The organism is Shewanella sp. M16, from assembly GCF_018224605.1.
GTDB classification, from domain to species: domain Bacteria; phylum Pseudomonadota; class Gammaproteobacteria; order Enterobacterales; family Shewanellaceae; genus Shewanella; species Shewanella oncorhynchi.
On sequence record NZ_JAGTUL010000003.1, the window covers coordinates 115,344 to 173,014 of the forward strand.

Here is a 57,671-nt window from a genome sequence, read left to right on the forward strand (position 1 = left end):
TTAGCTTTGCTTTTTAAAGGCCTGCAATGTTTGCAGTAATGTGCCTAACTGACGTACATAGGTTTCGAGTTCTTTAGGATCGAGCGTTTGATGTTCTTCCATGCGAGTTAAGTCATCGACCAACTCTTGCACATAGGGCAGAAAGCGATTACTCGAAGCGATAAAACCTTGTTCTGCCGTGAATATGCTGGTGAAGTTTCCATGGCCAGCTTTCTTTAGCTCATCTAACTTAGCGTCGGCGTCTATGGCTTGGCGATAGGCGATTTGAAGATTTTCTTTCAGTTGCTCTATAACCTTGGTATGTGGCATAACAGCGTCTCATTGCAAAATTTGCAGGAATTATAAGGGGCAAAGGATATGGCAACAAGCCAATGGCGACTAATTGCATCAATCAGTTTTCTGGCGTTAGCGGGTTTGAGCGCAAAAGTGGTGGGTGCAGAAACCGATAAACCACCATTTTATCAAGTGCAATGGCAAGGCAAGAGTGCGTATTTGCTAGGTTCGATTCATATTGGACGTGCCGACTTTTATCCTTTACCCACCCAAATTGAAACCGCGTTGGGTAAAGCTAAGGGCTTAGTCGTAGAAGTCGATATCAATAAAGTCGATAGCACCGCTTTACTGCAACAATACGGCCGCGCCGATAAAACTAAGGGTTTAGATTGGCAGAGCCGAGATAAGCAAACGGTCGAGAGCATGACGCCCTATTGCGCGGCCACGGCAAATGTTTGCCAGTCGATTCAATCTTTCGCACCTTGGCTGCAGGCTACTCAAGTTAACTTATTGCGTTATAACGACTTAGGTTACAGCACGGATTATGGCGTTGATATGCAGTTGATGGCTCGATATGCGACTTTGCCTGTGTATCCGTTGGAAACCGCCGAGTCACAATTTCAATTGTTAGCGTCTTTTAATAGTCAAGAGCAGTGGTCTATGGTGCGTGAGGCGATTAGTGCATCGGATGCGGAGCTTTTATCGTTAATAACGGCTTGGCGTTCAGGTAATGAAACTGAGCTTGATTCCATAATGCAGGAGCAAATGGGCGGCGAGGGCGACACTAAAATGCTAGAGAAAATCCTCTGGCAGCGAAACCATGTGATGGCCGATGGCATTATAAAATTAATGGGCTCGACTGATGTGACTTCACCTTTGTTTGTGGTGGTTGGTGCTGGCCATGTGGTAGGGGATAAAAGCGTGGTGCAATTGCTAGAACAAGCAGGCGCCAAAGTGAGCGCCTGCTGGAAACAGGCTTGTCAGTAATCGTTTAGGCAGCGCGTTTGTAACGACGCGCGTTCACACTGCAAAGCTTTGCCCTAAAAAGTGCACATATCGGCCGAGGGAAATATAGGGTTCGCGTTGCGAGTACTCCAGCTCCATTTGTAGCAGCTTATGATAGTCGAAATCCGCGGGCTGACTCTTTTTCAAATAGTCGTGGATGACACGCACGCCAGACTGGCTGATGAGTGACATTTGCCATTCGCTAAACCAATCTTTAACTTCTTGAATATAAAGTGGATGAGTAGGAGTTAGTCGCACTTTCTTCTTCACTTTTAAATCAGCGGCGACATAATCGAAATTGCCCGACACTAAAGCATGAAAGCGCATGGCTTCTTTGTTGTAAAACATCAAAGAGAATAATCCGCCGGGTTTTAGCATAGTAAGTAAACCCGCTACTGTGGGCTTAGCATCCGTTAACCATTCGACGACCGCATGACACAGTATGATATCGAAATAGCCATGGTTATCGACCGATAATGCTTGGATAGGCGCATGGATAAGCTGGATAGCTAATGGTTCAGGTGAGGCATCAATTTGTTCTTTGGCTTGAGCCAGCATCTCAGCAGAGATATCGCAGAGTACAACTTCGTGGCCGAGGCGCGCTAATCTTTGGCTAAAGTAACCAAAACCACCGCCCGCATCTAATACTCTGAGTTTTTTATCCCCCAGTTTTGCCAGCGCGGGGACGAGGTCGCGCCATAGCACTGCGGCACGAATTTCGCCCTTGGGCGTACCATAGATGTTTTTCGCAAATTTTTGCGCGAGCTTATCAAAATTCTTATCTTGCACGTGATAACTAGGTTAAGGAGAGTGGAACGATAGTGTGGCACAGTCGTAAATTTTTCGCACTCTGGAGATGTTATTGCCGAGTTGAGATGGATAAATTTGCATCGTTAATTTTTAATCTATTGATTTTATTAGTAGTAATTATTCCTACTAAACTTAGGGATACACAGAACTCAGTGCTCTGGGTTATAATCACGCCGTTTTCGCCAAACCTGACTCTATATACCCAAGCGACCTGAAGATACGAGTTTCAGAGCGCCTAGGGTGCTTCAATTCAAGGCGCATCAATGACAGAATGTCGGCCACCTTTTGAATTGATGCAACACGGAAGTGAAGTGCCCTAGGCGCTCCGTCCCGGCGGGTTTTAACGCACTTTATGCTGTGTTGGTTATTTTGAACTTAGTCCACTAGGTCCGCAAATAACCGCAATCGCCATGGATGGCGTGAATGCCATTTATGCAGGAGCAATAAAGGGCCTTGCCTAAAGTGCGTTAAATTCCCGCTGAATCCTGCATTTTCAGGTTGTTTGGGTATAGTTGTCCATTCGGAGAGTCAGCATCAGCCCTTATTAAGACGCAGCACTGCCTGTTTTACACTCGTTATCAGCTTGATTGATCAGACGTTACTCGTCTGTGCGGGGTAATTTATGGCAATGTATTTTTGTGCCAAGGGATAGTTAATTAAAAGGTACTCAGACTTGAATAATGCATATTGTGTTGAATTGAACGCGATGCCGTCGCTGTTTTCTCTTTATCGCAAGATCTTCTTTGGCCGTAAGCCAGGTTGGGATCAACAGTCGTTGCCCCAAATCAAGGTGACCGCGCCGCATGTGACTGTGTCTGAAGCTAAAGTAAGCCAATATGCGCAGGTGTGTGGTTTTCAATTTGACGGTAAAGTTTTACCGCCAACCTATCTCTACGTGATGGCATTTCGCCTGCATGCGGTGATCTTTACCCACGATGGGATCACTTTCCCACTGCTTGGGATGATCCACCTTAAGAACCGCATTCAAGTGTATCGGCCTGTGACGGTTGACGAGACTTTCTCCCTCGAGTGCGCCTTGACCACGAGCCGCGAGACGGATTCTGGCTTAGAGTTTGAATTTGTGTCTAAGGCGTTTGTCGGTGAAGAACTCGTCTGGGAATCGTTATCCACCTATTTATATCGTATCGATGTTGCTGGGCGTCGCGTTCGCCCACCTAAAGCCATTGATATGGCATGGGAAACACCACAAAGCTGGAGTTTGAGTGAAGATTTAGGTCGTCGTTATGCTAAGGCATCTGGCGACTATAACTTGATCCATCTGCATCCTGTGCTTTCAAAGCGTTTTGGCTTTGATCGAGTGCTCGCCCATGGCATGTGGTCTAAGGCCCGTTGTTTAGCAGAGTTGATGCCAAGTATTGGCGATCGTCCATTCACTGTGGATGTGACCTTTAAGCTGCCACTCTTGATGCCTGCCGATGTTGGATTTGGCTATGAGCAGAATGCCGATAATATGGTATTTGAATTACGTGACAGCAAAGGCCGTCGCCCCCATTTAAGTGGCGATGTGCAGTTTTAAGCCGCACTCAATAATACATATAACAACGGCGCCTTCTGGCGCCGTTGTTGTTTATGGTTGTTGCTTTTGAGAAACAAAAATCAAGGTACGCTGTGACCCATAGATGCCTGCCAGATACTGAACTATTGCTGGCGATCGAGTCGGAGCTCATTGGAGGCAACGGCACTCTTTATCCGCTCGGACGCAGGGCAGATTATTTGATGCAGATTAAGGAATCGCTCATTAACCCTTTCGATGGCTATATATCTTAAAGCCAATCACCTAATATCCGCCCTATTCAATGAGTGTTGTGCTTAGCAACCCCTCATACTAAACCAAAGCGTATTTGAAAGGGAGAAATCGACGCATGCTGACAGATATGGATATTTCGAATCGCGCTAGCCTAAAAGACATTAATGAACTGGGCGCCGACTTAGGTCTATTACCCGAAGAGATGATGCAATTTGGTCACACTAAAGCCAAGGTCGAGCTCAGTGTGTTGCAGCGTTTAGCTGGGCAGCGCAAAGGCAAATTGATTATCGTCACCGCAGTCACGCCTACGCCTCACGGTGAAGGTAAAACGGTGACTAGCATTGGCTTAACGCAATCGTTAAATGCCATAGGTAAAAAGGCCTGTGCCTGTATTCGCCAGCCCAGCATGGGGCCTGTATTTGGGGTGAAAGGTGGTGCTGCGGGTGGCGGTTATGCGCAAGTGGTGCCCATGCAGGAGATGAATTTGCATCTCACGGGTGATATTCATGCCGTGAGCAGTGCCCACAATTTAGGGGCTGCGGCGATTGCGGCGCGGCTATTTCATGAAGCGCGCTTAGGTAAGGCGGAATTTGAGGCGCAATCTGGGCAAGCGTTTTTGAATATCGATCCTAGAGAGATCCGTTGGCACCGAGTGGTCGATCACAACGATCGCTGTCTTAGGCAAATCCAGGTGGGCTTAGGCGATAATAATGGCCCAGAGTACGCATCCAGTTTTGATATCACCGCCGCCTCTGAGTTAATGGCGATTTTAGCCTTAAGTCATAATTTGGCAGATATGCGGGCGCGGATCGGTCGTCTAGTGCTGGCGTTAAATACCCAAGGGCAAGTGATTACCGCCGAAGACTTAGGTGTCGCTGGTGCGATGACGGCCATCATGGCGGATGCGATAAAGCCGACGTTAATGCAGACTTTAAATGGTTCACCTTGCCTGATCCATGCGGGACCCTTTGCCAATATTGCCCACGGTAATTCATCCATTATTGCTGATGATATTGCCCTCAGACTGGCGGATTTTGTGGTGACTGAAGCTGGTTTTGGATCAGATATGGGCTTTGAAAAGTTCTGTAATATCAAAGTGCGTCAATCGGGTCAGGTGCCGGCCGCCGCTGTGCTGGTCACCACCTTAAAAGCGCTGAAGGCCAATAGTGGTTTGGTGTCTGAGTCAGATATCAATCTACCAGATCAGGCTCGACTTGAAGCGGGCTTTGCAAATTTAAACTGGCATATCAATAATGTGGCTCGCTATGGTATTCCTGTGGTGGTTGCCATTAACCGTTTCGCCACTGATACTGATGCCGAGTTGCAATGGCTAACTGAAGCCGTCAACGCGAGCAGCGCCTTTGGCTGTGAGGTCAGCGATGCTTTTAGCCAAGGGGAGGCGGGCGCTATCGCCTTAGCGCAGACTGTGGTTCGCGCCGCTGAAACCGAGAGTCAGTTCAAGCTGTTATATTCAGATGAAGCCTCATTGGAGGCTAAGTTATCCACCTTAGCCGAGGTGGGGTATGGCGCAGCGGGCGTTAGCCTTTCTATCGAGGCCAAACAACAGGCGCAGCAGCTGACCGTATTAGGTTATGGGCATTTGCCCCTGTGTATGGCCAAAACGCCGTTATCAATTAGTCACGATCCTAGCTTAAAGGGCGTTCCTCAGGACTTTGAGATCCCAGTGCGGGATTTAGTCTTGCATGCTGGTGCGGGGTTTATTACCGCCTTGGTGGGGAATGTGATGACTATGCCAGGACTTGGGCTAAAACCGGGTTACTTAAAAATTGATATTGATGCGCAAGGTGAGATAGTCGGCTTAGGCTAACACTTGATGCAGAGATTGATAGGCCAGAGATAAAAATAAGGGCGAGCTCATTGCAACGCCCTTCTTCTCTCATTTAACGCTGGTTTAAAGCGGTGATTTCGTAGTTTGATAGATATGCACATCACGCTGTGGGAAGGGAATACTGATCCCTTCGGCGTCAAAGCGCATTTTCACTTCGCGGGTAATGTCCCAATACACTTCCCAGTAATCTTCCGGTTTTGCCCAAGGGCGAACGATAAAGTCGACCGAAGATTCGCTCAATAGATGTAGCTTAATCGTCGGTTCTGGCAATGGTTGTACCTTAGGATGCGCTTCGACGATGGACTTGAGAATCGCTTCAGCCTGTTCGATGCTGTCGCTATAACTTATCCCAAAGGTCATATCGACTCGACGTTGATGCTCAGCTGTGATGTTGTTAATTGTGTCACCCCAAATCTTATTATTAGGAATAATAAGACGTTGGTTATCCATGGTTTTAATCGTGGTGGAGACAAGGCTCATGTGACTGACGCGCCCGGTGACGCCAGCGGCGTTGATCAAATCGCCCACATCATAGGGACGGTAAATTAAGATCATCATGCCTGAGGCGAAATTCGACAGGGTATCTTGCAGGGCAAAACCAATAATAACCCCCGCGATACCAAAGCCTGCGAGCAAGGGACCAAGTTCGATCCCAAGCTGTGAAAGGGCAATTAACAGCCCGATAGTAAAGACGGCTTTACCTGATAGAGAGGTGAAGAAGTCTTGTAATAACTTACTTAAATTCAACTTAGAATTGCTAACGGTATTTTTCACTATCTGTTTGGCTAACTTGCCGGCGAGACCCGCAATAAACAAGATCAAACAGAAAACAAATAACTTAAACACGACGGTTGGGCCGTGATTAATCGCTTGTTCTTGTGCCGTATTTAGCCACTGCTCAACGAGACTTGATGCGACATCAAAGTTCAACACATCTTGAGTTATATCACCTGAAACACTAAAGAGTGTCTTTTTCAGCGCGGCGGTATCATGGCCTAAGGCGTCGAGTAGGCTGATGTCGATATTTAAGCTCTGACTATTTTGTGCTAAGCGTTCCTTTAGCATCATTACGTGGCTGGTTTGCGCCGAAGTGACATCTTTACCTGCATTGGTTGCGGTATCGATTGCTGCTTGTAGTTGCTGCTGGGTATAAGTCACTAAACTTTCTAGCGTATCGGCACGTGCTACTAAAATTTGCATCAGTGATTTTTGTGCTTCGCTAATATCTTGGCCAACTTGTTCGAGCCAAGTGAGCGTCTCGAGTTGTTGCTTGTAATAGGTGTCTTTTTCTAATTCGCGCTTTGATATTTCCAGTAGAGTCGCATCATCTGTGCTTGAACCTAATTGCTGTTCCAATTTACTAATGTTGTCATCGATATAAGCATCAATTTGTTGGATGTAGTTAAGTTGTCCTTGGATTAATGGCTGCAGAAAAGCTTTGTCGATTGGTGTTGCTTCGAGCAGATCTTTAATCTTATTACGTAACTGTAAGGTTTTGTTTTGAATTCGATATTCAACAATTGTCTTCAATTCGCCTTTGGCATTTTTTAGTTTACGTATATCCGTATCGATAGCCTGTTGCAGCATTGCCAGTTCTGCCTTGAGCGTTACAGGAGTGCTTAATGGGCTTTCGGTTGCAGCGACAGGTTCAGTTTGCGCTTGGGATGAAAGGCTGAGTAGTGGTATTAGCAGGGCAAACACGAGAGCGAGGTAGCGGTGCATAGGAGTGATCTTAAGTAGAAATATGTCTGAGTATGATAGATGTTGCCGGATTTACTGTAAAATATCTGCGAGTGAAATAGCCCTTGGAATTAAACTTTTTTGGGAAGGGTTGATTTGAGCTTAACCTTGAGTGCGGTGCTTTATCTGCTTTTTCCGACATTTTGGCTATTTACAGGCCGAACTCTAGTCGGTATCTGGTAAACTTGCGCATCGTTATTTAGGAATCGTGTTTTCATGTTGTGTTCCCATTGTAATCAGTACATCAAGGTCAGTGACATTAGCCAGCAAAGAGGCAAAGGTTTCGACGCTCAAGTGCGTTGTCCCCATTGTGCGGCTTGGTTAGGCCGCAGTCCAACATTGGCTAAACTCAAGTTATTAGGATTTTATTTGAGTGTGTTTACGGCGGGATACAGTTACTTTGATGCCTCTGTGCGGTATTTTGCGATCCCTGTAATGATTTTTTCGTTGATGTTGTTGTTTGTGAGCCATTTTATGGATCAAGTCATCACCATTGAAGCGCCCGAGCAAGTCGATGATAGCGATCAAAGACAGAAGTATCGTTAGGCTAATAAGTGGATTCGTTATGGATAGGAAAATCGGCGGTAAATTTTCCAGAGACGAACATCATTTGAGCGCCTTTAGCAGGCGCTCAAAATGCAACTAAGAGGGTTTAAGGGGTGAACTTCAGCCGCGCTTAATGAGTCTTTGTTTACTGCACGACTTGTTCTTGACTCGTTAAGGAGTGCTCAACGTAATAAATACCACCAAATATCACCGCGCTGAAGATGACTATCCCTAAGATAAGCCCTAAGTTTTCACGAAAAAATGCTAGCATAATAGTTGCCTTTAGGTGGATAAAACGGAGCCATAACGAGCTTGATTTCGTCATTGTGCTCGCAGACATAAAAACTAAATACACTATAGTTACACTCACTTAAGCTAATCTTAAATGCGTTTTTTTACCTGAGTTCTCACAAGATCCTACCGCTATTGAAACAAGAAGTTATTGGTAAGACTGGGTACCTCAAATATCTTGTAACCTTTTGCAAAGCGATTACCTTATTGCAACTTGCTATGGCACTGACATAGACTTATGCAACTTTTTAACTATGGGGACGACTGAGTGAGACTTAAAAGTCACATTAGACGCACAATTTCGATATGGCTTGCTGCCGTACTGATATTGCTGTCTCTTGCTGCCTCAGCCCATAGTGTGACCCATCTTGATGATGGCGCTAAGACTCACTGTACCCTGTGCTTCCATCAACACCAACTCAACAAGATTTTATTGACCCATCCGCTGACGCTGAATTTAGCTATACAGCATTTCGATGTGGTCGAATTTATTTTACCTTCCTCTATTTTTAAACACGTCAGTGTTTATCGCAGTCGTGCGCCTCCCTTCGCTCTCTAAAGCAACTTAAAATTTTAACTTATTGTATTTCTTGATGACTTAACATCGGTCGTCGAGTGCTAGTTGTATTTTGGAGATATCATGACTGTTTTAAATACCCGAATTTCTTTGGTGGCTTTGGCGTGTGCGCTCGTTTCGCCTAGCTTATTTGCAGAAGACTCGAGCTTGACCAACCCTAATATCAGTGGTGTGCTAAATGGATATTATCAGACGGGAGAGCGCCCATTAGCCGAGAGTCCAGATGGCTTTGGTTTAGGTGAAACTGAACTGGCGATGAGTGCCAATATCGATGATATGTTTTACGGTAAAATCACCGCAGTAGTTGAAATGCATGACGGTGAGACTGAACTGAATCTGGAAGAAGCCTTTATTCAAACCATGGCGATGCCAGCGGGGTTTTCTATCCGTGGTGGTCGTTTCTTATCGGACATTGGTTACCTCAATAACCAACATTTACATACTGATTCCTTCACCGACCGTCCTGTGGTTTACCGTGCATTCTTAGGGGGACATTATTTTGATGACGGTATACGTTTTAACTACGTAGCGCCGACGGACTTGTATTGGACCATGGGCGTTGAAGCCTTTAAAGGCGATAGTTTACGTGCTGCCGATGAGCATGGTGAGCGTGAGTTTAAGAAGGTCGGTGTTTATACCTTGTACTCAAAAATTGGTGGCGACATAGGCGATAACAGCTCATGGCAAGCGGGGTTGAGTTACTTGCGCAACGAAAATGGCCAAGTGACTGCCCATGAAGAAGGGGAGCATGAAGGTGAGCATGCCCATGGTGATGAGCACGAAGGTCATAGCCATGCCGCATCTTACACAGGTAAAAATACCTATGGTGCTGATTTTGTTTATAAGTGGGCGCCTAACGGTAACTACAAATATCAAAATCTCACAGTGAGCGGTGAGTACTATCGCGTGAGCGATTTTACACCTATCGATTTACATCCTGAGGATGCACCGAGCCAAGATTACCACCAAGGTTGGTATCTGAGCAGTGTGTACCAATTCACGCCGAGCTGGTCAGCAGGGGTGCGTTATGGTGAAGCTGATACGCAAGAGCTCCATGGCGATCATTTTCATGGGCAAAAGTTGAAGGAATCTGAGGTGAGTTTGGCTTGGCATTCTAGCCACTTCTCGACGGTTCGTTTCCAGTATACCAATCAAAAGGGTACTAACTTCGATGGAATAGAAGACGATAACATCTTCACTATTCAATATATTATGTCTCTGGGGGCTCACGGTGCGCATCAATTCTAATTTAGCTAAATTGGCCGCAGTGGCCTTATCTGTCACTTACACTGGTTTGGCCCATGCCGAGCTGAATGTGTTTGCCTGTGAACCTGAATATGCGGCATTGACCAAGGAGCTTGCTCCAACGGCTAGCATCTATTCGGCAACGACGGCATTACAAGACCCTCACCAAGTGCAGGCGCGTCCGAGTTTGATCGCTAAAATGCGTCAGGCGGATCTTGTGGTGTGCGCAGGTGCCGATCTTGAAGTGGGTTGGTTGCCTATGCTGCAGATGAAGTCGGCAAACGCAAAAGTGCGCTCGACCGAGCAAGGCTTATTTTTCGCTGCCGATCAAATCGAGACCTTAGATAAACTGGCCACTGTCGATCGCAGCATGGGTGATGTGCATGCTCAAGGCAATCCACATATTCATTTTGACCCGACGCGACTGTTAAAAGTCGCCACGGCATTGAGTGCTAAGCTGGTTCAGTTAGATCCTGCTAGCGCGGCCGATTATCAACAGTCACTGGCAGATTTTACCACTCGCTGGCAAGCTGCTGTCCCACGTTGGGAAGCGCAAGCTAAGGGATTACAAGGTAAAAAAGTGATCGCTTACCACTCTAGCTTTAGATACTTATTCAACTGGATTGGTATCGAGCAAGTGGCAGATTTAGAGCCAAAACCGGGTTTAGCCCCCACTAGCGGCCACTTAGCGAGTCTGCTGACGCGCGCCGAGCAGGGGGATATTCTGGCCGTAGTTGTGGCCTCTTATCAGGATGAGCGCGGTGCAAAATGGTTGGGTGAAAAAGCGAACTTGCCCGTGGTAATGCTGCCTATGTCTGTGGGGGGGAATGATAAGAGCCAAGATTTATTTAGCCTGTATGACAGCGTGATTTCCCTCTTAAATGGAGTGAAATAAACCTATGTTTGATCTTGAGCTGATGTCGATTCTGTTGCCTGCATTGGCTGCGGGGATCTTAGTGTTGTCGACGCATATTGTACTTGGGAGACAAGTACTTAAGCGTGGCATCATCTTTATCGATTTAGCGATAGCGCAAGTTGCCGCCTTAGGTGCCATCGTCGCTCACATGGACCACAGATTAGAAGACATGCCGTTTGCTAATGTGTGGATGCCCGCTGTATTTGCCCTTGCTGGCGCAGGTTTTATCGCTTGGTTAGCTAAGCGGATGGCGGGTGAGTTGGAGGCTATGATTGGCTGCTTTTACGTCTTGTCTGCGGTGGCCGCAATGCTGTTGCTGGCAAACGACCCACATGGCGCCGAGTTGTTAAAGCAATTGATGTCAGGTCAGATCCTGTGGGTGAGTTGGTCACAACTGATTTTGCCGGCTGTAGTGTATTCACTGGTGTTATTAGCGATATTCCTGCGCCCCCAGATGTTGGACGGGGCAGGATTTTATCTGCTATTTGCGCTAGTGATTACCTTATCGGTTGAATTAGTAGGTGTTTATCTGGTGTTCAGCACCCTGATATTGCCAGCTTTAGCGTTGAACAAGTACCGTGGTAAAGGTCGGCTATTTTACGCTTACCTCGTCGGTTTACTGGGCTATGTTTTGGGTTTAGTTCTGTCGGCTACCTTAGATCTCCCTAGTGGTGCGGCAATTGTCGCGACTTTGGCCGTGAGTGCCTTAGTTATCCGCTTTGTGTTAAGTAAAGTCTCACCTCAGGCAACTGAGTCTGAAATCCTACCCAAGCACCACGCTTAGTTCGATATTAATCTTAAAGCCCATCGATACACTGGAGGTTCAGTATATCGATGGGCTTTTTTTGCTTGCTTGTTAGCAAGTCAGCTTACAGATGTAAACAATATATTGAGTCCCAAAGCCATGGTGGCTATACTGTCGCCACTTTTACAGTCGGAGTAAATCGTGCTTTTAATCGTCAGATCAATGTTGTTGGCGGTATCCTTGTTGCTTGCCTTTATTTTTGGTGGCTTAGTGTGTTTATTAAGGCCTCGCCATCGCGACAATGTACATATGTTCGCCAAGATCTTCTCATCGGTTGCACCAATCCTTGGGATTAAAGTGATTGTTCGCCGGCACGAAGATGTGCAGGACGGCCCGTATATTTTCTTAGCAAATCATCAGAATAACTTTGATCTCTTTACTCATACGACAGCAGTTCCTAAAGGTACAGTGAGTTTAGGCAAGAAGAGTTTGGCGTGGATGCCGCTATTCGGTCAAATCTATTGGTTGTCAGGAAATATTCTTATCGACCGTAAAAACCGTCACAGTGCCTTTGATACTATGGCTAAAACGGTTGAAAAAATTAAGCAGAAGAATCTATCCGTATGGATTTTTCCTGAAGGTACACGTTCGCGTGGTCGTGGTCTGTTACCTTTTAAAGCGGGAGCTTTCCATACTGCAATCGCGGCGGGAGTGCCAGTGGTGCCAGTGGTTGCTTCGTGTCAGAGCCATATTAAGTTAAATCGCTGGAATAACGGTGTCGTCATCATCGATATGATGGCACCTGTGCCGACCGCAGGTTTAGATAAAGCCGATGTGAAAAACTTCTCTGCGCAAATCCATGCCAGCATGTCGGCGAGATTTGCTGAGATAAATCAAGAAGCGGCAGCACTTATGGGTAAAACTCTCGCGAGTGATGACGTATAATATACCCAAGCTACCTGAAGATACGAGTTTCAGAGCGCCTAGGGTGCTTCAATTCAAGGCGCATCAATGAAAGAATGTCGGTCACCTTTTGAATTGATGCAACACGGAAATGGAGTGCCCTAGGCGCTCCGTCCCGGCGGGTTTTAAAGCACTTTTGCTGAGTTGGTTATTTTTAACTTAGCCCGCTAGGTCTGCAAATAACCGCCTTGCCTAAAGTGCGTTAAATTCCTGCTGAATCCTGCATCTTCAGGTTGTTTGGGTATAATGCCAATTTGAGCCAGATTTACCTTAACGGAGACAAATCCATGTCTATTGAAAGTCAGTTAAAAGCCCAACTTGCAGAGAATCGTGACATAGTGCAAGCCCTGCTTGACGATGGCTCAGAGCCTGATGCGGAATATGTTATTGAGCATCACTTTTCATCGACCAATTTTGACCGTCTTGAAAAAGCCGCAGTAGATGCCTTTAAATTAGGTTTTGAGGTAAACGACGCTGAAGAAATGGAACTGGAGGATGGTTCAATTATCTTCTGTTTCGATGCTGTCGCACACCACAAACTGGATGTTGAATTACTGGACAAAGCGGCCGAGCAATTGCTGCAATTAGCGGTAAAGCAGAAAGTGGAATATGACGGTTGGGGTACCTATTTCGTCGGCGATGAAATGGATGACGAAGAAGATGAAGACGAAGAAGATGATGGTTTTCCTCATTAATTCGTTGGTGGATCTCGAGTTTAATCTTCACTTGTTTTAAATAAAAATGCCCATCATTGATGGGCATTTTTATTGGGTATACTTAGGATTTACTTGTTTTACTCGTATGTAAAACACTGCAGTTACGGCCTTTTTGTTTCGCTTCGTACAGGGCTTTATCGGAGCAGGAGATCCAGCTAGAACTGCTGGTAATATGGGAGCCAATTTCACATACGCCTAAACTTACCGTCACAGTAATCTTAAGGCTTTCATACACTATGACGGATGCGGCGATTTTCTCCCTGAGTCGCTCAGTAAAGTTCATCGCATCTGCGCCGCTGGTTTTAGGCAATACAACCGCAAATTCTTCGCCGCCATAACGCCCTGCACAGTCAGTATCACGTAAGGATTGGCTGAGTAAGTGGGCGATATGCTGAATGACTTTATCACCCGCCACATGACCATAGCTGTCGTTGATATGTTTAAAGTTATCGATATCTATCATGACTAAACTTGCTATACCTGAGTAGCGGGCATACAAGTCGTACTCGTGGTCTAAACACTCTTGCCAATGACGACGGTTGTGCAACTGAGTTAGACCATCGGTTTGGCTAAGGCGTTCGAGTTGTTCGTTGGCAGCTTTAAGTTGCAATTTGTTGATGGCGATATCTGTCACGTCATAAATAATCACACTGATATGGGTCACTTGTCCCGTGAGCGATGCCAGCGGCAGCAGGGTCACGTTCTGGTACATATAGTCTGCACGGCCTGTAATCGGGCGATAGTTTTTAAATTGGAAAACGTACGGACGTTGTTCCCAGCTGATAAAAGCACGGTTTTTAAGCATGAAAACCGATTCCATTTTCTGCTTTAACCAAGTGGCAGGCAGATCGGGGAAGCGGGTAAATAGGTTTTGACCTTTGATTGAATTAGGGGAAACACCGCTGTGATTCTCCATAAAACCGTTCCACAGCTGGATATTGTAATGGCGATCTAATACCACTAATCCCACCTCTATGGTTTGTACCATATCGATGAGCCAGTGTAGTTCGTTCATTGCGCTTTGGTCATTTGACATAGGATAAAATCCAACTGGTTAATCGAGTAAATAGCCGAGTTTATAGCTAAGTGTGGGGATAGAATCCTCGGTGAAGAGCAGTAGCAAATCGCATTGAATATTATGATCTTCAATCCGATAGTTGATCTCCATTGCCAAAGTTCGGTGCCATTTCTCTGAATTATCATGGATCAGATCGTTAACCGTGCAGTGCCGTCCTAGCACGACAGGGTGAGCCTGACTAAATTTCATGTCGAGCTGTTCAGAAATGCCGTTAAGGAAAGCGCCTATCAGCACGTTTCCAGTATCGATCAGGACTTCTATCTCAGTATTTTTGTCTTCTGGATTAGCTAATCCCATCAGCTTGGCCATGTCTTTAAAGCTGGAATCATGGAACAAAAGCAGTGCCTCTCCCGCAATACCCGCACCGATAAAACCTTGGCAGAGCGCGGATACCGTTGAGCTTTCTTCCGTGGCTTTGAGCGCCATGGTTAACTCACTGACTTCAAGCACGTTCACATTAGGGATAGGTAGTAACACGAATACATCGAGTAACTTAGCTAACAGATCGGCGGCGCGTCCCATGGCAACGTTGGCTATTTCTTGGCAAGCGTCGCGCATGTCGACTTTGATCATCGGGACTTCGTCGGTGAGATCTTTCTGCGTCAGCGTTAAGATGCCGTAATCTTGCAAAATGTTGCTGATGGCATCGGCGCTCACCGGTTTTTGAATAAAATCTAACGCACCCAAGGCTTTAACCCGCTCGTGAGCTTTGATTTGAATATCGCCGGATACCACAATGATCAGCGCGGGTAAGTCCTGTTGCTGCACGGTTTGCAGTACTTCATAACCGTCCATTACAGGCATGTTGAGATCGAGAAACACCACTTCGCCTTTTCCAGCGCGGATGGCATCAAGGCCTTCGGCACCATTGGTCGCATAAGTTATTTCCACATCCCACTCTTTGGGGAGTGTGCGGGCCATTTGCTTACGTGCCATGGCGGAATCGTCACAGATGAGTACAGATATTGACATGCTGACTAGTGATCCTTATTTGCCCATTTATTGAAGATAACACTTATTTTTTAGGTCTGACTGACGAATTGCGTTCTTCGGGCAAGTCTGATTAATATCTTTTATATGTAACTTATAGATATAATTGATAAATTTATATTTTCTGATGGCATTAAAATTTGAATCATTGTTGAATCAAATCATGCTGAATCTTAAATCGAACTGGCTAATGTTTAGTAAATAACAAGGATATAGTGACTAAAAAGGACTATAGAATCCATATATTGCTGCCCAATCATCCTTCGCTGCAGGTAGCATTGCGATACTGGTGTCGATTTTTAGCAGTTAAATAGCTAGCGGTTAAATACGCTTAATTATTGAGCTTGCTAAGGCTATCTAATCGAAAAATACATTAGGATTACTGCACGTAGTGATGACAGCCTAACATAAGTTGCCTTCAATCCATGATGGAATTGGCAATATTTTGACTCAAGTCAAAAAACAGGCTCATGTTATATCTTTTAGTGAATTATGCCAAACGTGTTAACATTTATTCTGGACTGACCAGTAACGGAATATTTCATGAGTGGCCAAAGTGTACAAGTTAAAATCGATGATGGCATCGCCTACGTGTTGCTTAATCGTCCTGAAAAAATGAATGCTATTAACTATTTAATGTTTAGTGAGCTTGACTGCGCGATTAAAAGTATTAAATCCAATCGTGCGGTGCGAGCCGTGATCCTCTCGGGAGCGGGTGGGCATTTTAGCTCTGGGCTCGATGTCAAAAGCGTCATGTCGGCACCGATGCAGGCAGTTAAGTTACTGTTTAAGGGTTTACCGGGGAATGCGAATTTGGCACAGCGGGTGTCACTAGGTTGGCAAACCTTGCCTGTGCCAGTGATTGCCGTGCTTGAGGGCTGTTGCTATGGCGGCGGTATGCAGATCGCTTTAGGCGCAGATGTGCGTATTGCTAGCCACGACAGTAAGTTATCTATCATGGAAGCGAAATGGGGACTCGTGCCAGATATGGCGGGTTTAGTCGCATTAAGGCAAATTATGCCTAAGGATCAAGCCATGTTACTTAGCCTGACGGCAAAAGTGCTTGAGAGTCATGAAGCGCTGGCCTTAGGACTCGTGACACAAGTGAGTGAGACGCCCATGGAAGCCGCTGAGAGATTGGCAAGGCAACTGATGCAAACCTCGCCGGATGCGGCAGCGGCCATCAAACTCAGTATTAACCGTAGTTGGACGGCTTCTATCCGTAGTCTACTGTGCCGCGAGTCTATTAGTCAGATTCGGTTATTGTTAGGCAAAAATAGCAAGATAGCGGCGACGCGTCAGCTGAAAGATCCGCAGAAACCCTATCGGGATCGCCAATCGGGTTGGTAATGCTATTTTGTCTGAATTAGCTTGAATCGCCGTTTTTACTGCGCGCCGCTCATTCGGGCAGAAAAGCCTTTAATCGCATTTAAGCAATTCTGCCATGCGCTCTCGTTATCTAAATTGAGCGCTAGGGTAGTTTGGCGATAGTTAGGGCTTTCTAAGGTCACCGCGAGTTTTTTGCGATTGTCGGCCGTCTCCAATGAGGCTGGGTGACCGTCTGGCGATTGAATATCTAAAATGGGCAGCGTAAGTTTTGCCAGTTGCTCCGCGAGTGCTTGATTACGCTGTTCGTCTTCTCGATAGGGATTGATGACGATCAGTACATCAGGATCGGCAATCTTCTTCTGGCTTAATAGGCTAATCAATAATCCTGCACTTTGGTCGGCGGTGATCAAAATACGTTTTCCCGCATAATCTGCACCGACGGCATCTAACTGCGACATGCTTTTGACGAGAAAATCTTCCTGCTCTTGCTGGTGCTTGCTGTTATCTTCGGGCTTGATTTTAGGGCTTGGTTTGTTGGACGGTGAGCTTAATTGCGCGGCGCCAGGCGAGGTCACTTCAGTGGCGGCGGTAGCAAAGTTAGCTGCGGGCATTTCAGTTGGCGGAGTTAAACTTAAGCTGGCCCAACCAGCAGGATTGATATTGCGGCGTACAAACGCCATCAATCCCGGCGCGTCTGCGGTACCATTGGTGGCGGGCAGGATTATCGCCGCACCAAGTTTCTTTTTACCTTCCCATGGTCGCACTAACAAATCGTAGGGCTGATTATCAATCGTGATTTGTTTAATTTCATTTGTGGGTAGATAGCTGTGATTCGACTTTTTGGCACTGATTTCGGCTGGCACAGATGTTGGCGGAGTTGTTGTCGTGTCTGCCGCGTAGGTAGCGATGGTTGTGATGCCGAGAATGAGGCAAAAGAGGAGTGAAAGAATGCGCGGCATAGAATTGATAACCACCTGTGTAGTCTCATAAATTCATCAGTGTTTGAGTATAACCTGAACAATTACCAAAAAGTGAATTTTCCTCGCCAAAGAATTGCACCTGTCATTTAGTATAAAAAGTCACTTGTAATAAAAAAGCCACTTGGAATCGAAAGCCACAGGGCACAAAAAAGCCCAACGCTGAGGCTGGGCTAATTGATTGAAACCTGCAGTTCCGCTTAGGTTTATACGTGGCTGACGAGCACCATACGGATCGCATCGAGTTGTAACTGGCTGGCATCCAGATAAGTGTTTAACTCTTGCATCTGATTACGCAGGTATTCCAATTCTTCCTCACGGATATTGGGGTTCACAGCCTTGAGTGACTCTAAACGATCAAGCTCTGCGCTCAGTTGCTGAGTCATTTTCTCTCTGGCTTGGGCGACCATTTCATCGACAACCACTTGAGCATATTCTTCACCCTTAGCAAATAACGGATGCAAAATAGGCTGAGATGCGGTGACTAATTTGCCGCCAATGTGACGATTCACCGCGCTTAATTGCTTATCGAAACTGGCGTAATCCACTTTAGCCGACAGGTCGTTACCGTTTTTATCCAACAACACGCGAATGGGGGTAGGCGGTAAATAACGGTACAGCTGGCTCGACTTAGGTGCTGAGGCATCGGCCATGTAGATGAGTTCTAAGAATAAGGTACCTGCTGGCAGGGCTTTATTCTTTAGAATTGCGACGCTGGTGGTGCCAGTTTCAGAACCAGTGATCAGATCAAGTCCCGTTTGCACCAGCGGATGCTCTTGGGTGATTAGCGCAATATCATCGCGTGATAACGCTGTGTCACGATCAAAGGTTACCGTCACGCCATCTTCTGGCAAGCCAGGGTAAGTTGGGAACATCATGTGCTCACTCGGGCGTAGAATAATCGAGTTTTCACCCTTATCTTCTTGATCAACACCGATAATATCCCACAGACGGATCACTGAGCCGATTAAATGAGTATCACCGTCACTTTGGGCAAGGCGGTTGACGATTGCCAGTGCCTTCTCGCCGCCGTGTGAGTTGATTTCCAGCAGCTTGTCGCGGCCTTGCTCCATGGCGTGCTTGAGTTCTTTATAACGGCTCTGGGTGTGATTGAGTAGGTTTGTCAGCTCATCGCTGTCATCACCCACAAGCACGTTTAGCAGATCTTCGGCAAATTCACTGTAAAGCACATGGCCACTAGGGCAAGTGAGTTCAAAGGCATTTAGCCCTTGGTGATACCACTGCATCAAACGTTCTTGGGCGGTATCTTCAAGGTATGGCAAGTGAATTTGGATATCATTTTTCTGGCCGATACGGTCTAAACGACCGATTCGCTGTTCCAATAGATCGGGGTTTAGCGGCAGATCGAACAGGACTAAGTGGCTGGCAAACTGGAAGTTACGGCCTTCAGAACCAATTTCAGAACAGATCAGTGCCTGTGCGCCGCCTTCCTCTTGGGCAAAGTAAGCGCCGGCTTTATCGCGCTCGATAATCGACATGCCTTCGTGGAATACCGTTGCTTGAATCCCTTCGCGGGTGCGCAGGGCTTCTTCTAAGCTCAGTGCGGTTTCCGCTTGGCTGGCGATGATCAGCACTTTTTTGCTACGGTGGGATTTTAAGAACTCGATTAACCAATCCACACGGGGATCGAACTTCCACCAACTGGCGCTGTTATCTTCAAATTCTTGATACAGTTTTTCAGGGCTTAGGGCTTGCGCCGCTTTCGCCTCTAATGACTTGTGTCCGCCCATCATGCCGCTGACGCGTGCGGCTGTTTGATATTGATCTGGCATGGCGTGTGGGTAAGCGTTAAAGAAACGCTTTGGAAAGCCTTTTACTGAGGCGCGGCTGTTTCGGTATAACACGCGGCCAGTACCGTGACGGTCAAGTAATTCTTGCAGTAATTCGCTACGGGCGGCCTGTTGTATTTCGGCATCAATATCGTCGGCTTGGATTAAACGAATACTTGGGCTGATGTCTTTCTCGCCCAGTAATTCGGTCAAGCTGTTGATGGCGGCATCGGGTAATTTAGCGTTGCCAGCTAAGGCTTCGGCGGCAATGGCGACGTCTTTATAACTGTCTTCTTCAGCTAAGAAAGCATCGTAATCGTAGAAACGATCCGGATCGAGCAGACGCAAGCGGGCGAAGTGACTCTCATGGCCGAGTTGATCCGGCGTTGCGGTTAACAGCAAAACGCCTGGGATGACTTCACTCAATGCTTCAACCACTTGATAGGCGCGGCTTGGCGCTTCTTCGGTCCATTCTAAGTGGTGCGCTTCGTCAACGACTAACAGATCCCAATCGGCATCTAGGGCTTGATCAAGACGTTTTTTCTTACGCAGTAATTCGAGTGAACAAATCACTAACTGTTCTGTGTAGAAAGGATTGTCGTGATCGGCATAGGCTTCTACACAACGGTCTTCATCGAATACCGAAAAACGCAGATTAAAGCGGCGCAGCATTTCCACTAACCACTGATGGCGCAGAGTATCGGGCACGATAATCAGAATGCGTTCGGCGCGGCCGGTCAGCAGTTGTTGGTGAATAATCAGACCTGCTTCAATGGTTTTACCTAAACCCACTTCGTCGGCTAACAGTACACGCGGTGCATAGCGACGGCCGACTTCATGGGCAATCCACATTTGATGCGGAATAAGTCCAACACGTGGACCTTGCAGACCAAGCAAATCCGATGAGGCCAGTTTGTGGCGCAACATTTGGCATTGATAACGCACACCAAAACGGTCGAGGCGATCGATTTGGCCAGCAAATAAACGGTCTTGGGGTTTGTTGAAACGAATATTGTGGTTCAGCAGGGTTTCACGCAGTGTAGCTTGCTCGCCTGTCTCACTGTGAATGCCGTGATAGATCACTATCCCGTCTTTCTCGGTCAATTCACTGACCGCAAGGCTCCAGCCTTCATGGCTTTCAACCGAATCGCCGGGATTGTATATAACGCGTGTCAGAGGGGCTTCTGCTCGGGAGAACATGCGGCTCTCACCCGTGGCAGGGAATAATACAGTGACCATACGGCCTTCTACTTGAACCACAGTTCCTAAACCAAGCTCTGACTCGGTATCACTTATCCAACGTTGACCTAAGGCGAACGGCATCTTAAATTCTCATTTCTAGGCGGACTCTAACAAAGGGCGCGTATGTTATACCAATACTCGTGATATTTAAATCGCCCTCTCACCCGTTAGAGCCTAATTCCCAGAGTGCTAGATTACAAATTGTACAAGCGACAAAATTGTCGTGCCAGTACATGAAATTGTCACGCTAATGTCACATCCGCGGTTATACACTGCCTCGAGTCTGTATGGTAAACAATGGCTGCTGTATTGTTATCTCGTGAGTTTGGTGCCAATATCAACTTAAGGTTTAAGTGCGAGTAAAGTGCTATCAACTTGAACCTTATGATCATTTTTTGCCATATGCTTTGCCAGTAATAGGAGTTGGGTAACTTTTATTGAGACTCAAAAGTGTGTTTAAACTTTAATGAAGCACTCTGGAGGCGCCATGGAACAAGACGACAGAAAGTTGTTTGTACTGGATACCAATGTGTTACTACATGAACCTTTGGCGATCTATTCGTTTAAAGAGCACGATGTGGTCATTCCGATGACAGTGCTAGAAGAGTTGGACCAGATTAAAGATCGAAAGAGTGATGTGAGTCGGGATGCTAGGGTTGCTATCAGGGCATTGGAAGATACCCTAGGCGGTGAAACTACCCCAGAACAGATTATCAATGGTGTCCCTTTGCCCAGCCGAGAGGGTCATGCCGATGCGGTCGGTTCGCTCTCCATCTTCCCTGATCACCTTGTCGATTTTACCTTAGGCGCACTGCCTGGAGATGGAAACGACAATCGCATTATCAATACCGCGCTACATCTACAAAACCTACATCATCCCCGTACCGTTGTCTTAGTCACCAAAGATATCAATATGCGCCTTAAAGCCAAAGGTGCGGGTATTCAATTGGTTGAGGATTACCGAACTGACCAGTTGATTGATGATATCCGCTTCCTCAGTAAAGGCTTTTACCAGTTTGAAGGTAATTTTTGGGAGCACTTGAACAAGGTCTCCACCGAGCGCCACGGTAGACATACAGTGCATGAAGTACCGCTCAAAGACCTCGAAAATGATAATTTCTATATCAACCAATATCTTATCGACACAGAGTCTGATTTTTGCGGTCGTGTTATCGAGCGCACAGACACCCATTTACATATTTTAGATTTAGGCCGTGAGCGGGTGAAAAACCTCGAGGCATGGGGTGTTAAACCTAAAAACGTCTATCAAGGCATGGCATTGCAGGCGCTGCTGGATCCCGATATCGATCTGGTGATCTTAACCGGCCCAGCGGGTTGCGGTAAAACCTTGCTCGCCATGGCGGCGGCGTTGGAGCTGGTGGTCGAGCGTAATCGCTACGACAAAGTGATTGTCACCCGTAACACCCCAGAAATCGCCGAATCTATCGGCTTCTTGCCCGGCACGGAAGAGGAGAAGATGATGCCGTGGCTGGCTGCGATTACCGACACGCTCGAAGTGCTGCATAAGAATGATGTGAATCCTACGGGCAGCATGAATTACATCATGGAGAAGGCTAACATTCAGTTTAAGTCGATAAACTTTATGCGCGGGCGTTCGATCCAAAACTCTATAGTGCTATTAGATGAATGCCAAAACCTCACGGCCTCGCAGATCAAAACTATGATCACCCGTATGGGCGAAGGCACAAAACTGATTTGTTGCGGTAACTTAGCGCAAATCGACTCTAACTACTTAACTGCTGTTACCTCAGGTTTAACCTATATTGTCGAACGTTTTAAAGACTTTGAAGGCAGTGCCAACGTGTATCTGAATGGCGTGGTGCGTTCACGCTTAGCGGAATACGCTGAAGAGCATCTGTAAAGCAGGTCGGTTTAATTTTGGGTAATGACTAAGGCCTCTGATATAGAGGCCTTAATTTTATGGAGTAGTAGATTTTTAATCGACTTATCAGTGGTATGAGTAGGCTTTATCTGACAATTATTTTATGTGATTGGCAGTTCCTTCCTGTTACTATATGGAGCTCATAGTTTTTGCCGCCGTAGGCTGAAATTAAGCGCTGCAATCAAGGGTAGTGGATGAAATCGAGTGAGCCGGATCTCCAACTAAAATCGCCGATCCAGAAGAACTACAACCGTGCCGTTTTTTATACGTACATCGGCGTTATCGTCATGTCTTTGTTGACCGCATGGATGTTTTTCGACCGCCAAAAAGCACAGCAGATGGAACAGCGTGAAGAGCAGGTTCAGCGCCATGTATTGCAAATCGATTTGCTACTTGAGTCGAGCATTAGAGCGGTAAAAAGCTTACGCAACGTTGCTGTGGATCATTTACGTTTGGGCGAACTCGTGCGTAAAGAACGCTTACCCCAATACGGTAAATTCAACGAAAGCGGCCAGTATTTTACCTTAGAACCTAGCTACGCCCAGAGCGGTGAGCCTTTTACCAACATGGGTAGGATTACTGGTGCGGGTTCCCTCGACGGCCGCGACGACAAGTTCTATCAAGAGCTTGAGATGTTGTTTGAGCTGTCACTGTCATTTCCCGTCGCCAAAGAAGCCGCCCCGAAAGCCTCGGCGATCTATTACCTGTCGAAACGTAGGATCATGTCCTACTTCCCTTGGTCGAATGACGATCAACGTTTTAGGGACGAATTACTCAACAAGAAACAGTTCCAATACGCCACCCCAGCAATGAATCCGCAGCGCAGTGTATTTTGGAGTGAAGCCTATGTTGACTCCACGGGCAAAGGCTTATTGACCACTTTAGGTGTGCCCATTTATTTGGATGATGAGTTCATTGGCTCAATCAACTTAGACATGACGCTTGCCTCGTTAGCGCGGCAAATTCGGGTTTACTTTAAGATGCCGGGCACAGTGATTTTGCTCGACCAACAGAACAATATTTTATCCCACAGCGATTTTGATAGCTCAGATATCAATCGGGTCTATCACATCAGCCAACGTATTCCCTCTGAGCTGCATTCTTTACCTGAGTCGGAATTGTTCGATGCCCACGACGGCATCATTCGTAACGGCTATTACATTCACTCGGTTGCCCTGCATAACGCGCCTTGGCGTTTACTGTATTTGCAGGATGAAGACGACCTATTCCAAGACTCGTGGGAAAAACTGCAGCTGACCTTTATTTTAGTGGTTATCGCCCTGTCGGTGTTGGTGACCATAGTGCATTGGCAGACGCGTCGATCTTTTGTGAGTCCAGCCTCGCGATTACTGTCGCACCTTGAAGGTTGCTCCCAAGAGCCACGTAAGCCACCGGAGAAAATCACCCGTGGCTGGGAGCCTTGGTTCTTGCTAGTGAGTCGGATCTTTGAGGAAAACAAACAATATACCCACCATCTGGCTGAGCAGAATAAGCGGCTCGATAAGCTAGTGGCGCGGCGTACTGAACGCTTAAAAGACACCACAGAGCGGCGTGAGCGTGAATATGCGCTACTGCGATCCCTGCTTGACTCAATTCCTGAAGCGATTGTCTTTAAAGATAAAGAAGGCAACTATTTAGGTTGTAACAAGGCGGCTGAACGCATGCTGGGTTACACAGAGAGCGAGATGATAGGTTTATCATCTGAGGATCTGACCTCGCCTGAAATGGGCATACGTATCCGCGCCGAAGACGAACAAGTCTTAAAAGATCGCACGCCGCTGCGCTACCAAGAAAAGGTCGAGCTTGCGGGCAAACCTGTGTTGCTCGATACCCTTAAGCTGCCTTTCTACAATCGCCGCGGCGAACTGCAGGGATTGATTGCCGTGTGGCGTGATGTGACGCGGGAATACGAATCCGCCGAACAATTACGCCTGTCCGAAGAGCGTTATCACTTAGCCATGGATGCGGTGGAAGATGGCCTGTGGGACTGGTATTTAGACTCTGAACAGATTATTTGTAACCCAGCCTATTATTCTATGTTGGGTTATAAAACCAATGAATTCCCAGCTTTAGTATCAACGATTGATGAATTATCCCACCCCGACGATCGTATTCGCGTCGAGGAATACCGTGCTCAGTATCTTGCTGATCCCGTCGGTGCTTTCGAAATTGAATTCCGTATGTTAGGTAAAAATGGCGGCTATCACTGGGTGTTATCCCGTGGTCGTGTGGTGGAGTTCACCGCAGAAGGCCAGCCCAAACGTATGCTTGGTACCCATAAGGATATTACCCGCCATAAGAGTAACGAAGTGGCGTTGCTTGAAGCCAAGCAAGATGCCGAACTCGCTAACCTCTACAAGAGTGAATTCTTGGCCAACATGAGCCATGAGATCCGCACACCGATGAATGCCATTATCGGTATGTTGCAGTTGGCACAGCGCACTTCGTTAACGGCGCAGCAGAAAGATTACCTCGAAAAAGCCGGTTTCTCGGCGCAATCGCTGCTGAGGATCATCAACGATATTCTCGACTTCTCTAAAATTGAGGCGGGTAAGTTGGAGCTTGAGCGGGTGCCGTTCCCGCTGGATAAAGTGCTCGATCACGCTCTGGATCTCAATGCGCTTAAGGCACAAGAACAAGGCGTCGAATTACTCTTATATGCCCCCGTGACGGCGGGACTCATTCTTAAGGGCGATCCGCTGCGCTTAGGCCAAGTGCTGATTAACTTGCTATCGAATGCGGTGAAATTTACTCAATCTGGCGAGATTGAGCTCGGCTGTGAAGATGTCGGCGAGCGGGATCATCGGATTACCTTGAAGTTCTGGGTGCGCGATACGGGGATCGGCATAGGTAAAGATCAACAGGATAAGTTGTTTGATGCCTTCGCCCAAGCCGACGGTTCGACCACTCGTAAATACGGTGGCACTGGCTTAGGTTTGTCGATCAGTAAGCATCTGGTGTCTATGATGGGCGGCAAGATGCAAGTGCAGAGTGAGCTTGGGGTCGGTAGTACTTTTAGCTTTACCATCAGTTTTGAAATTGCCGAAACCGCTAAGATTGAGCCTTTGGTCGTGCCGGAAAAACTCAATAGTTTACGCACCTTAGTCGTTGACGATAACCCGACAGCACTGCAAATTTATTCGACCTTGATGCGAGATTTCCACTTCGACGTCGATACCGCCGCCAGTGGCGCCGAAGCGCTTTATAAACTGTCGCGGGCGCCAATCGATCTGTTATTACTCGATTGGATGATGCCAGAAATGGACGGCAGCGATGTGGTCAGCGCCATAGATACTATGGTCGCCGAAGGCCGCTTAGCGAAACGGCCTGTGATTATCATGATGACGGCCTATGCGGCAGAGCCCTTGCAGCATGAAGTCGATAGTGCCAATGTGTTTGCCGTACTACAAAAACCGTTTAAGGCATCGAGTCTGTTCGATGAGATCATTGCCGCCTTTGCCGATGAATCGAGATTGAATGTGGTTCAGCCTATGGTTGAAGTTCAAGTTGAGGAAGGAGAGCACACAGGTTTAGTGCTGCTGGTGGAGGATAACTTTATTAACCAGCAAGTGGCCACCGAACTCCTTAAGAGCGCTGGCTACGAAGTGGTGCTGGCCGACAATGGTCAAGTGGCGCTGGATACTATCGACTCGCGGCCGTTTGATGCCGTGTTGATGGATATTCAAATGCCAGTGATGGACGGGTTAACGGCCGCAAGGGCATTGCGTGAGCGTTTTAGTGCCGATGAACTGCCTATCATTGCCATGACAGCCCATGCCATGTCGGGCGACAGGGAAAAGAGTTTAGCGGCAGGGATGAATGCCCACATCACTAAACCCATAGTGCTCAACGAATTATTTGAAACATTAAATCACTGGATCAAACACAAGAACCAGCATCAGAATCGTTAATTTATTTGCTCGGGGCCAGTGATGGCCTCGCATTATTTACTTTAAATCAATCGCTTGAGATAAGCAGTCATCAAAGATGCCAATGACTTATAAGGTAAATAACGCAGCCAGCCGAATCAGGAGGAAAGATGAAACCTCAAAGTGTAGCCTTAGCCTTATTTATAGCGCTGTTAGGATTTCCCACCGTTACGGTCGCGGCAGCCGCGCCTAGCGCCAAGATCATTAAGCAGGGCCAAGAGGCGAAAGGGTTTCTTAATCTCTATTACGAGGAGTCTGAGGGAGAGTTATATCTTGAGGTCAATCGTTTAAATCAACCTTTTATCTTAGTTACTAGCCTGCCACAGGGCGTAGGCTCAAACGACATTGGTCTCGATCGTGGCCAACTGGGTCAGACCCGTATGGTGCAGTTTGAGCGCCAAGGTCCCTATGTTTTACTCAAGCAACTCAATACTCAATATCGTGCGAATACCTCTGATGCCGCCGAGCAAAGAGCGGTTGAAGAAGCCTTTGCCGATTCTGTGTTATGGCAAGGCAAAGTGATTGAGGGCAAGCCAGATTTAGTAGCGATTAACGATTTGGTGCTCAATGATTTACACGGCGTGTCTTCCGTATTGCAACAAACAGAGCAGGGCAATTATCAGCTCGATTTGAGCCGTTCTGTCATCTTACCCAAAGGGATTAAATCCTTTGAGAAAAACGCCGATGTGGATGTGCAACTGACGTTCAAAGGCGATGTTGCTGGTGCGCAGGTCGCACAGGTAACACCCGATGGTACCTTAATGTCGGTGCGGATGCGTTATTCTTTTGTTGAGCTTCCCGATACCGATTATCAGCCGCGGGCTTATCATCCTATGAGTGGTTATTTGTCCGATGAGTATCGCGATTATGCCACGCCCTTTAACCAACCTTTAGTGCAGCGTTTTATCCTACGTCACCGTTTACAGAAAGTGCATCCAGGCCCTGCGCCAAGCGAAGTCGTTAAACCTATTACTTATTATCTCGATTCTGGCGTGCCAGAACCTATACGGTCGGCGTTGCTCGATGGCGCGCGCTGGTGGGAGACGGCTTTTACTCGCGCCGGATTTATCAACGGCTTTAAAGTTGAGTTATTGCCAGCAGATGCCGATCCGCAGGATATTCGCTACAACATGATCCAATGGGTGCACAGGGCGACGCGGGGTTGGTCCTATGGCGCTGCACTGACCGATCCACGCACTGGTGAAATCATTAAGGGTCAAGTCACGCTCGGCAGCTTGCGTGTGCGGCAGGATTACTTGATTGCCAAAGGCTTAACCGCTGGCTGGCAGGATAGAGTGGCGGCCGAGAAAGCGGCGACAGCCTTGTCGCTGGCGCGTATTCGCCAACTGGCCGCCCATGAAGTTGGCCATACCTTAGGGCTTGATCATAACTTTGCCGCTTCGACCAATCAGGATGCCTCTGTGATGGATTATCCCCATCCGAAAATCCAGCTAAAGGGCAATGATATTGATATTTCCGCGCCTTACACTACAGGTGTTGGCCCTTGGGATGATTTTGCTATCGCCTATGGCTATAGCGAACAAGGCGATGCTCGCACCCAACAAGCGTTGCAAGTCGATTTACTGGCCGATGTGGCGAAACGTGGCTTACGTTATATCGGTGAGGCCGATTCTCGCCAAAAGGATGCGAGTCAGGCCTATGCCAGTTTGTGGGATAGTGGTGACGATCCGATCGAGCAACTAGGTAAGCTCGACAAAATTCGCACTAAGGCGATTGCGGGATTCTCCAGTGCGGCCTTGTTAGCCAATGAGCCACTGGGCGAGCTAGCCGATGCCTTTGCGCCAATTTATTTGCTGACGCGTTATCAAATCGATGCGGTTGCTAAGTTTATTGGCGGCACTGACTATAACTATCAATCCATAGGTGAAGGCAGCCGCTGGAGCTATATTGCGCCGCAATTGCAGTTAACGGGTTTAGACGCACTGCTTAAAACCTTAGATGCGGCGAGTTTAACTGTGCCGCAAACCTTGCTCGACAGTTTAGTACCAAAGGCGGGGAATTATCATGCCACGCGGGAATCCTTCGACTCAGGTTTAGGCGCAATTAACGATCCTCTCGGCATGGCTGAAGTATTTAGCCGTCATACTGTTAGCTTGCTATTGATGCCTAAGCGTTTGAATCGTGTCAGCCAAGCATCCATGGCAGATAGCGAGCAGTTATCGGTGACAACATTACTGGATAAGTTATTCGCGGCGACCTTGTATCAAGAAGACAAGCTTGGGCTGGTCGAAGGCGTGTGGATGCGAGTGAACGCTGTGGTGATTGATGAAGTACTGGCAACACTGCACAATCCTCAAACCTCACCAGAGGTGAGGGCTGCGATTAACGATCGCGCTCAGTTTGTGATTAAGCAATTGAAAGCGAAGTCGAATCGAGCGAATGTGAGTCTTGCGGCGCACTATACTTGGTTGCAACAGGGTCTGGCTGCGGGTTTGACCGATGCTAAGGTTAAGCTTATTCCTAAGCCGTTAACCCTACCGCCGGGATCACCGATTTAATCCGATGAACATAGGCGCCATTAGGCGCCTATTTCTTTTGGATTTTTCGGATAAAAGTGATCGGCTTTACGCTCTAGATGAGTAAAGCGGCGGGTGTTTTTGTAGGGCAGTTTCATAAAGCCCGATACGCCGTGACCTTGTATTTTTCCGACATGGTGCAAGATGCGATCGAGGCTCGCGCGAAACGCTGCTTGCTTACGTGGATTGAGCAGCTTCAAGTAACTGTGAATTTTTAAGTGATTCGGCAGCGCCTCAAAAATGATGCAGCCTGTGTGGTGAATTTGGTTGATGCGGGCTAATTCTTCCATGATTTCATGGGGTAATTCGAGGTTCTCATCGGGATCTTTACCGTCTTCAAAATAAGAATGTAAGCGCGACTTATCTTCTAAGGTGGGTACGTCACCGACTTCGAAGGGCAACTGCAGTGCGGCACTGGCGACAAAAGGCTCGCTGATATCTGTTCGCTCGATATGCAGCGTGTCTTTGGCGTTAAAGAAACAGGCTTTAAACACCCCAATACGTTTAATTCCCCGCGCCAGATCCACCATATTGTTGACCGCAATGATCAAGGCACTTTTTTGCTTTGCATCGTAAATAGCAAGATTGGAGTCGATAAACACGCCGGTTTCTTGCCAGTGGATCGCGAGACCGCCCACGATTGGATATTGCGCTAACCGACCCACGGCGGCGATAAAACCTTTTTCGGTATCGCCCATGCCCGCGAGGAAGTTGCGGTAATATTTTTCGAGCTGAATATCATCCATCTTAGCGATGGGATCTTGGGCGTTGTGTTCCTTTAAAAAGGATTTACGCGAACTGTAGCTGACGGTTTCAACATCTTTGTCGCGGGATTGTACCCAAACAGGAATTTCACCCTGTAAATCAGCTTTGGGCAGTTCAGGTAAGTGCAGTCTGTGGCTGTGGCGCATACTTTTTAAAAAATAATCGCCGGCGATATTACGCTGCTCAGGATCTGTGCTGAGCATGCCCTCTAAGGTACGGGCTAATTCTATCGGTAAGCCAATGCTGGTGGGTGAAATCACCTGTGCACCGAAGCGGCTTGCTTGCCCAGAGGCGAGGGCATACAGAGTCGCGGCAACTCCTTGCTCGTCAAAGCGCGGGCTGGAGAGTGCTCCATTGAGTTGCTCTTCGCCGATAAAATACACATCACCCATGCGGGCGTTGGTATGTTGTTGATCGCTAGACATTAACGCCATCACATTGTCTTCGACGGGTTTGTTATGTTCATCCCGCTGCGCAAATACCGCTGAGCCCCAATCGATTAACGATAAGTGTTGTTGTTCAATATCGTAAACCAGATTTGAAGGTTTGATATCGCCGTGCACTAAAGGCTTGCCCGTGCGCAGGTAATACAAGATATCGGCGAGTTGGCGGGCGATGCTCATGACCATAGCTGTAGGCAGGGCGCCCATGCGGCGGCAAAGTTGGTCGAGATCTTCCCCTTTTGCCCGTTCCATCACGAGTATGCCTTGCTTGCCGACTCGCTCAAATTTGATCGCGCCCGGCACATTGGGATGTTTGAGTAAGGAGAGCATAAAGGCTTCTTCTTCGAGCCTATCTTGAATATGTTGCGGCAAATTAATCCGTGAAAACTTAAACACATGGGCATCGCCCGCTTGATTGATACCCGCAAACACGAAACCGTAGGCGCCTTTGCCGACCAATTCGATATCGGTATAACCTAATTTGCTCAGCTGTTGTTTACAGAGGCGGATCCACGCCTTGTGTTTACGGGCATCATTGGCTTTGAGCAAGTAAATGGATTGCTCTTCAGAAATATAAAAATGCTGCAGCTGCGGTGTTTGCAAATTGTGCTCCTTGTTTTGTTCATTTAACCAGTAAGCAGGGGAGATAATCAAATAGCGGATGGCTTTATTTTAGTATTTTGAATGGCATTGATGATCAGCGTCAGGCGCGGCTTACCTATACGATCATTTCGTCACTGACTTTGACTTACATCAAATTAAATCCTCGCGACTATAGGTAATCTTTGGGGCATTAGATGGAATCAATTTTTGTTAATTAACCCACAGACAAAGTGCAGCTAAGGAGGGCGTATGCCCACCCAATATAAAGCCTTGTTGATCGAACTTTTGGAATATCCGCGTAAGCGTATTTTACAGTCAATGGAAGTGACCCATTGCCCGCATGCGGTATTTTTTAATGATAGAGACGAGCAATGTTTAACTTGTCATCAGGGCATGGAATGTATCTGGATGAACCAGAATGACGAGCTGGTGGCCGTGAACGAAAAATCGATTGCCGAGTTAAAACAGCAGTTGTTGATCGCCGTGGACTTTATCGACTCATCTTTAAGCCCACATCATTTATCACGCCGTCAATGCCAATGCGATAACTGTGTTTGGCTGCGTAAAGTGCAAGCTACGTTAGATCAGTAAGTGAGTCTTTACATTGCTGAGTTTGCCGAATGGCAGGAGGCTTTGCATCCACTTTAAAATGTCATTAGAGTAAGGACAACATTAGCGAATAGAGATAAAACCATGGAACCCGGTTTTTGGCATGAAAAGTGGCAGCAGCAACAGATAGGTTTTCATCAGCAAGACATCAATCCTTTCCTCGTTAAGTATTGGCAGCAGCTTGCATTACCCGCAGACACCAAGGTTTTTGTGCCCTTATGTGGTAAGTCGCTAGACATGTGTTTCCTCGCAGAACAGGGGCATCAGGTCATAGGTTGTGAGTTGAATGAATTGGCAGTACAGCAATTTTTTAGCGATAACCAACTCGAGATGACGCAAACTGCCGTGGGTGAACACCAGCATTATCAAACTGAACAGATCAGCTTGTATCAGGGTGATATTTTCACCCTACCTAAGGCTATCACTCAAGACGTGACGGCATTTTATGATCGCGCGGCTTTGATCGCATGGCCAGAAAGTATGCGTGCACAATATGCCAAGCAGTTAGCGAGCTTATTACCTAGCGGCAGTGTCGGTTTATTAGTGACTTTAGATTATCCGCAAGAATCCCTTATCGGCCCACCTTTTGCGGCATCCCCTACTTGGGTAGAGCAGCATCTGAGTGAGGATTTTGATATTGAAGTATTAGCGTCGCAAGATGTGTTGGCCGACAATCCACGTTTTATTAAGAAAGCCGTGCCTTGGCTTAATGAAGCGGCCTATTTGTTGAAACGTAAGTAGGCTTGACTCGGAAGTTGGATCTGTAACCCCATTGAATTATTCGCGGCTTTCGAGCTTGGAGTTCAGTGGGGCTTATCATTAAAACATCATATCTAAAGATTAGGCTGGCAAGATTATTTAAGACGAAGTGACAGACAGATAGAAGGCTTTGTTGTCGCGGGACTTTTTTGGATTGAGTTTGCTTGAGTCAGCGTGGTTTTAACTTGTCGGAACTTTGTTCGTGAGTGAGTTACCCTTTACCACGCTATTCGTGATGAATTCTATGCGACTTCGTAATAATTAGGCTCAAGCTCTAGTTGATTCTGAATGATCTGCACTGCCATTCTGGCGCATTTACCACATTGATCGGCAACACCTAAGCGCTTTTTTACGTCAGCAAGCGAGCTATCGCCCTGGCTTACTGCGTTTTTAATTTGCGTATCAGTGATCGCATGGCAAAGACAAACGTACATATATTAGTCTCCAATCGAATTACGCCAATTCTAAATGAAAACGCTTATCAAATGCAATCATGTTTTTTGGGTGATTTTCATACTTTAACGCTTTTGTTACATGGCGCACGTTTTATCGTCTATGCTAGGTGTGTTTTAGCATTAAAAAGCTAGGCAGTTTTAGAAGTAGGTTTAGGAATACAGAGTCAGGGTGATGATGCCTCACGGATGGATAACTCATGGATGAATAACGAAGAATTAATCAAAGATCCATAAGGTTTCATGAGAACTAATCTACCAGTTACACAGCGAGAATATGATTATCCAGCGGATTGGATTTTATTGTCGACTACGGATACTCAAAGTCATATCACTTACGCCAATCAATCTTTCTGTACCGTTGCCGGTTACGACCTCGATGCCATGCTAGGCAAGCCCCACAACATGGTGCGTCATCCAGATATGCCTCCGCAAGCGTTTGAAGATCTGTGGCGATGTATCAAAAAAGGCGAGCCTTGGAAAGGGATAGTGAAAAACCGCTGCGCCAATGGCGATCACTATTGGGTCGATGCCTATGTCTCACCGATTTCAGTTAATGGCAAAGTCGTCGAGTTTCAATCTGTACGCACTAAACCCACACGCGATCAGGTTAAGCGTGCAGAAATAGCCTATGCAGAGTTGAACAAAAAGGGCAGCGTCAGTGCGTTAAAACGTACCTTGGATATGCCAGTTAAATTGCTGTTACTCGCATTGGTTGCCATGCTACCTATGTTTTACCTTGCTCTGCAAATTGGCTTAATGGGCTTTATTGCCCTAGCGATAAGTCTCCTAGTATTGCTGGTGGGCGGCAATCTGGTGCTGAGTCGCTATTACGCGATAGTGGCTAAGGCGAAGCATATCTACGATAATCCGCTGATGGCCCATATCTATAGTGGTAACTGTGACGATCTTGGCGCGATTGATTTAGCACTGCAAATGCAGAATTCAGAGCTTAAGTCGATTCTTGGGCGTGCATCGGATTCCTGTTATAACGTGTCAGAACAGGCCAAAATATCTGCCGCCAAGGGCAAACAAATCCAGAGTACCAGTCAGGCTCAACTATCTGAAATAGAACAAGTTGCTACAGCGATGCAGGAAATGACCGCCACATTAGGCGATATGTCCTCCAATTGTGCCGATGCTGCGAGTGCCACGCAAATGGCATCCGCTGAAACTATCAATGGTGATAAAACGGTGTCGAGTACTATTCGCTCGATTCAAGCTATGGCGGAGCAGCTGCAACAAACGTCAAAAGTGATTACTGAGTTAGAAGCCCACAGTAAAGATATTGGCACAGTGCTCGATGTTATTCAGAGTATTGCGGGTCAGACGAATTTACTGGCATTGAATGCGGCAATTGAAGCGGCTCGAGCGGGTGAGCAAGGTCGTGGCTTCGCTGTCGTTGCTGACGAAGTGCGGGCACTGGCACAACGTACTCACGATGCCACCAAAGAAATCCACAGTATGATTAATCTGTTGCAGCAGGGGACGAATAAAGCTGTTATCAGTATGCAGCAAGGAGTGGTTGCCGCTTCCGAATGTATTTCAACGGCGGATTTAGCGGGTACGGCATTACGTACGATTCGTGAGGCCATTTCGACCATTACCGATATGACGCACCATATTGCCAGCGCGGTTGAAGAGCAATCGAGTGTGGCAAATGAGATGAATCGCAGCGTGGTGAATGTGTCGCAATTTACCCATTCTAGTCATCAACTCGGCAGTGAAATGGTCGGCTTGAATGACGAAGTGACCCGCGAGATGGATTCTCACTCGGTATTGGTCGAGCAATTCTTAAAGCGTAGCTTTAGGATTTAACTGACTAAAATTTAAGATAAAAAAGGCAATAGTCTGACTATTGCCTTTTTTTTTACTGATTTCTAACTCAATTTCTTATCTCTGATCTAATAACCTTTACTAAAGTCGACTCGATTCTGCAGTGGTTCACCCATGATGTAGCGGCGATAGTTTTGGCTAAAGATATCGACGATTTGTGCAGGATGGCTTGGCGCCGAAATATGCGGCGTGATCACGGCATTTTCCCGTTCCCAAATAGGGTGGCTATTGGGCAAAGGTTCCTGAGCAAATACATCGAGGATTGCTTGCTGACTAGGATTAGCGATCAGCTGGGTATTTAGCACATCGAGAGCGAGTGCATCACCGCGGCCAACATTAAACAGCACTGCATCAGTTTTTAACATAGCTAACATGTCAGCATTGAGAAGATTGTGCGTTGCAGGAGTGCTTGGCAGTAGATTTGCAACCACATCAGCCTGTGTTAACACTTGGCCTAAATTGGACATAGCTTCTATGATATCAAAACCTTCTACGGCATCACCGCTGCTATTGATACCAGTAACATGCATGCCAAAGTGCTTTGCTGTCTTTGCGAGATGCTGGGCAATTGAGCCAGTACCGAGTAAGAGTAATCGCATTCCCTGTAGGCTTGAATGGCGCTGCTGGGGTTGAATCAGCCACTGTTTTTGTCCTTGTTGCTGGCGATAAAAACGATGGCCGCGGATATGCGCGAGTAAATAACCGAATAGATACTCGCTCATCAGCGGGCCGAAAATGCCTTTAATATTGGTGAGTTGATAGTCTTTTCTGCCCCTTGGGCTTATCAGGGCATCTATGCCAGCAAAGCTTGATTGTAACCATTGCAGATTTTTAGCATGGGGCAATAGGGGCGCGGCGAGTTTAGGTTCGGCTAACCAAATATCTGCATCAATTATGCCCGCTGGATTATCATCGAGTAACGTTAAATCTGGGAGACTCTGCGCCGCAATCAAGTCGCGGTACTGTTGATTTGCCTTTGTTAGCAAGAGTAACTTGTGCCCCATGGCGTCTCCCTTTATGCTTGGTTATTGTTATTTTTCAATACGCTGTCGCGGCCACTCAGATGGATTGCGCTGCATCTTTTTAGGTTAAGTCTATGTTTGATCAATTAGTCGCCATTATTGCCCAGTTAGGTAATATGCTTCGCCCTTGGGCCTTCGATATTGCTACCGCTATGGTGGTGTGTCTTATTTTGGTTTTTTCAGCGGATGTAAATCGTATCTTAAGGCGTCATTTGTTGGGGCATTCTTTTGTGCTGCGGACATTTGTTTTTATTATTGTGAATGCCTTTGGCTATGGCCTATTGATCGTGAAAGCCACGCCTTGGGTGGCAAGACACATAGTGGCTATGCCATCCCATTGGATGTTTCTGTTAATTGTGGCCATGTTTATTTTTATCGGTTATTGGGCTCAGCGAAATAGCCAAGCTTAATATCGTTATTATTTTTGCCGTTACTCAAAGTAGCCAGAGTAATTGGCCATTGCCTTTTGAGTTAAGGCTTGCATGGCGCGATCGGGGTAATTGCTGAACACGCCATCGACACCTATCTGCTTAAGCGCATGAATATCATCAATATGATCGACAGTATAAACATAAACCTTGGCACCTCGGTTATGGGCGTCGTCTACTAGCGCTTGGCTGATAAAACTCACATCTAAATGCAATGAATAGGCATTCAGTTCGCTTACCACGGCAGCCCCTTCGAGTGGAATACTGGCAAGCAGTGGTGCGACTAACGCATCCGGCAACACCTGTTTAAGTTCATGCAGATAGGGGTGATTAAAGGAAGAGATCAGTAACTGCTCCTTCGTAAACCCAAGCTGACTCATAGCCTTTGGGTATAAGTCGATTAACGGCGTGACGGTATTAATGCCTTTTAACTCTATATTGACTATGCAGCGCCCCGCAATCAGCTCAAGTACTTGCCATAGCGTCGGAATGGATTCACCTTTCACATTGATGCTTGCTAGATAATCCTTGCTCACTAAGTGAATGACGCCCGTGCCCGAGCTTTTATTATCGAGTCGTCTGTCGTGAAACACGACTAACTCACCTTCGACATTATGTACATCGAGTTCGACGGCTTGTGCACCCAATTCTAACGCTTTAGCCATGGCGGCTAAGGTATTTTCGGCCTGATAACCGCAGGCGCCGCGGTGAGCAAAAATAAGCATGGTCTGCGATCCTATTAGCTTCTAATAATGCCTTGTTGCTCGCGATTTTGACCATTCTTAATATGGATTTCCATCTGCGGGTAGGCGAGTTCGAGATTGTTTTCTTTGAGTTTTTTAGTCACTCGTTTATGTAAATCATGGCGCAGTGGCCAGCGTGCCGACATATCTTTCGCATAGGCGCGCACTTCATAATCTTGGGTATGTTTACCAAAGCCGGCAAACCAGACTTCAGGTTCTGGGCTGGCAAGTGCATCTTCACACTCTTGCACCGCTTGATACAGGGTCGCTTCAACTTTGGCAGGGTCTGAATCCCGCGCCACCGACACATAAACAATGACCCGAGTAATAGGATCTGACAAGGACCAGTTGATCAGCTGCTCTGTGATAAAGGCCTTGTTCGGGATGATAATTTCCTTTCTATCCCAGTCAATAATGGTGGTCGCCCGAATTTGGATTTTACTGACTGTCCCTGTTAAATCACGAATTGTCACTGTGTCGCCAATCCGCACGGGTTTCTCAAACAAAATGATCAAACCTGAGATAAAGTTGGCGAAAATTTCTTGCAGACCAAAACCTAAACCGAGAGACAGTGCGGCAATCAGCCATTGCAACTTAGACCATTCCATCCCGAGATTAGAGAAGCCGATTAATAGTCCGAGGAAAACCACCAGATAACGACTGACGGTTGTGATCGCAAAACCCGTTCCAGGCGAGAGATCAAGCCTTTGCAGGATCATTAGCTCAAGTAGGCCGGGTAAATTGGTGGCAATCATTAACGAGAAACCCACCACTATCAGTCCAAACATCAGTGACTTCATGGTAATGGGTAATTGTTGCTCTAAGCCATTCACACTGGTATTGGTCGTCCATAGCGTAATACCATCGAGGAAGGAAAACAGCGCCGTATGGGTTTGAGTCCACAGACCAATCAAACTGGCTAAAAAGGCTAATAACAAGAGTGAACGCACTAGACCAAGGGATTGGCTCGAAATGGTTTCGAGATCGACTACGGGTTCTTCGTAGGTATCGAGTCCATCGACGGAAGGGTGATGTGTTTCGCCTTTTTCTCTTTGTGCTAAGCGCTCTGCACGTTTTGCCTTCGCGCGATCGAAGGCGATACGGCGGCGTTCGATTAACATCCATCGTTTGATCAATTGGTATAAGAGCAAGAAACCCAGACCCAGCACGATCGATAATTGCAGTTGTAACAGCATTTGGAAAGCGGTGAAGTAGTAACCCCTAAAGGCTAACACGGCGCTTAAAAGCGGCACAGAAATCAGCAAGGTCCAGAGCATTTTCTGAATGAGTTTTTTGTTTTTACCGTCTTTCTTGGCATCTGAGTTTTTACGGCTGAGGATTAAAATATCTTTGTATAACAAGAATAAAACGATACAGAAAATAATAAATGCGCCGCGGCCTATGCTATTACGCACCAGTGATGTGTCGAGCACTTCGGTAAAGCCCATCAGACCCAATAATGGGCTAGCAATCAGCACAAAGTGTCTGAGCCGTGATTGTCCCGCTTGGATGAGTTTTGAGGGGCGTTTGAAATGGCCCACGAGTACGCCTTTGTCGAGTGTCAGAATAAAGATAAAGCGATATAAGAGATACACTAAACCAATCGCCAGTATGCCCATACCCACAGCTTGCACAAAATTGCGATCGGAATGATAGAAAATCAATCCCGCCATGATCACTGGGAAAGGTTTTATCAACGCATAGCTGATACTGCAGGCGAGCGCTTTGAGAGTGTAAATGAATTTATCTTGGGTCACATTGCCCACATAAGTGGTGTAATGATTTAGCAAGCGATTGAATTTAGGCGTGATCAAGTCTTGTACGACTAAACACAGTACCAGCAATATGATCCACCAAGACCAATAATCGTTTTGTTCATCCCAGGCTTTTCCCAGTTCATCCCACTGTGCTTGTTGCACAAGCCAAACCGTGCTGCGCTCAAGATCCGTAAGCCATAACTTACTGATACTTGCAGCGTTAGGCACCCAGAATAAATGTTCGTTAAGGGTATTTTTTAGGGTGAGATTCTGTTGACTCAGTTGTTGGTAATTGACCTTCAGCTTGCCTAATTCACTCAAGTATTGGTCATAGCTTTGCATCAACTGCGAGATCAAACTCTGTTGCGAGTGTAAGAGCTTAATCTGCTGCTCATTGTATAAGCCGGGTTGTTCTAATTCTTGCTCATTGAGGGCTTGTTGCTGCTCTAAATGGTATCTGTCTAAGCGCGCATCGGCGATCAGCGTTTGCAGTTTTTCGTGATTCGGTGGTTTAGGCAGTGATTGCAACATCTGCAAAAAGCGCTCACCAAAGGCGGAGTTCATTTTGACCCAAGTGATCTGCTCTTGGATGTTTGCCAATTGTTTAGCTTGGGATTGATATTGGGTTTCTGCCTGTTCCTGCTGTTCGACCACATTATTGATCTGCAAAGTTAACGTTTGCAGCTTTTGGCCGTAAATCTGGTTAGTGTCGGCAATATTACGGGTGATAGGATCGATGACTTTTTCGGTATTAACTAAGTTTTTGGCTAGGGTGGCATCCGTTTGTTGCTGACGTTGTTTATTGATTGCCTTATTGATGGTTTCGATCAAGGCTTCTTGCTGCACCAGTTGTTGGCGGACTAGCTGTAATTGTAATTGCGTCAGTTCAATGCGTTTTTGGCTGCTGGCAAGTTCTGCTTCATCGGTGGCAAGGCTTTGTTCAAAGAAGAGTCGTTGAGTTTGCTGTAACTCTCCCGTAGGGGTATCTAGCGGGGCGAGTTCTGCTTTTTTGTTTTGGGCGACAGTTTGCCTCGCGCTGGCGATAACGGTAGGTAAGTCATTGTGACGTAGCAATAAATCGTTAACTTGTCGGCCAAGGGTGGATTCGCTTTCTTTAAGTTCAGACAAGCGAATATAGGCCATGGAAGCCTGCTGGCTGAGGTCAGTACCTTTTTCTAGTGATAAAGGCTTATAGGCGTCTTTCAGCGCTTGGTTAGTGCGCTTCTTATGTTGCTCAAAATCAATCTGCGCTTGTTGGAAACTGGCTGCGTTGGTGGCGAGTTTTTCTATGTTAATTTTTAGTTCGTTAATTTGTTCGTCAATGCTGAGATTTTGTTGCTGATCTTGCTTGTTCATGCCAAGACGTTTGTCCAATTGCAAAGGCGAATTGGCAAGTGCGGAAAATGTGAAAAAAGCAATAATGAACAATAAAATACGTGGCATATAGGCTAAAGACATTTAGGGGCGAAAGACGCTCCATATTAGCCAAATTGCGTTGAGATTGGTATGTTTCAGGCGTTCTTTTTTCGCCGCTGTGATTGGTGCGATTGATGGGTTTCGAAGATGGCGGTAGCGACTATGATAGTGCCACCAATTAGAGTGTTGAGATTGAGCTCTTCACCTAAAATGATCAGCGCTAACATGGCGCCATAAAAGGGTTGTAAGCAAGAGACTAGCCCAACCGTTTTGGCGCTGAGTTGCCTCAGCGCAGAAGTAAATAGCGCATGTGGCGCTGCGGTAAAGACGACGCCGAGTAAAATAATTAATCCCCACACTTCTAATGTGATACTGCCCAGTTCCGTTTGGTGCCACGGCATCAGGAACACCACCGCGACCAAAGTTTGATAGAACATGGCATGGGGGCCGCTGTACTGGGAAAAGTAGCGTTTGTGCAATAAGTTACGGGTGGTGAACAAGATGGCAGACACTATGCCGATGGCAATGCCCAGCGTAGTGTCGTTACCTAAATTTGCCTCAGGGATCAGTAATATCACCCCAATCAGCACTAATACACCGCTGATCATATCGTGTAATTTTATCTTATTACCTGTCAGCAACGGCTCGGCAATCACTGTCATCACCGGATAGGTGAAAAACGCAATCATGCCAATGGCGACCGACGATAATTGCATGGCCGCAAAATAAGTCACCCAATGCAGGCTGACGATAACCCCAAGCCCGATTGCGACTAGATAATCTTGTTTGCTTGCCAGCGTTAAACGTTTGCGGCTGAATTTGACTAGCAAACCTAACACTGTGGCTGCGACGATACAGCGTAGAAAGGTGATGTCGAGGGCACTGAGCGGGATTAATTTAGAAAACAAAGCTGTGCCGCCAAATAGCAGCACAGCCAGATGCAATTCAATTAATCCCGAAGGTTTAGCAGAACTCAAGAAAGCTTAATCCGCTTGCTTAACGTCTTTCAGGTTAGCGAAGGCTTGTCCCATACGAGTCACTGCTTCGGCTTCGACACCTTCAGCAAAGGTCGCGATAGCATCTTTAGCAAACAACATCACTACAGTACTGCCTAACTTGAAGCGACCCATTTCCTCACCTTTGTCTAAGGTGATGGCATCTGGGCCTTGGGTTGGATATTCCCAAGTGAAGACTTGCTTACCTGTCGGCGGCGTGACTGTGCCAGCCCATACAGTTTCAATACTGGCAACAATTGTTGCGCCAACCAATACCATGGCCAATGGACCTAATTCGGTTTCAAAAATCGCCACAACGCGTTCGTTACGGGCAAATAGACCGGGTACGTGTCTCGCCGTTAACGGATTCACCGAAAACAGTTCGCCAGGTACATAGGTCATTTTTGATAACGTGCCTTTAATCGGCATGTGGATACGGTGATAGTCTTTAGGCGCCAGATAGATAGTCGCAAAATCACCGCCTTCGAAGCGTTTAGCATCTTCGGCTTGATCGCCAAGCAAAGTTAACGATGAATAGTGATGACCCTTAGCTTGGAAGATGCGACCGTTTTTGATGGGGCCTAACTGACTTACCGCACCATCGACGGGATGTACCATGATATCGGCGTCCATGTCTAACGGACGAATACCGGGTTTAAGGGCGCGGGTAAAAAAGGCATTAAAGCTTTTATAGGCTTCAGGCTCACTCTGCGCCGCTTCGCTCATGTCGATTTTATATTGTTTGATAAACCACTTGATGGCGGCAGTGGTCAAGGTGCCAGCTTCGGCTGCAGCGAGTTTACCCACTAAACGAGATAACAAGTGTTTTGGCAGCATGTACTGCAGCGCTATTTTGACTTTATCCAATTTCAATTCCTTTTCTTACTGCTCAATCTTTGCTGAGACTGTTGTTATTTATCAATAAGTCGTTATTCATCAGTGGCCGCACGGAAATGGCGGGCATGACGTTGTTCATCTAAGCTGGCGATAATTTTATGGTAATTATTAAAGCGATCTGCGCTGATCTTACCTTGGCTCAGGGCTTCTTGCAGTGCACAGCCGGGATCGTCACCGTGTTTACAATCGCGGAATTTACATGCGCCAAGATACTCGCGAAACTCGATAAAGCACCAGCCGACACGTTGTGCAGGAAGATGCCATAGGGCGAATTCGCGCACGCCCGGAGAGTCAATCAAATCGCCGCCACTAGGCAAGTGCAACAGCTTAGCAGTGGTAGTAGTGTGTTGACCTAAACCTGAGTTATCGGAAACATCGCCGATAATAAGCTCTGCATCGGGTAGTAATGCATTGATGATCGATGATTTACCCACACCAGATTGGCCGGCAAACACGCTGACTTTATCTTTGAGTATGCCTTTGATGGTATCGATACCATCGCCAAGCTTGCTGCTGACCTTATAAACCGGATAGCCAATGTCTTTGTAGCGCTGTAGCGCTTCGTCGATTGCCTGCGCTTCATCGGGATTGAGCAAGTCAATTTTATTCAAAATGATGATAGGCGGAATATCGGTATCTTCAGCGGCCACTAAATAACGGTCGATGATCTGGGTGGTAAAGCTGGGTAATACCGAGGAGACAATCAAAATTTGGTCGATATTCGAGGCGATGATTTTCACGCCATCGTATAAATCTGGGCGTGTAAGTGATGAGCGACGTGGATGAACGGCTTCAACAATACCTGCGATGCCGCTATTGGCTTGGCTCTCAATGGCTAAGCGTACGATCACTTTATCGCCAGTCACTAAACTGGTGACGGCACGGCGAATATTACAGCGCACAATTTGGCCGCTTTCAGTTTCTATGTCGGCATGTTGGCCAAAACGTGAAATCACAGTACCGGGCTGTTCTTGCCCCAATGAACTATCCTGTAACTCTGGCGTATTTTTATCGCCACTATCACGATTGAGTCGCTTCTCGTGATTAGCGCGCATACGGCGTAATTGACCTTGGCTTAGGGGTTTCTTTTTACTCACTGATTCGTCTTCGTCAATTAGGTGATTTTTTGTGTTGGAAAAAAGCAGTATGATACACACTCTTGAATAAAAAAGCCTGAATTTAGGCTAACTGACACGATAAGGCTGATTTATGACGGCAGATGTAAATAATCTCATTTGGATCGATTTGGAAATGACAGGGTTAGAGCCCGACGTCGACAGGATCATTGAAATTGCCACTTTAGTGACAGATCAAGAACTCAATATTATCGGTCAAGGTCCGGTTATCGCGATTCATCAGTCAGATGATGTGCTGGCCGCTATGGATGATTGGAATCAAAAGCACCATGGTGAGTCTGGGTTGATTGACCGCGTTCGTGCTAGCCAAGAAACCGAAGCGCAAGCTGTGGCCAAGACGATTGCCTTCTTAGAACAGTATGTTCCTAAGGGCGCCTCTCCAATGTGTGGTAACAGCATTGGTCAAGATAGACGCTTTTTAAATCGTTATATGCGCGAGTTGGAAGATTATTTCCACTACCGCAACGTGGATGTCAGTACGATTAAGGAGCTAGTGAAGCGTTGGAGTCCAGAAACTATGGCGGGCTTTAAGAAGCAAAATACTCACCAAGCCCTGCAGGATATCCAAGAGTCGATTGCTGAATTGCAGTATTATCGCAGCAAAGTATTTAAAATTTGACCGATCAGTAGATAAATATGCAAGAAGGGGTTGCAGCCGCATGAATTTTTCATATAATGCGGCCTCAACTTTTTGATGCGAACAGAGATGTGCGGTCATTTAGATTGAATGCGACATTAGCTCAGTTGATAAAGGTTAAAGGCGATACCTTTGTTAATGTTGAAGGCAAATGTAGCAGCGATGCAAAAAGCGACATTAGCTCAGTTGATAAAGGTTGATAGACGATACCTTTATCAATGTTGAAGGCAAATGTAGCAGCGATACAAAAGGCGACATTAGCTCAGTTGGTAGAGCGATACCTTGCCAAGGTATAGGTCATCGGTTCGAACCCGATATGTCGCTCCAAATTAAAATTTAGTGATTTGCCAAATCATTAATACAGATTATGCGACATTAGCTCAGTTGGTAGAGCGATACCTTGCCAAGGTATAGGTCATCGGTTCGAACCCGATATGTCGCTCCAAATTAAAACTTAGTGATTTACCAAATCATTAATACAGATTATGCGACATTACATTAGCTCAGTTGATAAAGGTTGATAGACGATACCTTTTTGAATGTTGAAGGCTGATGTGACAGCGATAATTATGCGACATTAGCTCAGTTGGTAGAGCGATACCTTGCCAAGGTATAGGTCATCGGTTCGAACCCGATATGTCGCTCCAAATTGAAACTTAGTGATTTACCAAATCATTAACACAGATTATGCGACATTAGCTCAGTTGATAAAGGTTGATAAACGATACCTTTTTGAATGTTAAAGGCTGATGTGACAGCGATAATTATGCGACATTAGCTCAGTTGGTAGAGCGATACCTTGCCAAGGTATAGGTCATCGGTTCGAACCCGATATGTCGCTCCAATTTCCTAAATATTCCACTATCACATTACTCAATTGACATTAGCTCAGTTGTGATTTTTGATATGGCGATACCTTTGTGATTGTTAAATTAGTCAAGGTATAGGTCATAGATTCGAACCGCTCTTGATCAAAATCATGTCGCTCCAATTTCAATAAATCCCTCCAAAATTATTTTATCCAACATCATTTCAATCGTGTTGCTCATATTGCTATCACTTATAATGCTTAGCCGTTGACTAAGGCATAGATCATTGCTCGAACCTCTCCCTGTCAAAATCATTTCGCTGTACTTCCGTTAAACTCTTCAACAACTACTTTTTCACATCATTCCCTCAATTAGTTCGTCTATATTTGTCTTGATTCACTGCCATCTACCTCAAGCGCTCTATCTCAGATTCACCATGCACAACCAAAGACTTACGAATACCCTTTGGGCTAAGTGCGTTGAGATCTCTTTTGGCTTTTCTCTTTTATACAAAACAGTGTGATAGGATTTAGATGCGTGATCTATAGCGTGTTTCTTCAAGTTTTCCTAAATTAGATAGCTGCGTGAAAGTTAAATTATGACCTTGTTCAAATATTCGTAACGCTTTTACTCACATAATGGAATTAGACAAAATTAATAGCGCCAAGTAGTTGGCCTGACAATGGAGTGCATTATATGCGTATTCAACAATTACGTGATCTACTCGAGTATGTGGCAAATTGCCGCTTAGATATGGCGCAACTCTATGGCCGACTCAACAATCAAGCTGACTCGGCTCGTGTGAAAATGATGTTGGAGTATTTTGAATCACACCAAAAAACCATGGCAGAAAAACTGCGTGATTATATGGATGAAGCACCACATCGTATTCTTGATACTTGGTATAAAGACTTCACTTTTGAAGACTTTACTAAGCGTTGCCAAGATACTATGTTGCCCGCAAACATGAATGAAGATGATGTGCTCAACTTACATTTAGACCTAGAGAATCGTCTGATTGGTTTGTTAGAAAAAACAGTTAACTCGACCACGGCGGAAGATGCGCGCAATGCGTTAGCCAATTTGATCCGAGTAGAGAAAACTCAGCAGCAACGTTTAGTCCATAGTACGATTCGGATGGACGATATCTAAACCGTCATTTCTTCTCGATTCTCAAAGCCAGCCCAGTGCTGGCTTTGGTTTTTATGTCGACTTTGTATCGGCAACTTTTACTCTACTTTGCTCCATTTGGGCGGGTTTCTGCGCCTGAACTGATTTACGTCATAATTTCTCGCTGCTTTTTTTGCTACTTTCTTGATCTATTGGCTGATTTTTATTGGCTTGCTCAATTCTGCCAAGACTTCTATGGTGAGATTACTCATTGTGAAATGGAGTCATTGGTGTCTAAGGAGATCCTTCATGGCACAAGATCTATCGCAATTTCCCAAAGCTCTATACACCCAAACACAAGTTCGCGAAGCGGAACTGAGTGCAGTGTCTCAGGGAGTATCTAGTCTCTATGAATTGGTCGAGCGTGCTGGCGCGGCGGCTTTTGAGTGTTTAGCGAAACATAGCTCCAAAGTCTTACCTGTGTTAATCCTTGCCGGCAGCGGTAACAATGGTGCCGATGCTTTAGTGTGCGCTTGTTTAGCCCGTGCCAGTGGTATGGACGTTTCTGTGATGATGACGTCAGCGGCAGGTACACCTGAGTGTCAGCAAGCATTGACCCATTATCTTGCTGAAGGTGGAAAATTACTGCCGTTAGAGGTTGAACCTATTCTCGCTGCGAAAATCATAGTCGATGGTCTGTTAGGTACGGGTGTACGTGATGCTGTGCGCGACGATATGGCTAAATATATCCGTGCCATCAATGACAATTCGGCTTGGGTATTGAGCCTTGATTTACCCTCTGGAGTCATTGCTGATACAGGCGCCGTAGCAGGTGTTGCTGTGATGGCGGATATCACCTTATGTTTTGGTGGTGTAAAGCAAGGTGTGTTAACAGGTAAGGCGCGGCATTACAGTGGCGAGCTTGAATTTGCAGATTTAGGATTAACGCCTTTCTTTGCTGAAGCGAGCGCACAAAGAGTAGGAAGAGAGACTCTTAAGGACTATTTTGCCGCCCGAGCACGGGATAGCCATAAAGGCCAATCGGGAAAAGTCACTGTCATCGGCGGTGATATAGGCATGGCTGGGGCTGTGAGACTGGCAAGTGAGGCTTGCCTACGTGCAGGCGCGGGATTAGTCACTGTGATCAGTCGACCTGAGCATCAACTGACGGTGAATGTCTCCCGTCCTGAACTGATGTTTTGGGGTTGTGATTTAGTCGATATGGAAGTGTATCTGCGCCTTGGTTGGGCGCAGGTTATCGTGCTTGGCCCTGGTTTAGGTAAGCATGACTGGGGGTATAATTTGTTTAAAGCCGTGGGCTTGAGCGATAAGCCTTGTGTTTTAGATGCCGATGCATTGAATCTGCTCAGTAACGAACCAAGGCGCCAAACGAATTGGGTATTAACACCACATCCGGGTGAGGCGGCGCGTTTACTTGGTTGTACCGTGGTCGATATTGAACAGGACAGATTTGCCGCTGTTCGCGCTATACAGCAAAAGTACGGCGGTGTTGTATTACTAAAGGGCGCAGGAACGGTCATTTTTGATGGTCAGCAAATGGTAGTGGCACCAGTCGGTAACCCTGGGCTTGCCAGTGGTGGGTGTGGCGATGTGTTATCTGGTATTATAGGCGCGCTCATGGCTCAGGGAATGGATAATATGCAGGCAACTGTGCTTGGCGTAGTCGTACATGGTTGCGCTGCCGATCTTGCGGCAATACAGGGAGAACGGGGTATGTTAGCGAGCGATTTAATGCCTTTTATTCGCCAATTAGTGAATAGTGATTTACTCTAGGCGGAATGTGAGACTCAAGCGGGGCTGGACTTTGTTATGTGCCCTGTGCCTTTTTAGGATTGAGTCGCTTCTCCATCAATAATAGCAGTGATATAAGCGGATATGACAGAGTTAACTTTTTTCTTAGACAACGAAGACGACACTATTGCGGTTGGGCAAAAATTAGCCCGCCATGTCCAAGCGCCTTTGACTCTGTATCTTACGGGTGATTTAGGAGCCGGTAAAACGACGCTGAGTCGTGGCTTAATTCAGGGATTGGGCCATAAAGGTGCCGTTAAAAGCCCGACTTACACTTTAGTTGAACCTTATGAGTTAGAAGGTGTCGAAGTTTATCATTTTGATTTGTATCGTTTAAACGATCCAGAAGAACTCGAGTTTATGGGGATCCGTGATTACTTTACGGATAAAAGTCTGTGCATTGTTGAATGGCCAGATAAGGGAGAGGGTTTACTGCCCGCTGCCGATGTCCATATGCATTTAAGTTATCAACATAGTGGGCGAGAAATACGCATAGAGGCCTTGTCTGAGCCAGGTGAAAAGTTATTAAAAGCGATAAAATAAAAACTAAAATGATAAAAAATAACCCGTATTTTCAAATTATTATTCTTTCTTTATGTTCTTTTTTCTCTGTGGTGGCCCATGCTGCTAATCAGTTAGAAAGCGTACGTATTTGGGCCGCGCCTGAGTCAACTCGAATCGTGTTTGACTTGAGTGGAGTGCCTGATTACACCTATTTCTCTTTAGATGGCCCTAATCGTTTAGTGGTGGATTTAAAAAAGACCACTGCTAAAGTTGTGCTTAAAAATCTTGAAAATAACAGTAAGTTGGTTAAGGGCGTGCGGATCAGTAAGTCACCCACTAAAGGTGATTTGCGCTTAGTGATCGATCTCGTAAAGCCGTTGAATGCAAGCTTGTTTTCTTTGCCTGTTACTGCGCCCTATGGCAATCGTCTCGTGGTTGATTTAGAAGATAAAACGTTAACTACTGCAACGGCTATCGTGTCATCTACACCCGTCAAAACTGTCACCCAAGCGGCGCAATCATCCCGCGATATTGTCATTGCTATTGATGCGGGTCATGGTGGCGACGATCCTGGCTCCATTGGTCCTTCTGGTGTTTATGAAAAAAAGGTCGCCCTAGAAATCGCCAGACGTGTTTCCAGCAAAATCAATGACACGCCAGGCATGCGTGCTGTGATGATCCGTACTGGTGATTATTTTGTGAATTTAAATAAACGCTCTGAACTGGCGCGCAACAGTAAGGCAGATCTGCTGATTTCTATCCATGCGGATGCCTTTACCTCGCCCAATCCACGTGGCGCCTCCGTATGGGTGCTATCAATGCGTCGTGCTAATAGTGAAATTGGTCGTTGGTTAGAGCAAAAAGAGAAACACTCTGAGCTGCTGGGCGGCGCGGGTGAGATTATCCAAAACACGGATAATGAACAGTATTTGGCCATGACGCTGCTCGATATGTCAATGAACAGTTCGATGGCAATTGGCCATTCTGTTGCGGGGGATATTTTAAAAGATTTAGGTGGCGTGACTCAATTGCATAAAAGTCGCCCTGAGTCCGCGAGTTTAGCCGTGCTGAAGTCACCGGATATTCCTTCAATCTTGGTTGAAACGGGCTTTATTTCAAACCCTAAAGAAGAGCGTTTACTGTCGAGTAGTCGCCATCAAGAGAGCATTGCCAATGCTATTTATAAGGGTGTGAGCCGTTACTATCACAACAATCCGCCAGCGGATACTTTGCTTGCCCAAAGAAGGGGAGGAAGCTCTAGCAGTGCTAAGCCGGCCAAAACCACAGCAAAAGCATCAGCAGAAAGAACGTCAACTGAAAGAACGCCTACAGCCTATGTTGGTGATGCCGTATCGACAAAGGTTAAACATAAGGTCCGCCGCGGAGAATCTTTATCTGCAATCGCGCAACGTTACAGTGTGCCTATGTCCAGCATCAAACAAGCGAATGGAATGAAGTCCGATGTGGTGCAGTTAGGGCAAACGCTAGTCATACCCCAGAGTTAAATAGGAAAGCATGATGGGCATTCAGATCCTGCCTCCGCAATTAGCCAACCAAATTGCGGCGGGGGAAGTGGTTGAGAGACCCGCTTCCGTAGTCAAAGAATTGGTCGAGAATAGCCTCGACGCAGGAGCGAGCCGAGTCGATATTGAAATCGACAAAGGCGGTAGCAAGCTGATTAAAATTCGCGATAACGGCTCTGGCATACCTAAAGATGAACTCGCGCTAGCCTTATCGCGCCATGCGACCTCAAAGCTGCACACTTTAGACGATCTTGAAGCGATCCTTAGTTTTGGTTTCCGTGGTGAAGCGCTAGCCAGTATCAGCTCAGTCTCACGTTTAACTTTAACTTCACGCACGGCTGAGCAAACCGAAGCGTGGCAAGCCCATGCTGAAGGTGCCGACATGGCAGTTAAAGTGATGCCTGCCGCGCATCCAGTAGGTTCGACGATTGAAGTGGTGGATTTATTCTTTAATACACCGGCTCGCAGACGCTTTTTAAAGAGTGACAAAACCGAATTTACCCATATCGATGAATGGTTAAAGCGCATTGCATTAGTGCGCGGCGATATCCATTTCACGCTGATGCATAACGGCAAGACAGTACGTAATTATCGTCCCGCCATGAATGAAGCCCAGTATTTACAGCGTTTGACGCAAGTGTGTGGCCGTCCATTTGCCGAGCAAGCGCTTAAGATTGAATGCCAACACGATGACTTGCGTCTCAGTGGTTATTTGCAGTCACCTTGGTCACCGGTTATCAGCGATACCCATTACTTTTATGTCAATGGACGCCTTATCCGTGATCGCTTGGTCAATCATGCAGTGCGTCAAGCCTTTGCTCAAAAAGCAGAAATTGAACAACCCGGCTACGTGCTGATGTTGAATATCGATCCCCATCAAGTGGATGTTAACGTGCATCCTGCTAAGCATGAGGTGCGATTCCATCAGAGTCGCTATGTGCATGATTATATTCTGCAAGCATTGCAATCGGCGCTGGAAGAAGCAGGAGAGCTCAACTTCGTTGACTCTAGCTCTTTGGGTGAGGTTGAAGATGTGTTTGTGGATGCTCCAACAAGCGCAGCTGGAATAGCTGCCCCTTTTGCACTTGGCGCTGACTCAGCTCTAGTTAATGCGCAAACTGATACACTTGAGTCTGCTCAAGATTCAATAGCCCCTGCCGTTCAAGTAAAGTCTGTAGGCGCAGGACGAGAAGGCGCCTGTTTTGGCACTCAAACCAATGCTTTTGGTAGCATGACAACGCCAAGAGACAGCAGCCGTGGCAGTTATTCTGCAGGTGAATCTCGACAACGTACTGAATTACCGTCAAAGGCGGCAATAGCAAGTTATGGTGCTTTACTGCAAACCCCTTCTTACAGTGTAAAAGATCAAGATTATCAGTCTGTGTTACCTATGCCATCGATATTAGATGGGCAATATTGGGTGATGACGTCGGAAGATAAACTCAGTCTATTATCAATAAAATCAGTAGCATTGGCGACGCGATGCCAAGAGATTGAAGCTAAGCTAGCGACGGGGTTAATTGGTCAGCCTTTATTGATGCCAGTGTCTGTCGCGGCTGATGCGGATTGGCAGGCTGTGCTCACTGAACATGACACGCTGATCCGCCAATTAGGTTTAGAACTAACAATTCGTTACCAGCAGTTGATTATTAAAAAAGTGCCCCCATATATCAGAGAGAGCCAGTTAGCCAAAGTGATCCCTGAGTGGCTACAATCGCTACGTTTTGAAACACCTGCGCCGAGCGCATTGGCGTTTTGGTTGGCAAAACACAGTTTAACGGGATTCGTTTCGGCACCAGAAGTCTGGGCAGCATTTTCGCAGTTAGCTGAAGAGAAAAAACAGCTTATTGCCAACAAAGCGATATTCTTACCTTGGCAATCGTGGCTAGAAGAGCAAGCAAGTGAATAAAGAATTACAGCCTAAAGTGTTATTTTTGATGGGGCCAACGGCCTCAGGTAAGACAGCTTTAGCATTAGAATTGGCGGAAAAACATAACTGTGAAATCATTTCGGTCGATTCGGCATTAATTTATCGTGGTATGGACATTGGCAGTGCCAAGCCTTCAGCAGACGAACTGGCTCGCGGGCCGCACAGATTAATTGATATTCGTGATCCCAGTGAAAGCTATTCGGCAGCCGACTTTAGAGCCGATGCAATAGCCCAGATAGAAGAGATTGTCAGCATGGGGAAAACGCCAGTATTAGTTGGCGGAACCATGATGTATTTCAAAGCGTTACTCGAAGGTTTGTCACCTTTGCCGAGTGCGGACGAGGCCATTAGGGCCGAGATCCAAGCGGAGGCGGATGAAAAGGGATGGGAAGCACTGCATGACCAATTAAGGGAGATAGATCCCGTGTCGGCAGAAAGAATTCATCCTAATGATCCACAAAGACTTTCAAGAGCGCTGGAAGTCTATAGAATAAGCGGCAAGAGCATGACTGAGTTGACTCAGACCAAGTCAGCCCCCTTGTCCTATGACGTAGTGCAGTTTGCTATTGCACCGCGCGAGCGCAAAGTGTTACATGACTTAATAGCGCAACGTTTTGCGCTTATGCTCAAACAGGGCTTTATTGAGGAAGTCACAGAGCTAAAAGCCCGTGGAGACTTGCATTTAGACTTGCCTTCAATGCGTTGTGTCGGTTATCGACAGTGCTGGCAATACCTAGATGGTGAGTTTGACTATGATACTATGGTCGAAAAAGCGGTTGCTGCTACTAGGCAATTGGCTAAGCGTCAATTAACATGGTTGCGGAGTTGGCCAGAGTTGAATTGGCTTGAAAGTGGTGCTGAGGGGAATTTAGTTATACTTATGCGTCAATGCCGCTAGCTTATTAGCCCTTGCTGTATAATACTAAAACTAAACAAAAAACTATCACTGATATCGATTTATTTTATATAAATTAAAAAAGGAAATAATAAAATGGCTAAGGGGCAATCTTTACAAGACCCATTTTTGAACGCATTGCGTCGCGAGCGCGTTCCTGTATCAATTTACTTGGTTAACGGCATTAAACTCCAAGGACAGGTAGAGTCGTTTGATCAATTTGTCATTCTGTTGAAAAATACAGTGAGCCAAATGGTTTATAAACACGCTATTTCTACTGTCGTGCCAGCACGCCCATTCAACGTTACTGGTCACCAAAATGCCCAAGGCGGATATGGTGCTCAAGATGATGCGCCTAGTGGCGAATAAGTATTATCTGAGGAGTTTGCTTCTTGTTTGATCGTTATGAGGCGGGAGAAACTGCGGTTCTTGTCCATATCGACTTTTCCGATGAGGAACGCCGAGAAGATTTAGTCGAGCTGCAGCTATTAGTAGAATCAGCTGGGGCAAGATCAGTCGGGGTGATTACTGGAAGTCGACGTTCACCGGATCGCAAATTTTTTGTGGGTTCTGGTAAAGCCGAAGAGTTAGCTGCATTAGTGGCGGCGACTGAAGCCAATGTGGTGATTTTTAATCATGCATTGAGTCCAGCCCAAGAGCGTAATCTTGAGCAAGTGTGTCAGTGTCGTGTGCTCGACCGTACGACACTTATTCTCGATATTTTTGCCCAAAGAGCGCGAACTCACGAAGGTAAGTTACAGGTGGAGCTAGCGCAATTGCGCCATATGTCGACTCGCCTGATCCGTGGTTGGACGCATCTTGAAAGGCAAAAGGGCGGTATTGGTTTACGTGGTCCAGGGGAAACCCAGCTCGAAACAGATAGACGTTTGCTCAGAGGACGGATTAAAAATATCAACAAACGCTTAGAGCGAGTTGATAAGCAACGTGAACAGAGTCGACGTGCACGTAAGCGTAGTGATTTGTCGACAGTTTCATTAGTCGGCTACACAAACGCGGGTAAATCAACGCTGTTTAATGCCCTAACATCATCTGATGTTTATGCTGCAGATCAGCTATTTGCCACACTCGATCCTACGCTAAGAAAGTTAGATTTACCTGATGGTGCCGTGATATTAGCGGATACTGTAGGGTTCATTCGTCATTTGCCCCATGATCTCGTTGCTGCATTTAAGGCAACCTTACAAGAGACAAGGCAAGCTGAGTTATTACTACACATAGTTGATTGTGCAGATGAAAACATGGCGGATAATTTTGATCAGGTTCAATCTGTACTGAAAGACATCCAAGCCGATGAAGTCATGCAACTCGTGGTCTGTAACAAAATCGATTTACTCGAAGATGTGACGCCAAGAATTGAATATAACGACATAGGCAAACCCGTTCGAGTTTGGGTGTCAGCACAGAAGCGTTTAGGATTTGATTTGCTATTGAAAGCCATCACTGAGCTTATTGGTGAGGTGATTAAAGAGCTAACACTTAGAATTCCGGCAACTGCTGGACATTATCTTGGCCAGTTTTATCGACTGGATGCGATACAGCAGAAAGAGTACGACGATCTGGGGAACTGTATTTTGTCTGTTCGTTTATCGGACGCCGATTGGCGCCGATTAACAAAACAGAGTCAGGGTGAGTTAGAAACCTTCATCTTCGAAGATTCGATAGATGAAGCTGTTTGTTAATAATCTAATTTATTTCATCCACTTATGGAGTGCTAAATGGCTTGGAACGAGCCCGGTAACAAGGGTAATGATCCTTGGGGAAATAAAGGTGGTAACGACAAAGGACCACCGGACCTTGACGAGGTTTTTCGTAATCTTTCAAAGCGCTTTGGCGGCAAAGGAAATGGCTCAGGCCAGTCTTTTAGTTCGTTTAGCCTAATCATCATTCTTGCTGTTGCTGTAGTTGTTTGGGGACTTTCGGGTTTTTATACAATTAAAGAAGCTGAGCGTGGTGTGGCACTGCGATTTGGTAAACACGCTGGCGAAATTGGCCCTGGACTTCATTGGAAAGCCACATTTATCGACCAAATTTATCCCGTCGACATTCAATCGGTTCGCTCTATTCCTGCGTCTGGTAGCATGCTGACATCCGATGAAAACGTCGTGAAAGTTGAGCTTGATGTTCAGTATCGTATTTTAGATGCTTACTCATATCTATTTAGTGCCGTCGATGCGAACGCCAGTTTGCGTGAAGCGACTGACAGTGCACTGCGTTATGTCATTGGACATAACAAGATGGATGATATTCTGACTACGGGCCGTGATGCTATTCGTCGCGATACGTGGAAAGAGTTAGAGCGCATTCTTGAACCGTACAAATTGGGTCTTGCTGTTGTTGACGTTAACTTCTTACCGGCACGTCCGCCAGAAGAAGTGAAAGACGCCTTCGATGATGCGATTTCTGCCCAAGAAGATGAACAACGTTTTATTCGTGAAGCTGAAGCTTATGCCCGTGAAATTGAACCAAAAGCTCGTGGTGAAGTTGAACGTATGGCGCAACAAGCGAATGCTTACAAAGAGCGTGAAGTCTTAGAAGCTCGCGGTAAAGTGGCTCGTTTTGAGTTGTTATTACCAGAGTATCAAGCTGCGCCTGAAGTGACTCGTAAGCGTTTGTATCTTGATACAATGCAGCAAGTGATGACAGATACGAATAAAGTGCTGATTGATGCTAAGAACAACGGCAACTTAATGTACCTACCGCTAGATAAGTTAATTCAGCAGAAGCCTGCGACAAATGAGCTGGAAGCTAAGCCACAGCAAAATGTTAATTCTTCATCTGTATCAACGACTCGCGCGAATGAGCCTTTGAGTGGACGTCCATCCCGCGATGATCGTACTCGCCAAGGGAGGGAGTAATCCATGGGTAGATTAAGCGTTATTCTTATCGCCGTGCTCTTAGGTATTGGTTTGTCATCTTTAATGGTGGTGAATGAAGGCGAGCGCGCTATTGTGGCGCGTTTCGGTGAAATTTTAAAAGACGACGTTGACGGTAAGCAAGTCACCCGCGTCTACGGCCCAGGCCTGCACATGAAAGTGCCTGTGATCGATAAAGTAAAATTACTCGATGCCCGTATTCAGACACTCGATGGTGCAGCTGATCGTTTTGTGACTTCAGAGAAGAAAGACCTTATGGTCGATTCCTATGTGAAGTGGCGCATTATGGATTTCGAAAAATATTACCTGTCTACAAACGGTGGTATTAAGTCGAATGCAGAATCGCTATTACAACGTAAGATCAACAACGATTTACGCACAGAGTTTGGTCGTCGCACTATCAGAGAGATTGTTTCTGGTAAGCGTGATGAACTGCAAAATGATGCGTTATCCAATGCCTCAGAAAGTGCAAAAGACTTAGGTATTGAAGTTGTTGATGTGCGTGTAAAGCAAATCAATCTTCCGGCTAACGTCAGTAACAGTATTTACCAGCGTATGCGTGCAGAGCGTCAAGCTGTGGCAAAAGAGCATAGAGCGCAAGGTAAAGAACAGTCTGAAATTATTCGTGCAACGATAGATGCCAATGTGACGGTGAAGATTGCCGAAGCTGAACGTAAAGCCTTAACCATTCGAGGTGAAGGGGATGCGTTAGCAGCGAAGATATATTCTGATGCTTACAACAAAGATGCTGAGTTCTTCGGTTTTGTTCGTAGCTTAGAGGCTTATCGAGCCAGCTTCTCAGGTAAGTCCGATATTATGGTGTTAGAGCCTGATAGCGAGTTCTTCAAGTATATGAAGAGCACTGCACCTAAGAAGTAATGCATTAAAAGTATTGATTTAATAGGTCCTGTTACTCAGGGCCTATTTTTTTATCTGGCGATTGTTAACTTAGTTTGAAAAGTCTGGGCTAATTTATATTAGCGATGCATGCTTTATGCCGATATCACAGACAAGAAGCTTAAAATATGATCCAAATGAATTAAAATGGGTTAATAGTTGGGTCTTTTTTAGGCTTTTTTTAAAAAACACGCAATCTCCCTAACTTACTTGCGTGTTTTCACTATGATCTGCTTCTAATTTTTAGCTATAATGAGCCCCGCTTCAAACTTCGATTTTTGACCCTAGTGATGACTAAGGGCTGAAAGTCTTTGAAATATAAAAATTCCAACACCCTCTGGGAGATAAGTGGATGAGCAATGCGCCAGTCGATACCGGACGTCGCAGATTCCTGACAGCCGCAACCGCCGTAGTAGGTGGTGCTGGTGCCGTCGCTGTAGCGGTTCCTTTCATCAAGTCATGGAATCCGAGTGCCAAAGCGAAAGCTGCAGGTGCACCGGTCGAAGTAAATATCAGTAAAGTAGAGCCAGGTCAGCTGATCCGTGTTGAGTGGCGTGGAAAACCTGTATGGGTTGTCCGTCGCACAGATGCTGTGATCAATGAACTGCCAACACATGATGATAAGTTAAGAGATCCTGCTTCTGCTGAGATGCAGCAGCCTGATTATGCAACAAATCCTTTGCGCTCAATTAAGCCAGAGTATTTTATTGCTGTCGGTATTTGTACCCACCTCGGATGTTCACCTACTTATTTGCCAGATTCATTTGGTGAGCAAGTTGAAGGTGTCACTTCTGGTTTCTTCTGTCCATGTCATGGCTCTAAGTTCGATATGGCTGGTCGCGTTTTCCAAGGCGTACCTGCTCCATTGAACCTAGTTATCCCTCCACATCAATACGTTGATGATGGCACCGTGATTATCGGTGTAGATAAAGGAGTGGCGTAATGGTTAAGAATTTAATTAATTGGATTGATGCGCGTATCCCAATGACGGCGACTTATAACCGTCACGTGGGCCAATACGCTACGCCAACTAACTTTAACTTTTGGTATTTTTTCGGTTCGCTAGCGATGTTGGTATTGGTTAACCAATTACTGACAGGTATCTGGTTGACGATGAACTATGTACCAACAGCAGAAGGCGCATTTGCCTCTGTTGAATACATAATGCGTGATGTTGAATACGGTTGGTTGCTGCGTTATATGCACTCAACGGGTGCATCAGCCTTCTTCGTTGTGATCTATCTGCACATGTTCCGTGGTTTAATTTACGGTTCATATCAGAAACCTAGAGAACTACTGTGGCTGTTCGGTATGTTAATTTTCCTCGTGTTGATGGCCGAAGCCTTTATGGGTTATTTGCTGCCATGGGGTCAAATGTCATATTGGGGTGCGCAGGTAATTATCTCTCTGTTCGGTGCGATTCCAGTTATTGGTGACGACTTAACCCTATGGATCCGTGGTGACTACGTGATCTCTGGCGCAACGCTGAACCGTTTCTTTGCGCTGCACGTGATTGCACTGCCGTTAGTATTAGTCGTACTCGTGTTTTTACACTTAATTGCGCTGCATGAAGTGGGTTC

47 protein-coding genes and 4 tRNA genes (1 of these 51 only partly in view) are annotated in these 57,671 nt (G+C 46.3%); 35 read left to right on the forward strand and 16 right to left on the reverse strand.

The window, feature by feature from the left end; genetic code table 11:
• Entirely contained in the window at positions 1-309 is a 309-nt protein-coding gene (locus KFE26_RS03035; protein ID WP_212599627.1) for a prephenate dehydrogenase, read from the reverse strand.
• A gap of 48 nt (positions 310-357) precedes the next feature.
• Here KFE26_RS03035 and KFE26_RS03040 point away from each other — a divergent pair, with 48 nt between their 5' ends.
• Complete coding sequence (locus tag KFE26_RS03040) at positions 358-1,260, forward strand: TraB/GumN family protein (protein WP_212599628.1); 903 nt, start codon at positions 358-360, stop codon at positions 1,258-1,260.
• Positions 1,261-1,293: 33 nt separating this feature from the next.
• Here the strand turns inward: KFE26_RS03040 and KFE26_RS03045 are convergent, their stop codons facing one another.
• Positions 1,294-2,067 (reverse strand): methyltransferase domain-containing protein, encoded by a 774-nt coding sequence (locus KFE26_RS03045; protein WP_198571971.1) that lies wholly within the window; start codon positions 2,065-2,067, stop codon positions 1,294-1,296.
• Between the two features lie 727 nt (positions 2,068-2,794).
• On the opposite strand from KFE26_RS03045, the gene KFE26_RS03050 reads away from it, so the two are divergent.
• Both KFE26_RS03050 and KFE26_RS03055 read left to right on the forward strand, forming a co-directional pair.
• On the forward strand, positions 2,795-3,625 hold the full coding sequence (locus KFE26_RS03050; RefSeq protein ID WP_212599675.1) for a MaoC/PaaZ C-terminal domain-containing protein: 831 nt from the start codon (positions 2,795-2,797) through the stop codon (positions 3,623-3,625).
• Positions 3,626-3,971: 346 nt separating this feature from the next.
• Positions 3,972-5,684, forward strand: coding sequence for a formate--tetrahydrofolate ligase (locus KFE26_RS03055; RefSeq protein WP_212599629.1), 1,713 nt, complete (start codon positions 3,972-3,974; stop codon positions 5,682-5,684).
• A gap of 84 nt (positions 5,685-5,768) precedes the next feature.
• Here the strand turns inward: KFE26_RS03055 and KFE26_RS03060 are convergent, their stop codons facing one another.
• On the reverse strand, positions 5,769-7,427 hold the full coding sequence (locus KFE26_RS03060; RefSeq protein ID WP_212599630.1) for a mechanosensitive ion channel family protein: 1,659 nt from the start codon (positions 7,425-7,427) through the stop codon (positions 5,769-5,771).
• Positions 7,428-7,661: 234 nt separating this feature from the next.
• Between KFE26_RS03060 and KFE26_RS03065 the strand changes: the two genes are divergently transcribed.
• The gene (locus KFE26_RS03065; RefSeq protein ID WP_113939169.1) at positions 7,662-7,991 is read left to right on the forward strand and encodes a hypothetical protein; all 330 of its coding nucleotides are present in this window, start codon (positions 7,662-7,664) and stop codon (positions 7,989-7,991) included.
• A gap of 145 nt (positions 7,992-8,136) precedes the next feature.
• Here KFE26_RS03065 and KFE26_RS24170 read toward each other — a convergent pair whose 3' ends face one another.
• The gene (locus KFE26_RS24170) at positions 8,137-8,262 is read right to left on the reverse strand and encodes a hypothetical protein (RefSeq protein ID WP_105250299.1); all 126 of its coding nucleotides are present in this window, start codon (positions 8,260-8,262) and stop codon (positions 8,137-8,139) included.
• Between the two features lie 288 nt (positions 8,263-8,550).
• On the opposite strand from KFE26_RS24170, the gene KFE26_RS03070 reads away from it, so the two are divergent.
• The 6 genes from KFE26_RS03070 to rraB all read left to right on the forward strand — a co-directional run bounded on the left by KFE26_RS03070 (position 8,551) and on the right by rraB (position 13,423).
• Entirely contained in the window at positions 8,551-8,841 is a 291-nt protein-coding gene (locus KFE26_RS03070; RefSeq protein ID WP_105250298.1) for an ABC-type zinc uptake system zinc chaperone, read from the forward strand.
• A gap of 81 nt (positions 8,842-8,922) precedes the next feature.
• Positions 8,923-10,107, forward strand: a complete 1,185-nt coding sequence (locus KFE26_RS03075; RefSeq protein ID WP_212599631.1) for a hypothetical protein — start codon at positions 8,923-8,925, stop codon at positions 10,105-10,107.
• Positions 10,091-10,999: a metal ABC transporter solute-binding protein, Zn/Mn family gene (locus tag KFE26_RS03080; RefSeq protein ID WP_212599632.1), complete on the forward strand. Its 909-nt coding sequence runs from the start codon at positions 10,091-10,093 to the stop codon at positions 10,997-10,999. The genes KFE26_RS03075 and KFE26_RS03080 overlap by 17 nt, the downstream gene beginning before the upstream one ends.
• 4 nt (positions 11,000-11,003) lie before the next feature.
• Complete coding sequence (locus KFE26_RS03085; RefSeq protein ID WP_212599633.1) at positions 11,004-11,804, forward strand: metal ABC transporter permease; 801 nt, start codon at positions 11,004-11,006, stop codon at positions 11,802-11,804.
• A gap of 162 nt (positions 11,805-11,966) precedes the next feature.
• Positions 11,967-12,710 (forward strand): 1-acylglycerol-3-phosphate O-acyltransferase, encoded by a 744-nt coding sequence (locus tag KFE26_RS03090; RefSeq protein ID WP_105250295.1) that lies wholly within the window; start codon positions 11,967-11,969, stop codon positions 12,708-12,710.
• Between the two features lie 305 nt (positions 12,711-13,015).
• Positions 13,016-13,423 carry a ribonuclease E inhibitor RraB gene (gene rraB / locus KFE26_RS03095; protein ID WP_113939164.1) on the forward strand — a complete coding sequence of 136 codons (408 nt, stop codon included), beginning with the start codon at positions 13,016-13,018 and terminating at the stop codon, positions 13,421-13,423.
• An 82-nt stretch (positions 13,424-13,505) separates the two neighbouring features.
• Here rraB and KFE26_RS03100 read toward each other — a convergent pair whose 3' ends face one another.
• Complete coding sequence (locus KFE26_RS03100; protein ID WP_131523954.1) at positions 13,506-14,480, reverse strand: sensor domain-containing diguanylate cyclase; 975 nt, start codon at positions 14,478-14,480, stop codon at positions 13,506-13,508.
• An 18-nt stretch (positions 14,481-14,498) separates the two neighbouring features.
• Positions 14,499-15,494, reverse strand: coding sequence for a response regulator (locus tag KFE26_RS03105; protein ID WP_028759518.1), 996 nt, complete (start codon positions 15,492-15,494; stop codon positions 14,499-14,501).
• A gap of 561 nt (positions 15,495-16,055) precedes the next feature.
• On the opposite strand from KFE26_RS03105, the gene KFE26_RS03110 reads away from it, so the two are divergent.
• A complete protein-coding gene (locus KFE26_RS03110) occupies positions 16,056-16,862 on the forward strand; it encodes a crotonase/enoyl-CoA hydratase family protein (protein WP_212599634.1) in 807 nt (268 codons plus the stop codon).
• Positions 16,863-16,897: 35 nt separating this feature from the next.
• Here KFE26_RS03110 and KFE26_RS03115 read toward each other — a convergent pair whose 3' ends face one another.
• Both KFE26_RS03115 and rapA read right to left on the reverse strand, forming a co-directional pair.
• The gene (locus KFE26_RS03115; RefSeq protein WP_212599635.1) at positions 16,898-17,800 is read right to left on the reverse strand and encodes a DUF3530 family protein; all 903 of its coding nucleotides are present in this window, start codon (positions 17,798-17,800) and stop codon (positions 16,898-16,900) included.
• Positions 17,801-18,024: 224 nt separating this feature from the next.
• The gene (gene rapA / locus KFE26_RS03120; RefSeq protein ID WP_212599636.1) at positions 18,025-20,931 is read right to left on the reverse strand and encodes an RNA polymerase-associated protein RapA; all 2,907 of its coding nucleotides are present in this window, start codon (positions 20,929-20,931) and stop codon (positions 18,025-18,027) included.
• Positions 20,932-21,337: 406 nt separating this feature from the next.
• Between rapA and KFE26_RS03125 the strand changes: the two genes are divergently transcribed.
• The 3 genes from KFE26_RS03125 (at position 21,338) to KFE26_RS03135 (ending at position 29,201) form a co-directional block, all read left to right on the forward strand.
• Complete coding sequence (locus KFE26_RS03125) at positions 21,338-22,732, forward strand: PhoH family protein (RefSeq protein WP_105250289.1); 1,395 nt, start codon at positions 21,338-21,340, stop codon at positions 22,730-22,732.
• Positions 22,733-22,947: 215 nt separating this feature from the next.
• Positions 22,948-26,664: a response regulator gene (locus KFE26_RS03130; RefSeq protein WP_212599637.1), complete on the forward strand. Its 3,717-nt coding sequence runs from the start codon at positions 22,948-22,950 to the stop codon at positions 26,662-26,664.
• 128 nt (positions 26,665-26,792) lie between these two features.
• Positions 26,793-29,201 carry a zinc-dependent metalloprotease gene (locus KFE26_RS03135; RefSeq protein ID WP_212599638.1) on the forward strand — a complete coding sequence of 803 codons (2,409 nt, stop codon included), beginning with the start codon at positions 26,793-26,795 and terminating at the stop codon, positions 29,199-29,201.
• A gap of 20 nt (positions 29,202-29,221) precedes the next feature.
• Here the strand turns inward: KFE26_RS03135 and KFE26_RS03140 are convergent, their stop codons facing one another.
• Positions 29,222-31,030 (reverse strand): protein kinase domain-containing protein, encoded by a 1,809-nt coding sequence (locus tag KFE26_RS03140; protein WP_212599639.1) that lies wholly within the window; start codon positions 31,028-31,030, stop codon positions 29,222-29,224.
• Between the two features lie 249 nt (positions 31,031-31,279).
• Between KFE26_RS03140 and KFE26_RS03145 the strand changes: the two genes are divergently transcribed.
• Positions 31,280-31,621, forward strand: a complete 342-nt coding sequence (locus KFE26_RS03145) for a hypothetical protein (RefSeq protein ID WP_105250285.1) — start codon at positions 31,280-31,282, stop codon at positions 31,619-31,621.
• 102 nt (positions 31,622-31,723) lie between these two features.
• A complete protein-coding gene (locus tag KFE26_RS03150; RefSeq protein WP_212599640.1) occupies positions 31,724-32,380 on the forward strand; it encodes a thiopurine S-methyltransferase in 657 nt (218 codons plus the stop codon).
• Between the two features lie 260 nt (positions 32,381-32,640).
• Here KFE26_RS03150 and KFE26_RS03155 read toward each other — a convergent pair whose 3' ends face one another.
• Positions 32,641-32,832 carry a bacterioferritin-associated ferredoxin gene (locus tag KFE26_RS03155; protein WP_076498521.1) on the reverse strand — a complete coding sequence of 64 codons (192 nt, stop codon included), beginning with the start codon at positions 32,830-32,832 and terminating at the stop codon, positions 32,641-32,643.
• Between the two features lie 261 nt (positions 32,833-33,093).
• Here KFE26_RS03155 and KFE26_RS03160 point away from each other — a divergent pair, with 261 nt between their 5' ends.
• Positions 33,094-34,668, forward strand: a complete 1,575-nt coding sequence (locus KFE26_RS03160) for a PAS domain-containing methyl-accepting chemotaxis protein (RefSeq protein WP_131523963.1) — start codon at positions 33,094-33,096, stop codon at positions 34,666-34,668.
• An 86-nt stretch (positions 34,669-34,754) separates the two neighbouring features.
• On the opposite strand, the gene KFE26_RS03165 is transcribed toward KFE26_RS03160, so the two are convergent.
• Positions 34,755-35,690, reverse strand: coding sequence for a D-2-hydroxyacid dehydrogenase (locus KFE26_RS03165; RefSeq protein WP_212599641.1), 936 nt, complete (start codon positions 35,688-35,690; stop codon positions 34,755-34,757).
• A gap of 92 nt (positions 35,691-35,782) precedes the next feature.
• On the opposite strand from KFE26_RS03165, the gene KFE26_RS03170 reads away from it, so the two are divergent.
• The gene (locus KFE26_RS03170) at positions 35,783-36,118 is read left to right on the forward strand and encodes a DUF3392 domain-containing protein (protein WP_113939153.1); all 336 of its coding nucleotides are present in this window, start codon (positions 35,783-35,785) and stop codon (positions 36,116-36,118) included.
• Between the two features lie 20 nt (positions 36,119-36,138).
• On the opposite strand, the gene KFE26_RS03175 is transcribed toward KFE26_RS03170, so the two are convergent.
• The 5 genes from KFE26_RS03175 to rsgA all read right to left on the reverse strand — a co-directional run bounded on the left by KFE26_RS03175 (position 36,139) and on the right by rsgA (position 43,041).
• Entirely contained in the window at positions 36,139-36,861 is a 723-nt protein-coding gene (locus tag KFE26_RS03175) for a glycerophosphodiester phosphodiesterase family protein (RefSeq protein WP_212599642.1), read from the reverse strand.
• A 14-nt stretch (positions 36,862-36,875) separates the two neighbouring features.
• The gene (locus tag KFE26_RS03180; RefSeq protein WP_212599676.1) at positions 36,876-40,079 is read right to left on the reverse strand and encodes a mechanosensitive ion channel domain-containing protein; all 3,204 of its coding nucleotides are present in this window, start codon (positions 40,077-40,079) and stop codon (positions 36,876-36,878) included.
• Positions 40,080-40,147: 68 nt separating this feature from the next.
• Complete coding sequence (locus KFE26_RS03185) at positions 40,148-41,029, reverse strand: DMT family transporter (RefSeq protein ID WP_212599643.1); 882 nt, start codon at positions 41,027-41,029, stop codon at positions 40,148-40,150.
• A gap of 6 nt (positions 41,030-41,035) precedes the next feature.
• On the reverse strand, positions 41,036-41,914 hold the full coding sequence (gene asd / locus KFE26_RS03190) for an archaetidylserine decarboxylase (RefSeq protein ID WP_212599644.1): 879 nt from the start codon (positions 41,912-41,914) through the stop codon (positions 41,036-41,038).
• A gap of 62 nt (positions 41,915-41,976) precedes the next feature.
• Positions 41,977-43,041 (reverse strand): small ribosomal subunit biogenesis GTPase RsgA, encoded by a 1,065-nt coding sequence (gene rsgA, locus KFE26_RS03195; RefSeq protein WP_105250279.1) that lies wholly within the window; start codon positions 43,039-43,041, stop codon positions 41,977-41,979.
• A 112-nt stretch (positions 43,042-43,153) separates the two neighbouring features.
• On the opposite strand from rsgA, the gene orn reads away from it, so the two are divergent.
• The 17 genes from orn to KFE26_RS03280 form a co-directional block, all read left to right on the forward strand.
• Positions 43,154-43,699 (forward strand): oligoribonuclease, encoded by a 546-nt coding sequence (gene orn, locus KFE26_RS03200; RefSeq protein ID WP_006080044.1) that lies wholly within the window; start codon positions 43,154-43,156, stop codon positions 43,697-43,699.
• Between the two features lie 269 nt (positions 43,700-43,968).
• Positions 43,969-44,044 (forward strand) — tRNA-Gly (locus tag KFE26_RS03205).
• Positions 44,045-44,086: 42 nt separating this feature from the next.
• Positions 44,087-44,162 (forward strand) — tRNA-Gly (locus KFE26_RS03210).
• A gap of 126 nt (positions 44,163-44,288) precedes the next feature.
• Positions 44,289-44,364: transfer RNA gene (locus KFE26_RS03215), tRNA-Gly, on the forward strand.
• Positions 44,365-44,485: 121 nt separating this feature from the next.
• Positions 44,486-44,561 (forward strand) — tRNA-Gly (locus KFE26_RS03220).
• Between the two features lie 661 nt (positions 44,562-45,222).
• The gene (locus tag KFE26_RS03225) at positions 45,223-45,678 is read left to right on the forward strand and encodes a hypothetical protein (RefSeq protein ID WP_028761762.1); all 456 of its coding nucleotides are present in this window, start codon (positions 45,223-45,225) and stop codon (positions 45,676-45,678) included.
• Positions 45,679-45,945: 267 nt separating this feature from the next.
• Positions 45,946-47,430, forward strand: coding sequence for an NAD(P)H-hydrate dehydratase (locus tag KFE26_RS03230; protein ID WP_212599645.1), 1,485 nt, complete (start codon positions 45,946-45,948; stop codon positions 47,428-47,430).
• Between the two features lie 102 nt (positions 47,431-47,532).
• The gene (tsaE, locus tag KFE26_RS03235; protein ID WP_212599646.1) at positions 47,533-47,991 is read left to right on the forward strand and encodes a tRNA (adenosine(37)-N6)-threonylcarbamoyltransferase complex ATPase subunit type 1 TsaE; all 459 of its coding nucleotides are present in this window, start codon (positions 47,533-47,535) and stop codon (positions 47,989-47,991) included.
• Positions 47,992-47,999: 8 nt separating this feature from the next.
• Positions 48,000-49,457: an N-acetylmuramoyl-L-alanine amidase gene (locus tag KFE26_RS03240; protein ID WP_212599647.1), complete on the forward strand. Its 1,458-nt coding sequence runs from the start codon at positions 48,000-48,002 to the stop codon at positions 49,455-49,457.
• 13 nt (positions 49,458-49,470) lie between these two features.
• Positions 49,471-51,384 (forward strand): DNA mismatch repair endonuclease MutL, encoded by a 1,914-nt coding sequence (gene mutL / locus KFE26_RS03245; protein ID WP_409437973.1) that lies wholly within the window; start codon positions 49,471-49,473, stop codon positions 51,382-51,384.
• Entirely contained in the window at positions 51,377-52,303 is a 927-nt protein-coding gene (miaA, locus tag KFE26_RS03250; protein ID WP_212599649.1) for a tRNA (adenosine(37)-N6)-dimethylallyltransferase MiaA, read from the forward strand. The genes mutL and miaA overlap by 8 nt, the downstream gene beginning before the upstream one ends.
• 93 nt (positions 52,304-52,396) lie before the next feature.
• Positions 52,397-52,669: an RNA chaperone Hfq gene (gene hfq / locus KFE26_RS03255; protein WP_006084207.1), complete on the forward strand. Its 273-nt coding sequence runs from the start codon at positions 52,397-52,399 to the stop codon at positions 52,667-52,669.
• 23 nt (positions 52,670-52,692) lie between these two features.
• Positions 52,693-54,000: a ribosome rescue GTPase HflX gene (hflX, locus tag KFE26_RS03260; RefSeq protein WP_028761769.1), complete on the forward strand. Its 1,308-nt coding sequence runs from the start codon at positions 52,693-52,695 to the stop codon at positions 53,998-54,000.
• Between the two features lie 36 nt (positions 54,001-54,036).
• Positions 54,037-55,176 (forward strand): FtsH protease activity modulator HflK, encoded by a 1,140-nt coding sequence (hflK, locus tag KFE26_RS03265; protein ID WP_028761770.1) that lies wholly within the window; start codon positions 54,037-54,039, stop codon positions 55,174-55,176.
• 3 nt (positions 55,177-55,179) lie between these two features.
• Positions 55,180-56,073: a protease modulator HflC gene (hflC, locus tag KFE26_RS03270; protein WP_113939145.1), complete on the forward strand. Its 894-nt coding sequence runs from the start codon at positions 55,180-55,182 to the stop codon at positions 56,071-56,073.
• 370 nt (positions 56,074-56,443) lie between these two features.
• Positions 56,444-57,034, forward strand: coding sequence for a ubiquinol-cytochrome c reductase iron-sulfur subunit (petA, locus tag KFE26_RS03275; protein ID WP_006080059.1), 591 nt, complete (start codon positions 56,444-56,446; stop codon positions 57,032-57,034).
• Positions 57,034-57,671: the 5' portion of a cytochrome bc complex cytochrome b subunit gene (locus KFE26_RS03280; RefSeq protein ID WP_105250274.1), read on the forward strand. The gene runs 577 nt beyond the window's last position; the window shows 638 of its 1,215 coding nt (coding positions 1-638); its start codon is at positions 57,034-57,036; the stop codon falls past the right edge of the window. Before petA ends, KFE26_RS03280 begins: the two co-directional genes overlap by 1 nt.

Excerpts from the sequence above, each read along its gene's own strand:
- KFE26_RS03035 (WP_212599627.1), bottom strand. The coding sequence starts at position 309 with ATGCCACATACCAAGGTTATAGAGCAACTGAAAGAAAATCTTCAAATC.
- KFE26_RS03040 (WP_212599628.1), top strand. The coding sequence starts at position 358 with ATGGCAACAAGCCAATGGCGACTAATTGCATCAATCAGTTTTCTGGCG.
- KFE26_RS03050 (WP_212599675.1), top strand. The coding sequence starts at position 2,795 with ATGCCGTCGCTGTTTTCTCTTTATCGCAAGATCTTCTTTGGCCGTAAG.
- KFE26_RS03055 (WP_212599629.1), top strand. The coding sequence starts at position 3,972 with ATGCTGACAGATATGGATATTTCGAATCGCGCTAGCCTAAAAGACATT.
- KFE26_RS03060 (WP_212599630.1), bottom strand. The coding sequence starts at position 7,427 with ATGCACCGCTACCTCGCTCTCGTGTTTGCCCTGCTAATACCACTACTC.
- KFE26_RS03065 (WP_113939169.1), top strand. The coding sequence starts at position 7,662 with ATGTTGTGTTCCCATTGTAATCAGTACATCAAGGTCAGTGACATTAGC.
- KFE26_RS24170 (WP_105250299.1), bottom strand. The coding sequence starts at position 8,262 with ATGCTAGCATTTTTTCGTGAAAACTTAGGGCTTATCTTAGGGATAGTC.
- KFE26_RS03075 (WP_212599631.1), top strand. The coding sequence starts at position 8,923 with ATGACTGTTTTAAATACCCGAATTTCTTTGGTGGCTTTGGCGTGTGCG.
- KFE26_RS03085 (WP_212599633.1), top strand. The coding sequence starts at position 11,004 with ATGTTTGATCTTGAGCTGATGTCGATTCTGTTGCCTGCATTGGCTGCG.
- rraB (WP_113939164.1), top strand. The coding sequence starts at position 13,016 with ATGTCTATTGAAAGTCAGTTAAAAGCCCAACTTGCAGAGAATCGTGAC.
- KFE26_RS03100 (WP_131523954.1), bottom strand. The coding sequence starts at position 14,480 with ATGTCAAATGACCAAAGCGCAATGAACGAACTACACTGGCTCATCGAT.
- KFE26_RS03105 (WP_028759518.1), bottom strand. The coding sequence starts at position 15,494 with ATGTCAATATCTGTACTCATCTGTGACGATTCCGCCATGGCACGTAAG.
- KFE26_RS03110 (WP_212599634.1), top strand. The coding sequence starts at position 16,056 with ATGAGTGGCCAAAGTGTACAAGTTAAAATCGATGATGGCATCGCCTAC.
- KFE26_RS03115 (WP_212599635.1), bottom strand. The coding sequence starts at position 17,800 with ATGCCGCGCATTCTTTCACTCCTCTTTTGCCTCATTCTCGGCATCACA.
- rapA (WP_212599636.1), bottom strand. The coding sequence starts at position 20,931 with ATGCCGTTCGCCTTAGGTCAACGTTGGATAAGTGATACCGAGTCAGAG.
- KFE26_RS03125 (WP_105250289.1), top strand. The coding sequence starts at position 21,338 with ATGGAACAAGACGACAGAAAGTTGTTTGTACTGGATACCAATGTGTTA.
- KFE26_RS03130 (WP_212599637.1), top strand. The coding sequence starts at position 22,948 with ATGAAATCGAGTGAGCCGGATCTCCAACTAAAATCGCCGATCCAGAAG.
- KFE26_RS03135 (WP_212599638.1), top strand. The coding sequence starts at position 26,793 with ATGAAACCTCAAAGTGTAGCCTTAGCCTTATTTATAGCGCTGTTAGGA.
- KFE26_RS03145 (WP_105250285.1), top strand. The coding sequence starts at position 31,280 with ATGCCCACCCAATATAAAGCCTTGTTGATCGAACTTTTGGAATATCCG.
- KFE26_RS03150 (WP_212599640.1), top strand. The coding sequence starts at position 31,724 with ATGGAACCCGGTTTTTGGCATGAAAAGTGGCAGCAGCAACAGATAGGT.
- KFE26_RS03155 (WP_076498521.1), bottom strand. The coding sequence starts at position 32,832 with ATGTACGTTTGTCTTTGCCATGCGATCACTGATACGCAAATTAAAAAC.
- KFE26_RS03160 (WP_131523963.1), top strand. The coding sequence starts at position 33,094 with ATGAGAACTAATCTACCAGTTACACAGCGAGAATATGATTATCCAGCG.
- KFE26_RS03165 (WP_212599641.1), bottom strand. The coding sequence starts at position 35,690 with ATGGGGCACAAGTTACTCTTGCTAACAAAGGCAAATCAACAGTACCGC.
- KFE26_RS03170 (WP_113939153.1), top strand. The coding sequence starts at position 35,783 with ATGTTTGATCAATTAGTCGCCATTATTGCCCAGTTAGGTAATATGCTT.
- KFE26_RS03175 (WP_212599642.1), bottom strand. The coding sequence starts at position 36,861 with ATGCTTATTTTTGCTCACCGCGGCGCCTGCGGTTATCAGGCCGAAAAT.
- KFE26_RS03180 (WP_212599676.1), bottom strand. The coding sequence starts at position 40,079 with ATGCCACGTATTTTATTGTTCATTATTGCTTTTTTCACATTTTCCGCA.
- orn (WP_006080044.1), top strand. The coding sequence starts at position 43,154 with ATGACGGCAGATGTAAATAATCTCATTTGGATCGATTTGGAAATGACA.
- KFE26_RS03225 (WP_028761762.1), top strand. The coding sequence starts at position 45,223 with ATGCGTATTCAACAATTACGTGATCTACTCGAGTATGTGGCAAATTGC.
- KFE26_RS03230 (WP_212599645.1), top strand. The coding sequence starts at position 45,946 with ATGGCACAAGATCTATCGCAATTTCCCAAAGCTCTATACACCCAAACA.
- tsaE (WP_212599646.1), top strand. The coding sequence starts at position 47,533 with ATGACAGAGTTAACTTTTTTCTTAGACAACGAAGACGACACTATTGCG.
- KFE26_RS03240 (WP_212599647.1), top strand. The coding sequence starts at position 48,000 with ATGATAAAAAATAACCCGTATTTTCAAATTATTATTCTTTCTTTATGT.
- mutL (WP_409437973.1), top strand. The coding sequence starts at position 49,471 with ATGGGCATTCAGATCCTGCCTCCGCAATTAGCCAACCAAATTGCGGCG.
- hfq (WP_006084207.1), top strand. The coding sequence starts at position 52,397 with ATGGCTAAGGGGCAATCTTTACAAGACCCATTTTTGAACGCATTGCGT.
- hflK (WP_028761770.1), top strand. The coding sequence starts at position 54,037 with ATGGCTTGGAACGAGCCCGGTAACAAGGGTAATGATCCTTGGGGAAAT.
- hflC (WP_113939145.1), top strand. The coding sequence starts at position 55,180 with ATGGGTAGATTAAGCGTTATTCTTATCGCCGTGCTCTTAGGTATTGGT.
- petA (WP_006080059.1), top strand. The coding sequence starts at position 56,444 with ATGAGCAATGCGCCAGTCGATACCGGACGTCGCAGATTCCTGACAGCC.